Origin of the sequence: Nocardia canadensis (assembly GCF_032656385.1) — a bacterium.
Taxonomy (GTDB): Bacteria; Actinomycetota; Actinomycetes; order Mycobacteriales; family Mycobacteriaceae; genus Nocardia; species Nocardia canadensis.
The window spans coordinates 573,268-630,938 of the sequence record NZ_JAVCWB010000001.1 but is presented as its reverse complement, the minus strand read 5'-3'; the positions used below and the strand labels follow the sequence as shown (position 1 = coordinate 630,938).

Annotated in this window: 47 protein-coding genes, 2 tRNA genes and 1 other RNA gene (2 of these 50 only partly in view); 21 read left to right on the top strand and 29 right to left on the bottom strand. The window is 69.0% G+C overall.

The features are described from left to right. Positions 1–778, top strand: partial view of a MerR family transcriptional regulator gene (locus Q7X29_RS02825; RefSeq protein ID WP_316573191.1) — the 3' portion only. It extends 53 nt beyond the left edge of the window; only the last 778 of its 831 coding nucleotides appear in the window; the start codon falls outside the window, past its left edge; it ends in the stop codon at positions 776–778. Next, positions 775–1,125 (top strand): VOC family protein, encoded by a 351-nt coding sequence (locus tag Q7X29_RS02820; protein ID WP_218721322.1) that lies wholly within the window; start codon positions 775–777, stop codon positions 1,123–1,125. Before Q7X29_RS02825 ends, Q7X29_RS02820 begins: the two co-directional genes overlap by 4 nt. Before the next feature lie 63 nt (positions 1,126–1,188). Here Q7X29_RS02820 and Q7X29_RS02815 read toward each other — a convergent pair whose 3' ends face one another. Continuing rightward, the gene (locus Q7X29_RS02815) at positions 1,189–1,623 is read right to left on the bottom strand and encodes an SRPBCC family protein (RefSeq protein WP_218721321.1); all 435 of its coding nucleotides are present in this window, start codon (positions 1,621–1,623) and stop codon (positions 1,189–1,191) included. Positions 1,624–1,797: 174 nt separating this feature from the next. Here Q7X29_RS02815 and Q7X29_RS02810 point away from each other — a divergent pair, with 174 nt between their 5' ends. Both Q7X29_RS02810 and Q7X29_RS02805 read left to right on the top strand, forming a co-directional pair. Further along, positions 1,798–3,234 carry an FAD-binding oxidoreductase gene (locus Q7X29_RS02810; RefSeq protein ID WP_316573248.1) on the top strand — a complete coding sequence of 479 codons (1,437 nt, stop codon included), beginning with the start codon at positions 1,798–1,800 and terminating at the stop codon, positions 3,232–3,234. Continuing rightward, positions 3,231–4,547, top strand: coding sequence for a class I SAM-dependent methyltransferase (locus tag Q7X29_RS02805; protein WP_218721320.1), 1,317 nt, complete (start codon positions 3,231–3,233; stop codon positions 4,545–4,547). The genes Q7X29_RS02810 and Q7X29_RS02805 overlap by 4 nt, the downstream gene beginning before the upstream one ends. A gap of 45 nt (positions 4,548–4,592) precedes the next feature. On the opposite strand, the gene Q7X29_RS02800 is transcribed toward Q7X29_RS02805, so the two are convergent. Next, positions 4,593–8,120, bottom strand: coding sequence for a protein kinase domain-containing protein (locus Q7X29_RS02800; RefSeq protein WP_316573190.1), 3,528 nt, complete (start codon positions 8,118–8,120; stop codon positions 4,593–4,595). Positions 8,121–8,333: 213 nt separating this feature from the next. Here Q7X29_RS02800 and Q7X29_RS02795 point away from each other — a divergent pair, with 213 nt between their 5' ends. Beyond that, positions 8,334–9,209: an exodeoxyribonuclease III gene (locus tag Q7X29_RS02795; protein ID WP_316573189.1), complete on the top strand. Its 876-nt coding sequence runs from the start codon at positions 8,334–8,336 to the stop codon at positions 9,207–9,209. A gap of 85 nt (positions 9,210–9,294) precedes the next feature. Here the strand turns inward: Q7X29_RS02795 and Q7X29_RS02790 are convergent, their stop codons facing one another. The 3 genes from Q7X29_RS02790 to Q7X29_RS02780 all read right to left on the bottom strand — a co-directional run bounded on the left by Q7X29_RS02790 (position 9,295) and on the right by Q7X29_RS02780 (position 15,797). Beyond that, positions 9,295–11,445 (bottom strand): 3-hydroxyacyl-CoA dehydrogenase NAD-binding domain-containing protein, encoded by a 2,151-nt coding sequence (locus tag Q7X29_RS02790; RefSeq protein WP_316573188.1) that lies wholly within the window; start codon positions 11,443–11,445, stop codon positions 9,295–9,297. Between the two features lie 42 nt (positions 11,446–11,487). After that, the gene (locus Q7X29_RS02785) at positions 11,488–12,702 is read right to left on the bottom strand and encodes an acetyl-CoA C-acetyltransferase (RefSeq protein WP_218721316.1); all 1,215 of its coding nucleotides are present in this window, start codon (positions 12,700–12,702) and stop codon (positions 11,488–11,490) included. Between the two features lie 188 nt (positions 12,703–12,890). Continuing rightward, positions 12,891–15,797, bottom strand: a complete 2,907-nt coding sequence (locus tag Q7X29_RS02780; RefSeq protein WP_316573187.1) for a DNA polymerase III subunit gamma and tau — start codon at positions 15,795–15,797, stop codon at positions 12,891–12,893. 440 nt (positions 15,798–16,237) lie between these two features. Here Q7X29_RS02780 and Q7X29_RS02775 point away from each other — a divergent pair, with 440 nt between their 5' ends. After that, complete coding sequence (locus Q7X29_RS02775) at positions 16,238–17,062, top strand: hypothetical protein (protein WP_218721314.1); 825 nt, start codon at positions 16,238–16,240, stop codon at positions 17,060–17,062. 77 nt (positions 17,063–17,139) lie between these two features. Next, positions 17,140–18,420, top strand: coding sequence for an ammonium transporter (locus Q7X29_RS02770; RefSeq protein WP_218721313.1), 1,281 nt, complete (start codon positions 17,140–17,142; stop codon positions 18,418–18,420). A 4-nt stretch (positions 18,421–18,424) separates the two neighbouring features. Here the strand turns inward: Q7X29_RS02770 and Q7X29_RS02765 are convergent, their stop codons facing one another. Both Q7X29_RS02765 and Q7X29_RS02760 read right to left on the bottom strand, forming a co-directional pair. Beyond that, on the bottom strand, positions 18,425–19,522 hold the full coding sequence (locus Q7X29_RS02765; RefSeq protein WP_308248654.1) for a neutral zinc metallopeptidase: 1,098 nt from the start codon (positions 19,520–19,522) through the stop codon (positions 18,425–18,427). Between the two features lie 80 nt (positions 19,523–19,602). Then, the gene (locus Q7X29_RS02760; protein ID WP_218721312.1) at positions 19,603–20,514 is read right to left on the bottom strand and encodes a neutral zinc metallopeptidase; all 912 of its coding nucleotides are present in this window, start codon (positions 20,512–20,514) and stop codon (positions 19,603–19,605) included. Positions 20,515–20,792: 278 nt separating this feature from the next. Between Q7X29_RS02760 and Q7X29_RS02755 the strand changes: the two genes are divergently transcribed. After that, entirely contained in the window at positions 20,793–22,418 is a 1,626-nt protein-coding gene (locus Q7X29_RS02755) for a DUF2207 family protein (protein ID WP_218721311.1), read from the top strand. 61 nt (positions 22,419–22,479) lie between these two features. On the opposite strand, the gene Q7X29_RS02750 is transcribed toward Q7X29_RS02755, so the two are convergent. From Q7X29_RS02750 to Q7X29_RS02740, 3 genes are all read right to left on the bottom strand, one after another. Beyond that, positions 22,480–23,760, bottom strand: coding sequence for an ROK family transcriptional regulator (locus tag Q7X29_RS02750; protein ID WP_316573186.1), 1,281 nt, complete (start codon positions 23,758–23,760; stop codon positions 22,480–22,482). 373 nt (positions 23,761–24,133) lie between these two features. Then, positions 24,134–24,850 carry a hypothetical protein gene (locus Q7X29_RS02745; RefSeq protein WP_316573185.1) on the bottom strand — a complete coding sequence of 239 codons (717 nt, stop codon included), beginning with the start codon at positions 24,848–24,850 and terminating at the stop codon, positions 24,134–24,136. Between the two features lie 105 nt (positions 24,851–24,955). Then, positions 24,956–25,534 (bottom strand): HhH-GPD-type base excision DNA repair protein, encoded by a 579-nt coding sequence (locus tag Q7X29_RS02740; RefSeq protein WP_218721308.1) that lies wholly within the window; start codon positions 25,532–25,534, stop codon positions 24,956–24,958. 79 nt (positions 25,535–25,613) lie between these two features. On the opposite strand from Q7X29_RS02740, the gene Q7X29_RS02735 reads away from it, so the two are divergent. Further along, positions 25,614–26,420, top strand: coding sequence for a methyltransferase domain-containing protein (locus Q7X29_RS02735; RefSeq protein ID WP_218721307.1), 807 nt, complete (start codon positions 25,614–25,616; stop codon positions 26,418–26,420). Between the two features lie 40 nt (positions 26,421–26,460). Here Q7X29_RS02735 and Q7X29_RS02730 read toward each other — a convergent pair whose 3' ends face one another. Next, positions 26,461–27,753, bottom strand: coding sequence for an aminotransferase class I/II-fold pyridoxal phosphate-dependent enzyme (locus Q7X29_RS02730; protein WP_218721306.1), 1,293 nt, complete (start codon positions 27,751–27,753; stop codon positions 26,461–26,463). A gap of 167 nt (positions 27,754–27,920) precedes the next feature. After that, positions 27,921–28,015, bottom strand: an RNA gene (ffs, locus tag Q7X29_RS02725) — signal recognition particle sRNA small type. Positions 28,016–28,116: 101 nt separating this feature from the next. Here ffs and Q7X29_RS02720 point away from each other — a divergent pair. Further along, positions 28,117–29,076, top strand: coding sequence for a hypothetical protein (locus tag Q7X29_RS02720; protein WP_316573184.1), 960 nt, complete (start codon positions 28,117–28,119; stop codon positions 29,074–29,076). Between the two features lies 1 nt (position 29,077). Here Q7X29_RS02720 and Q7X29_RS02715 read toward each other — a convergent pair whose 3' ends face one another. Continuing rightward, positions 29,078–29,629: a TetR/AcrR family transcriptional regulator gene (locus Q7X29_RS02715; protein WP_316573183.1), complete on the bottom strand. Its 552-nt coding sequence runs from the start codon at positions 29,627–29,629 to the stop codon at positions 29,078–29,080. A gap of 147 nt (positions 29,630–29,776) precedes the next feature. Here Q7X29_RS02715 and Q7X29_RS02710 point away from each other — a divergent pair. Beyond that, positions 29,777–29,864: transfer RNA gene (locus Q7X29_RS02710), tRNA-Ser, on the top strand. 258 nt (positions 29,865–30,122) lie between these two features. Then, on the top strand, positions 30,123–30,545 hold the full coding sequence (locus Q7X29_RS02705; RefSeq protein WP_218721303.1) for a DUF5994 family protein: 423 nt from the start codon (positions 30,123–30,125) through the stop codon (positions 30,543–30,545). Between the two features lies 1 nt (position 30,546). Here Q7X29_RS02705 and Q7X29_RS02700 read toward each other — a convergent pair whose 3' ends face one another. Beyond that, entirely contained in the window at positions 30,547–31,995 is a 1,449-nt protein-coding gene (locus tag Q7X29_RS02700; RefSeq protein ID WP_316573182.1) for a threonine/serine exporter family protein, read from the bottom strand. Between the two features lie 346 nt (positions 31,996–32,341). On the opposite strand from Q7X29_RS02700, the gene Q7X29_RS02695 reads away from it, so the two are divergent. Next, positions 32,342–32,986 (top strand): helix-turn-helix domain-containing protein, encoded by a 645-nt coding sequence (locus Q7X29_RS02695; RefSeq protein ID WP_316573181.1) that lies wholly within the window; start codon positions 32,342–32,344, stop codon positions 32,984–32,986. 265 nt (positions 32,987–33,251) lie between these two features. Continuing rightward, the gene (locus tag Q7X29_RS02690; RefSeq protein ID WP_316573180.1) at positions 33,252–33,722 is read left to right on the top strand and encodes a helix-turn-helix domain-containing protein; all 471 of its coding nucleotides are present in this window, start codon (positions 33,252–33,254) and stop codon (positions 33,720–33,722) included. Here the strand turns inward: Q7X29_RS02690 and Q7X29_RS02685 are convergent. Together Q7X29_RS02685 and Q7X29_RS02680 are read right to left on the bottom strand one after the other, a co-directional pair. Next, positions 33,719–35,161: a wax ester/triacylglycerol synthase domain-containing protein gene (locus Q7X29_RS02685; RefSeq protein ID WP_316573179.1), complete on the bottom strand. Its 1,443-nt coding sequence runs from the start codon at positions 35,159–35,161 to the stop codon at positions 33,719–33,721. The genes Q7X29_RS02690 and Q7X29_RS02685 overlap by 4 nt on opposite strands. Positions 35,162–35,248: 87 nt before the next feature. Next, positions 35,249–35,446: a DUF397 domain-containing protein gene (locus tag Q7X29_RS02680; protein WP_308248653.1), complete on the bottom strand. Its 198-nt coding sequence runs from the start codon at positions 35,444–35,446 to the stop codon at positions 35,249–35,251. 431 nt (positions 35,447–35,877) lie between these two features. Here Q7X29_RS02680 and Q7X29_RS02675 point away from each other — a divergent pair, with 431 nt between their 5' ends. Genes Q7X29_RS02675 through Q7X29_RS02665 form a run of 3 tightly spaced genes read left to right on the top strand, consistent with a single transcriptional unit; the run spans position 35,878 to position 38,038 of the window. After that, positions 35,878–36,366 carry a DUF309 domain-containing protein gene (locus tag Q7X29_RS02675; RefSeq protein WP_316573178.1) on the top strand — a complete coding sequence of 163 codons (489 nt, stop codon included), beginning with the start codon at positions 35,878–35,880 and terminating at the stop codon, positions 36,364–36,366. 9 nt (positions 36,367–36,375) lie between these two features. Next, on the top strand, positions 36,376–37,302 hold the full coding sequence (gluQRS, locus tag Q7X29_RS02670) for a tRNA glutamyl-Q(34) synthetase GluQRS (RefSeq protein WP_316573177.1): 927 nt from the start codon (positions 36,376–36,378) through the stop codon (positions 37,300–37,302). A 43-nt stretch (positions 37,303–37,345) separates the two neighbouring features. Continuing rightward, positions 37,346–38,038: an RDD family protein gene (locus Q7X29_RS02665; RefSeq protein ID WP_316573176.1), complete on the top strand. Its 693-nt coding sequence runs from the start codon at positions 37,346–37,348 to the stop codon at positions 38,036–38,038. Between the two features lie 68 nt (positions 38,039–38,106). Here Q7X29_RS02665 and Q7X29_RS02660 read toward each other — a convergent pair whose 3' ends face one another. Next, entirely contained in the window at positions 38,107–38,664 is a 558-nt protein-coding gene (locus Q7X29_RS02660) for a DUF4190 domain-containing protein (RefSeq protein ID WP_316573175.1), read from the bottom strand. 62 nt (positions 38,665–38,726) lie between these two features. Here Q7X29_RS02660 and Q7X29_RS02655 point away from each other — a divergent pair, with 62 nt between their 5' ends. Next, a complete protein-coding gene (locus Q7X29_RS02655; RefSeq protein ID WP_374104915.1) occupies positions 38,727–39,500 on the top strand; it encodes a queuosine precursor transporter in 774 nt (257 codons plus the stop codon). Between the two features lie 33 nt (positions 39,501–39,533). On the opposite strand, the gene tgt is transcribed toward Q7X29_RS02655, so the two are convergent. The 5 genes from tgt to Q7X29_RS02630 form a co-directional block, all read right to left on the bottom strand. Further along, positions 39,534–40,787, bottom strand: a complete 1,254-nt coding sequence (gene tgt, locus Q7X29_RS02650; protein ID WP_218721294.1) for a tRNA guanosine(34) transglycosylase Tgt — start codon at positions 40,785–40,787, stop codon at positions 39,534–39,536. Between the two features lie 58 nt (positions 40,788–40,845). Continuing rightward, the gene (locus tag Q7X29_RS02645; protein WP_218721293.1) at positions 40,846–42,753 is read right to left on the bottom strand and encodes an ABC transporter ATP-binding protein; all 1,908 of its coding nucleotides are present in this window, start codon (positions 42,751–42,753) and stop codon (positions 40,846–40,848) included. Beyond that, a complete protein-coding gene (locus tag Q7X29_RS02640) occupies positions 42,750–44,483 on the bottom strand; it encodes an ABC transporter ATP-binding protein (RefSeq protein ID WP_316573174.1) in 1,734 nt (577 codons plus the stop codon). The genes Q7X29_RS02645 and Q7X29_RS02640 overlap by 4 nt, the downstream gene beginning before the upstream one ends. Before the next feature lie 81 nt (positions 44,484–44,564). Next, positions 44,565–45,041 carry an RrF2 family transcriptional regulator gene (locus Q7X29_RS02635; protein ID WP_218721291.1) on the bottom strand — a complete coding sequence of 159 codons (477 nt, stop codon included), beginning with the start codon at positions 45,039–45,041 and terminating at the stop codon, positions 44,565–44,567. A gap of 47 nt (positions 45,042–45,088) precedes the next feature. Continuing rightward, a complete protein-coding gene (locus Q7X29_RS02630) occupies positions 45,089–45,685 on the bottom strand; it encodes a TetR/AcrR family transcriptional regulator (RefSeq protein WP_218721290.1) in 597 nt (198 codons plus the stop codon). 200 nt (positions 45,686–45,885) lie between these two features. Here Q7X29_RS02630 and Q7X29_RS02625 point away from each other — a divergent pair, with 200 nt between their 5' ends. Further along, positions 45,886–48,180, top strand: coding sequence for an MMPL family transporter (locus Q7X29_RS02625; protein WP_218721289.1), 2,295 nt, complete (start codon positions 45,886–45,888; stop codon positions 48,178–48,180). A gap of 172 nt (positions 48,181–48,352) precedes the next feature. Beyond that, entirely contained in the window at positions 48,353–50,641 is a 2,289-nt protein-coding gene (locus tag Q7X29_RS02620) for an MMPL family transporter (protein WP_218721288.1), read from the top strand. 121 nt (positions 50,642–50,762) lie between these two features. On the opposite strand, the gene Q7X29_RS02615 is transcribed toward Q7X29_RS02620, so the two are convergent. The 4 genes from Q7X29_RS02615 to Q7X29_RS02600 form a co-directional block, all read right to left on the bottom strand. Beyond that, a complete protein-coding gene (locus Q7X29_RS02615) occupies positions 50,763–51,011 on the bottom strand; it encodes a hypothetical protein (protein ID WP_308248652.1) in 249 nt (82 codons plus the stop codon). A 129-nt stretch (positions 51,012–51,140) separates the two neighbouring features. Continuing rightward, positions 51,141–51,231: transfer RNA gene (locus Q7X29_RS02610), tRNA-Ser, on the bottom strand. 46 nt (positions 51,232–51,277) lie between these two features. Continuing rightward, positions 51,278–51,712, bottom strand: coding sequence for a nucleoside deaminase (locus Q7X29_RS02605; RefSeq protein WP_218721346.1), 435 nt, complete (start codon positions 51,710–51,712; stop codon positions 51,278–51,280). A gap of 11 nt (positions 51,713–51,723) precedes the next feature. Continuing rightward, the gene (locus Q7X29_RS02600) at positions 51,724–52,263 is read right to left on the bottom strand and encodes a tRNA adenosine deaminase-associated protein (RefSeq protein WP_218721287.1); all 540 of its coding nucleotides are present in this window, start codon (positions 52,261–52,263) and stop codon (positions 51,724–51,726) included. A gap of 58 nt (positions 52,264–52,321) precedes the next feature. Here Q7X29_RS02600 and Q7X29_RS02595 point away from each other — a divergent pair, with 58 nt between their 5' ends. Then, positions 52,322–53,269 (top strand): prephenate dehydrogenase, encoded by a 948-nt coding sequence (locus tag Q7X29_RS02595; RefSeq protein WP_316573173.1) that lies wholly within the window; start codon positions 52,322–52,324, stop codon positions 53,267–53,269. Between the two features lie 66 nt (positions 53,270–53,335). On the opposite strand, the gene Q7X29_RS02590 is transcribed toward Q7X29_RS02595, so the two are convergent. The 3 genes in view from Q7X29_RS02590 to Q7X29_RS02580 are tightly spaced (at most 49 nt apart) and all read right to left on the bottom strand, a layout consistent with a single transcriptional unit that may run on beyond the window. Then, positions 53,336–53,953 (bottom strand): putative glycolipid-binding domain-containing protein, encoded by a 618-nt coding sequence (locus Q7X29_RS02590; protein WP_218721285.1) that lies wholly within the window; start codon positions 53,951–53,953, stop codon positions 53,336–53,338. A 49-nt stretch (positions 53,954–54,002) separates the two neighbouring features. Next, positions 54,003–55,856, bottom strand: a complete 1,854-nt coding sequence (locus Q7X29_RS02585; RefSeq protein WP_316573172.1) for an ABC transporter ATP-binding protein — start codon at positions 55,854–55,856, stop codon at positions 54,003–54,005. After that, positions 55,853–57,671, bottom strand: partial view of an ABC transporter ATP-binding protein gene (locus Q7X29_RS02580; RefSeq protein WP_449411933.1) — the 3' portion only. Its footprint extends 14 nt past the window's final position; the window shows 1,819 of its 1,833 coding nt (coding positions 15–1,833); the start codon falls outside the window, past its right edge; its stop codon occupies positions 55,853–55,855. Before Q7X29_RS02580 ends, Q7X29_RS02585 begins: the two co-directional genes overlap by 4 nt.

Sequence of the window (57,671 nt, the reverse complement as noted above, 5' to 3'; positions counted from 1 at the left end):
CAAGACCCTGCGCTACTACCACGAGATCGAGTTGCTCGAGCCGGTCGCGGTGGACGCGGGCACGGGTTATCGACGGTATTCCACCGAGCAGGTGGACACGGCGCATCTGATCCGCAGGCTGCGCGATCTGGACATGCCGCTGCCCGACATCCGCACCGTGCTCGCCGCCGCCGAACCGGCCGACCGCGACGCCACCCTGCGCGCCCATCTGACCAGGATGGAAGCCGAATTGCAGCGGACCCGCGACGTGGTCGCCTCGCTGCGCGCGCTGCTCACCGTACCCGCGCCGCCCTTGCGGGTGGACTACCGGATCGAGCCCGCGTTCACCGCGCTCACCCTGACCGAATCGGTCGACCGCGACGCGATCGGGACATGGTGTGGCACCGCGTTCGAGCAGCTCTACACGAGCCTGCTCGCCGCGGGCGTGACGCCGGGTGGGGTCGCGGGCGCGACCTATTCGACCGAGTTCTTCACCGAGGCCACCGGCGCGGTCACGGCGTACGTGCCGCTGCCGCCCGGCGCGGACCCGACCCCGCCGAAGGGACTCGCGATCACCGAGTTCGCGGCCCGCCGCTTCGCCATCGCCGTGCACACGGGCGCGTTCGAGGACTTCGACCGCACCTACGGCGCGCTGGGCAGCCACGTCGCCGAGCACGACACCGTTCTTCCCGACGAACCGGTCCGCGAGCGCTATCTCGTCGGACCGGACATCACCGATAACCCGGCCGACTACCGCACCGAGGTGTGCTGGCCGATCACCGAAGGAGAGATCCGATGACCCTCGCCCTTGGCAATGTCACGTTCGACTGCAACAACGCGAACGCGCTGGCCGAGTTCTACGCCCAGCTGCTGGACCGTCCCGTCGACCCGGAGGCCTCCCCGTTCTTCGCCACCGTCGGCCAGACCTCGGGCACCTCGCCCGTGCTGATGTTCATCCAGGTGCCGGACAAGACGCCCGGCAAGAACGTGGTGCACCTGGACTTCCACGCCGTCCAATGGCGCGACTACGTCGAGCGCGCGATCAGCTTGGGCGCCAAGCATATCGGCGACTTCGACGAGTACGGCCAGCAGTGGGTCACCCTCGCCGACCCCGAAGGAAACCTCTTCGACATCGGCAAGGAGTGAACGCCGGGAGGGCCGCACCGCGATCGACGCGGTACGGCCCTCCTCGACGTTCGCCCGGCTGGATCAGGCCAGCTCACGCTGGAGATTGCCCAGCACCTCGGCCTGGATCTTCTTCAGGCCCAGGGGCGCGAAGATGCCCTCGAAGATGCCCGACACGCCGCCCGCGCCGGTCCAGGTGGTGCGCAGGGTGACCTGCGAACCGGCGCCGTCCGGGGTGACGGTCCAGGTGTTGACCATCGAGGAGTTGGCGTCGCGCTCGGTGAGGATCGAGTCCGACACGGTGACGTTCGCGCGCACGTTGCGCGAACGCTTCTCGGTCGCCTGCAGCGTCCACTCCACCACGGTGCCCGCGCCCTTGCCGCCCTCGACGACCTTGTAGTCGCGGTAGTGCGAGGAGAGGATGCGCGGACGGATCGTCTCGTAGTCGCCGATCGCTTCGAGCGTGCGCTGCGGATCCGCGGCGACGACGATCGAACTGCTGGCGCTGACCTGTCCCACTGTTGACTCCTTGTCGGGGTGCGATATCTCGACCGGGTTACATCCTGCCCTGCGCCTCACCGGATCGCCCGACCAGGTTGGGCGAAAGGGAAACATGTGCGTGACATTTCGACGTGGCGGGGTGGTATTCGGTAGCCCGACGGACACGGTCGTACTAGCGTCGAATGCGTGGCAGTGAGTCTTTTGGGTAGGGCCGGCCACGAACCGGCCGCACGCGAGTCTGGATATGCCGCGCACCGGGAGGGTGTGGAGCGACTGCTGGCAAGCTATCGCGCCATTCCACCCGGCGCCGTCGTCCGCTTGGCGAAGAAGACGTCCAACTTGTTCCGGGCCAGGGCGGCCAGCACCGCGCCCGGCCTCGATGTGTCGGGCCTCGGGCGGGTGATCGCGGTGGACCCGGAAGCGAGAACCGCCGATGTCGCGGGCATGACCACCTACGAAGACCTGGTGGCGGCCACGCTGCCGTACGGTCTCGCGCCGCTGGTCGTGCCGCAGCTCAAGACCATCACCCTGGGCGGTGCCGTCACCGGCCTCGGGATCGAGTCCACCTCGTTCCGCAACGGCCTTCCGCACGAATCCGTGCTGGAAATGGACGTGCTGACCGGTTCCGGTGAGATCGTCACGGTGAAACCCGAGGGCGAGACCGCCGATCTGTTCCGCGGGTTCCCCAACTCCTACGGCACGCTGGGCTACACGGTCCGGCTGAAGATCGAGCTCGAACCCGTCGAGCCGTATGTCGCGCTGCGCCACGTGCGCTTCCACGACCTGCGCGAACTCGAAGCCGAGCTCGAGCGCATCGTCACCGAGCGCAGTTACCAGGGCGAACGGGTCGACTACCTCGACGGCGTCGTGTTCACCGCGACCGAGAGCTATCTCACCCTGGGCAGGCAGACCGACGAGCCGGGCCCGGTCAGCGACTACACCGGGATGGACATCTACTACCGCTCGCTACAGCACGCCGACGGCGTCAAGCGGGACCGGCTGACCATCCACGACTACCTCTGGCGCTGGGACACCGACTGGTTCTGGTGCTCACGCGCCTTCGGCACCCAGAACCCGAAGATCCGCCGGTTCTGGCCGAAGGCCTACCGACGCAGCAGTTTCTACTGGAAGCTGGTCGCCCTCGACCGCAAGTACCACATCGGTGACCGCTTGGAGGCCCGCAAGGGCAATCCACCGCAGGAGCGGGTGGTCCAGGACATCGAGGTACCGGTGCACCGCACCGCCGATTTCGTCGAATGGTTCCTGAAGGAAATACCGATCGAGCCGATCTGGTTGTGCCCGTTGCGGTTGCGCGAGACCGCCGGCGACCCGGCGGGCGACCGTCCGTGGCCGCTGTACCCGCTCGAACCGCGGCGCACCTATGTCAATGTCGGCTTCTGGTCGGCTGTCCCGAGCAAGCCCGGTCAGTCGGAGGGGGCGGCCAACCGCGCGATCGAGAAGATCGTGTCCGAATTCGACGGGCACAAGTCGCTGTACTCGGATTCCTACTACGCCGAGGACGAGTTCGCCGAGCTGTACGGCGGCGAGACCTATACCGAACTGAAGAACCGTTACGACCCGGACCAACGACTGCTGAATCTGTATTCGAAGGCGGTGCAACGCAAGTGACGACATTCAAGGACCGATCCGAGGTATTCGCCGAGCTGGGAACCCGGCTCACGATCGCCGAGGTCTTCGAGACGCTCATCGACGGCGAGATCCCGATCCGGCTGACCGCCTACGACGGCAGCGCGACCGGGCCGGCGGACTCGCCCTACACCCTCGACATCAAGACACCGCGTGGCATCAACTACCTGGCCTCGGCACCCGGCGATCTCGGCATGGCCCGGGCCTATATCGCCGGTGACATGGTCGCCGAGGGCGTGCACCCCGGCGATCCGTACAACATCCTCCAGGCCATGCAGGCGATGAAGTTCCATCGCCCCTCGGCGTTGTCGCTGGTCACCATCGCCCGCTCGCTCGGCTGGGAGCGGCTCAAGCCGATCGCGCCGCCGCCGCAGGAGACCCTGCCCCGCTGGCGCCGGATCGCGCTGGAGGGCCTACGTCACTCCAAGACCCGCGACGCCGAGGCGATCCACCACCACTACGACGTCTCGAACAAGTTCTACGAGTACGTCCTCGGTCCCTCCATGACCTACACCTGCGCGGTCTACGGCGAACCGGACTGGACCCTCGAGCAGGCCCAGGAGAACAAGTACCGGCTGATCTTCGAGAAGCTGCGGCTGAAGGAAGGCGACCGGCTGCTCGACATCGGCTGCGGCTGGGGCGGCATGGTCCGTTACGCGGCCCGGCGCGGGGTCAAGGTCATCGGCGCCACCCTCTCGGCCGAGCAGGCCGCCTGGGCGCAGCAGAAGATCGAGGACGAGGGCCTGGGCGAGTTCGCCGAGGTCAGGCACAGCGACTACCGCGACATCCCCGAAGGCGAGTTCGACGCGGTCTCCTCGATCGGTCTCACCGAGCACATCGGGGTGCACAACTACCCGTTCTACTTCGGCTACATCAAGGACAAGCTGCGCGACGGCGGCCTGTTCCTCAACCACTGCATCACCCGGCCGGACAACACCCGCACCACCAAGGCGGGCGATTTCATCGACCGCTATGTGTTCCCGGACGGCGAGCTGATCGGCTCGGGCCGGATCATCTCCGAGGTCCAGAACATCGGCCTCGAGGTGCTGCACGAGGAGAACCTGCGCGAGCACTACGCGCTCACCCTGCACGAATGGTGCAAGAACCTGGTGGAGAACTGGGACGCCTGCGTCGCCGAGGTCGGCGAGGGCACCGCGAAGGTGTGGGGCCTGTACATGGCGGGCTGCCGGCTCGGCTTCCAGCGCAATGTGGTGCAGCTGCATCACGTGCTGGGCGTGAAGCTCGACAAGAACGGCACCTGGGACGTCCCGCTGCGTCCGTGGTGGCAGCCGTAATCCGGTCCTGAGCTCGGGTGCGCGGGCGCGCACCCGAGCTTCGGCTCAGACCAGCAGTTCGTCGAGGAAGTGACCGGGCACCTCGGCGAGCAGGGGATGCGGCTGTCCCTCGTGCGATTGCGTGCGCAGCACGTGCAGCAAGCCGACGACACCGGGCCCCGCGTCGAGCAGTGGCCTGGTCCAGCCGAGGTCGGCGCAGGTGCGCAGCACCGGCAGGACCAGCCCGGTCGCCTCGCCGACCCAGCCCGCCGACGCCAGACACTCGGCGAGCAGCAGCGTGGCGTCCAGTTCGGCCCGGGGCCGGGACTGATCGAGCAGCCGCGCGTAGAGCACCCGGGCGTGCCGGGCGGCCCGGTCGTCGGCGCGCAGGCGTTGTTCGGCCAGCAGCGCCCTGATCTCGGCGAATTCGCGGGCCTCGGCGATGAGCACCGCCGCACCCGACTTGCTCCGCTTGCCGTTGCCCGACGGGTCGGCGGCGAATCGGTCGACTGCGTCACCGGCGGGCAGGCCCAGCCGCGACCGCTCGGCGCGGACCTGCGCGTCGAGCCGGGCCAGCCCGTTCGTCGCGGCCACCCGCGCACCCTCGTCCAGCCGCGCCGACGCCGTGTACTGGTCGCCGAGCGCGGCCTTCACCCGCGCGCCGGTCACGAAGGTCGCGACCAGGAAGTCGACCGGCCCGACCCGGGTGACCAGCTCATGGCTCTCGTCGAGCAGCCGGTCGGCCAGGTCCAGGTCGCCGCGCCGGTAAGCGACCTCGCCCAGGAGCGCCGCGGCCACCCGCACGGCGTCCGAGCGCGGCCCGGCCCGGTCCCGCGCGGTGTCGTAGGCCAGCTCGAAACACGCGGTGGCGGTGGCGATGTCGAGTTGTTCGTAGGCGGCGTCACCGCGCGCGCACAGGCCGAAGACCGGGCCGAGTGGGTCCTTGGACCGCGCGTGATACTCGGCCGCCCAGTCCTGCATCTCGGTCGCGCCGGCGAAGTCGAACTCGCACAGCCGGACGAACGACACCAGGTTGGCCGCGGTCGAGACCGTCCACGCGGGCAGCTCGTCGGGGGTTGCCAGGCAGGCGGCGAGTTTGTCGGCCACGCCGTCGAGGTCGTCGTGGGCAACCTGGTCGGCGGCCTCGAGCACTGTTGCCGCGCAGCGCTGTTCGGCCAGTTCCGGTTCGCCGCCGGCACCGCGGGCCAGCAGATTCGACAGCCGGCCCAGTGCCGACCGCGCGGTGCTGGTCTCCTGCAGGTTCATGTTCGCCCGCGCCACCGCCATCAGCAGCTTGGAGCGGGAAGTCACCTGCTGCACCGGCAGTTTCGAGACGCTGCCGAGCAGCGTCGCCAGCCGGGACCGGTCGATCAGGTCCATGCCGCCGCTCTCCAGCAGATCGGCGGCCAGCTTGAGGTCGGTGGCGGCCAGCGCGTGGTCGACCGACTTGCGCAGCAGCTGGTGCTCGGCGTACCAGCGAGCCGCCTTGCGGTGCAGCACCTTCGCGCGTCCGGGGTGTTCGCGCTCGAGCCGGGCCCGCAGGTGCTCGGCGAACAGCGGCTGCATCCGGTACCACTCCGGGTCGTGCTCGATCCGGTGCAGGAACAGTTCGCGCTGTTCGGCCTGTTCGAGCATGGCCGCGCCGTCGGGCACGTCGGCGAGGACGGTGGCCAGCGAACCGCTGACCCGCTCGACCACCGAGATCGCCATCAGGAACTCCAGCAGTTCCGGCGCGATGCTGTCGAGGACGTTCTCGGCCAGGTACTCCCGCATGCCGTGGCCGCCCTCGGCCAGCGAGCTCAGCAGCTGGGTCGGGTCGGCCTTGCCGCGCAGGGTCAGGCTCACCAGCTGGATCGCGGCGGGCCAGCCCTCGGTGGCGGTGTGGATCTGCTCGACCTGCTCGTCGGTGAGCGCGAAGCCGTTGCGCTCCACCAGGATCTGCCGCGTCTCGGCCTCGGTGAGCCGCAGCTCCGCCGCACCCAGTTCCACCAGTTCGTCACGCACCCGCAGCCTGCTGATCGGCAGCCCGGACTGATCGCGGCTGGTCACCACGAAACGTACGTGGTGGCAGCCGTTGTCGAGCAACGCGGCCATCGCCCGGTGCACCCCGGGGTCGCGGACGCGGTGCCAGTCGTCGACGACGACGACCACGCTGCGATCGCTGGCGTGGATCTCATCGATCAGGGTCGCGATCACGAAGGCGGCCGCGTCGGCCGGACGCTCTTCGAGCACCTGCTCCAGACCGGCACCGACATCGGGACGCACCCGGCGAATGGCCTCGATCAGGTGGGCCAGGAACCAGATCTCGCTGTCGTCGTCCTGGTCGATGCCGAGCCAGGCCACCGGGATGTCCCTGGCGACCAGGTCGGCCCGCCACTGGGCGGCCACCGTGCTCTTGCCGAATCCGGCGGGCGCGTGCACCAACGCCAGCCGGCGATTGCCGCCCGCGCGCAGCACGTCGAGCAGCCGCTGGCGTGGAAACGGCTCGCGGGCCGGTGTCGGCGGCCGGAACTTGGTGGCCGCGGTGGGCGGCAGTGTGCCGGTGGGCCCGGTGCCACCGCTGCGCAGCGGGACCGAGGCACCCGCGGGTTGCAGGCTCAACGGCCAGCTGCGCCGGGCGGTCACCGCCTTGAGCGCTTCCGGGCTGCCCGCGTCGATCTCGACGGGCTGGGTATCGAGCAGGGCCATCTCGTCGGGCATCTGGCCGTGCGCGCGCTGCACCTCGCGCAGCATCTCGCCGAACTCGTAGGCCGAGGCGGGCCGATCCCCCGGCTCCGGCGACATCGCCGACTCGATCACCGCGGCCACGTCGTCAGGAATGTCCTGGGCACGCAGGTCGGGCACCGGCTGGGTGGTGATCCGCAGGAACTGCGCGACGACCTTCTCGCCGGCCTGCCGTTCGAAGGCGGCATGGCCGGTCAGCAGGGCGAACAGGGTCGCGCCGAGCCCGTAGATATCGGACTGCACGGTCGGTTCTTGTCCCCTGAGCACCTCGGGCGCGGTGAACGCGGGCGAGCCGGTGATCAGGCTGCTCGAGGTCTGGAAGCCGCCGGGGATGCGGGCGATGCCGAAGTCGGTGAGCTGCGGTTCGCCGTACCCACTGATCAGCACGTTCGCCGGCTTCACGTCCCGGTGCAGAATCCCCGCCCGGTGTGCGGATTCGATCGCCGCGGCCAGTTTTACCCCGGCACGCAAGGTATCGGCCCAGGTCAGCGGGCCGCGATCATGGATGAGACGTTCGAGCGACCCCCGCGAGCAGTACGGCATCACGATCAGCGGCAGCCCGGTCGCGGTCACGTCGACCTGCAGGATGTCGACGATGTTCGGATGGCCGGAGAGCCTGCCCATCGCCTGTTCCTCGCGCAGGAACCGCTCCCGGCTCTCCTCGTCGATCTCCGAGGACAGCACCTTCACCGCGACCACCCGGTCCAGCGCGGGTTGCAGACACCGGTAGACCACGCCGAATCCGCCGCGCCCGATCTCCTTGGCCCCGGTGAGGCCCATGGCGTCGAGCTCGGCGATAACGGTCTCGTCGACCTCGCCGGGAGCCTGCTGGCGCTGCGTGTTCGCTATGCGCGACTGCTGCGGATCCATGTGACCACCTCACACATCGAATCGGCGTCACCGGCGTATCGGTCGGCGTGGGACCTATCGGGCGCGCGCCCGAATATCCGCACATATCCAAGCTAGCGCGATATCGCATCCATCGGGTGGAGATTCGATGCTGTGGCGGCCACGGTTGGCCGACACCGGAGTTCGGCGCAGCCGCGAGCGCGGGAGGTGCGCGGTTCGGGCACAGTGTTGCGCATGAGTTCGTCGGTCGTCGATTCGTTCACTGTCGCCACGTTCAATGTCAATGGGATTCGCGCGGCGCGGCGTCGCGGGTTCGACACCTGGCTGCAGGCTCGGTCGGCCGATGTCGTCGCGCTGCAGGAACTGCGTTGTCCCGCCTCGGAAGTGGGATCCTTTCCGGGCTACTCGGCAGCTGTCGACGTCGGTTCCGTGGCCGGTCGGAACGGGGTGGCTGTGCTGACGAGAGTTCCCGCCGCCGCGGTGCGGACGTGGGTGACCCATCCCCCCAAGGCCCGCGGACTCGGCGAGTTCGCCACGCAAGGTCGCTACCTCGAGGTCGATCTGGCTGACCGCGCGGTGACGGTGGCCTGTCTCTATCTCCCCAAGGGCGGGCTGCCCGCGCAGCTGCAGCGTCCGGGATCGATGCGTGAACAGCCCGATGGCGGTCTCAAATACGAGCGCAAGCACCGGTTTCTCGCGGCGTTCGCCCGCGAACTGCATCGGAACCGGCTCGCGGCACGCGCGGCGGGACGCGAGTTCCTCCTCGTCGGAGACCTGAACATCGCCCATACCCAGCACGACGTGACCAACTGGCGTGCCGCGCGCACGATGGACGGCTTCCTGCCCGCCGACCGCGACTGGTTCAGCACGGTGCTGGGCACCCGCAGGCTCGTCGACGTGGTGCGGCAGGTGCACGGCGAGCGGCCGGGCCCGCTCACCTGGTGGAGTTGGGCGGGCCAGTCCTTCGTCAAGGACGTGGGCTGGCGGGTGGATCACCAGCTCGCGACACCGAAACTCGCCCGGCTGGCCACGGCCGTCGTCGCGGACAAGGAATCCGCACCCGACGAGCGGCTCTCCGACCACGCGCCGCTCGTGGTGACCTACGGGTGATTCGGCGCGAGTCGGCCTCATGCGGGAAGCCCGCCACCGCGAACGGTGACGGGCTTCCGGACCAGCCGAAGCCGGGGGGTACTGCTTACTTGCGCAGCGAGGCCGGGACCTCGAAACGCGGGCCGAACTTCTTCGCCAGCTCGTCGGCGCGGGCCACGAAGGCCTCCTGGCCACCGGGGTAGCCCACGATGAACTGGTGCGAGCCGCCCGACCAGGCCGGGAAGCCGATGCCGAAGATCGAGCCGATGTTCGCGTCGGCGGTGCTGGTGAGCACGCCTTCGTCGAAGCACTTCTGGGTCTCGATGGCCTCGGCGAACATCATCCGGTCCTTGAGGTCCTGGAAGGTGACGCCCTCCGGGAGCTCACGGCTGGAGTTGTAGAGCGAGCGCAGCTCGTCCCACAGGCCGGTGGCCTTGCCGTCGACGTAGTCGTAGAAGCCGGCGCCGCCCGCCTTGCCCTTGCGGTCGTACTTGCCGACCAGGGTGTCGAGCACCTCGGCGGTCTTCGCGGACGCGGCGTTGAGCTCGCCACCGGCCGCGAGGATGGCCTCGGCGGTCTCCTTGTAGATCTTCTGCATGGTGGTGAAGTTCAGCTCGTCGCTGAGCTTCAGCGGCGCGGCCGGGTAGCCCGCCTGCAGACCGGCCTGCTCGACGGTGGCCGGGTCGACACCCTCGGCGACCATGGAGATGGCCTCGTTGATGAAGGTACCGATCACGCGCGAGGTGAAGAAGCCACGGCTGTCGTTGACGACGATCGGGGTCTTCTTGATGGCGAGGGTGTAGTCGTACACCCGGGCCAGCGCCTCGTCGGAGGTCTTCTCGCCCTTGATGATCTCCACCAGCGGCATCTTGTCCACGGGGGAGAAGAAGTGGATACCGATGAAGTCCTCGGAGCGCTTCACACCGTCGGCCAGCAGGGTGATCGGCAGGGTGGAGGTGTTCGAGCCGAGCAGCGCGTCGGCGTCGACGATATCCTCGATCTCCTGGAAGACCTTGTTCTTGAGCTCGGGGTTCTCGAACACGGCCTCGATCACGAAGTCGACACCGGCGAAGTCGGCGGCGTCCGCGGTCGGGTGGATGCGAGCCAGCAGCGCGTCGGACTTCTCCTGGGTGGTCTTGCCACGCGAGAGAGCCTTGGCCTCGATGGCCTCCGAGTACGCCTTGCCCTTCTGAGCGGCCTCGAGCTGCACGTCCTTGAGGACGACCTCGTAACCGGCCTTGGCGGAAACGTAGGCGATGCCCGCGCCCATCATGCCGGCGCCGATGACACCGATCTTCTTGATCTCACGCTTGGGCACGTCCTTCGGACGCGAGCCGCCACCGTTGATGTGGTTCAGGTCGAAGAAGAACGCCTGGATCATGTTCTTCGCGACCGGACCGGTCAGCAGGCTCGTGAAGTAACGGCCCTCGATGGTCAGCGCGTTGTCGATGTCGACCTGCGCGCCCTCGACCGCCGCGGCCATGATGGCGCGCGGGGCGGGCATGTTGGTGCCCTTGATCTGCTTGCGCAGGTTGGCCGGGAACGCGGGCAGGTTCGCCGCGAAGGCCGGGGTGGACGGGGTGCCACCGGGGATCTTGAAGCCCTTCTTGTCCCACGGCTGGGCAGCGTCGGGGTTGGCCGCGATCCACGCCTTGGCGGCGGGCAGCAGCTCCTCGACCGAGGACACGACCTCGTCGATCAGGCCGATTTCCTTGGCCTTGGTCACCCGGTGCCGCTGACCCTGCAGCAGCACCTGCATCAGCGCGTTCTGCAGGCCGAGCATGCGCACGGTGCGGGTCACGCCGCCGCCACCGGGCAGCAGGCCCAGGGAGACCTCGGGCAGGCCGATGGCCGAACCCTTGACGTCGGCCGCGACGCGGTAGTGGGTCGCCAGCGCGATCTCCAGGCCACCGCCGAGGGCGGCGCCGTTGATCGCGGCCACGACCGGCTTGCCGAGCTGCTCCAGGCGGCGCAGCGGGGCCTTCACGCCCTCGAGCATCGCCACGACCTCGGCCGCGTTGTCCGGGCCGACCTGCATCATGTTCTTCAGGTCGCCGCCGGCGAAGAAGGTCTTCTTGCCGGAGGTGATGACGACACCGGTGATGTCGTCCTTCTCCGCCTCCAGGCGATCAACGGTCGCGGCCATCGAGGTGATGTACGCGTCGTTCATGGTGTTGGCGCCCTGGCTGGGGTCGTCGATGGTGAGGACGACCACGCCGTCGGCGTCCTTCTCCCAGCCGATGATGTTGTCAGTCATAGTTTTTCGTTCTCTCCTATGAGAAGTGAAGTCGGCTGGGGATCAGACGCGCTCGATGATGGTGGCGACACCCATGCCGCCACCGATGCACAGGGTGACGAGGCCGTAGCGCGCGTTGCGGCGCTCCAGCTCGTCGACCACGGTGCCGGTGATCATCGCGCCGGTGGCACCCAGCGGGTGGCCCATGGCGATCGCGCCGCCGTTGACGTTCAGCTTCTCGTCCGGGACGTTGAGGTCCTTCTGGAACTTCAGCACCACGGAGGCGAACGCCTCGTTGATCTCGACGAGGTCCATGTCCTCGATCGTCAGGCCGGCCTTGGCCAGTGCCTTCTTCGCGGCCGGGGTGGGGCCGGTCAGCATGATGGTGGAGTCGGCACCGGAGGTGGCGGTCGCGACGACGCGGGCACGCGGGGTCAGACCCGAGTTCTTGCCCGCCTCCTCGGAACCGATCAGCACCAGGGCGGCGCCGTCGACGATGCCCGAGCTGTTGCCACCGTGGTGGACGTGGTTGATCTTCTCGATGTAGGTGTACTTCTGCAGCGCGACGGCGTCGAAGCCACCCATCTCACCGATGCCGGCGAAGGAGGGGTTCAGCTTGCCCAGGTCGGCGGCGGTGGTGCCGGGACGCATGTGCTCGTCGTTGTCGAGCACGACGAGGCCGTTCTGGTCCTTGACCGGAACGATCGACTTGGCGAAGTAGCCGCCGGTGGTGGCCTTGGCGGCCAGCTCCTGCGAACGCACCGCGTAGGCGTCGACGTCATCGCGGGAGAAGCCCTCGATGGTGGCGATCAGGTCGGCCGAGATGCCCTGCGGCACGAAGTAGCCGTCGTAGTTGGTGGCCGGGTCCAGCGCCCAGGCGCCGCCGTCGGAGCCCATCGGCACGCGCGACATGGACTCGACACCACCGGCGAGGACGAGGTCGTCGAAGCCGGAGCGAACCTTCTGCGCAGCCAGGTTCACGGCCTCGAGGCCGGAAGCACAGAAGCGGTTGAGCTGGAAGCCACCGACGGTGTCGGGCAGACCCGCGATGGTGACCGCGGTGCGGGCGATGTCCATGCCCTGGTCACCGACGGGGGTGACGACACCGAGGATGAGGTCCGAGATCTGGTCCTCGTCGAGGTTGGGGAAGCGGCCACGCAGCTCCTGGATCAGACCAACAGTCAGATCGATCGGCTTGACCGAGTGCAGCGAGCCGTTCTTCTTGCCGCGGCCGCGCGGAGTGCGGATGGCCTCGTAGATGTAGGCCTCTGTGGTCATATCGGAGTGTTTCCTTCCTTGGGGTGCGGTGGCCGCACGAACGCCACGACCAACTGTCTCGACGCCGTACAAATCCGGCAGCACCAGCGGAGCATAGAGCCATGCTCCATCCGGCGATTCCGGCCACCCGTTCATACTACCGTGGTGTGCGAACTCCGGTTAACTTAACGTGGTCCAGCCGGTGGCTGTCAACCATCCAGACTCTTCGCTCCGAGCTCGTCTCGCAGCAACGCCAGAGCGACCTCGTCCGGGTCCTGCCGATCTCCGGGCGCCACCGGCTCCGCGGCGGCGGCCAGCATCTCCTGCTCCTCTTCCGGCGTCGGGGGCGCCAGCACCGCGTCACCCGGCCTGGCACCGCGCCCGGAATCGCCACCGGACCGGCTCGACTCGGCCCCATACCCCTCGTCGGGACCGGGGTCGTCGGGTAGGTCGGGGAAGTCGGGCGGCGGGATGTCGTCGTCGGCGGCCGACTTGGCCTGACCCGACGCGCCCGCCTGCTGACCGCCCCCGGCCTGGCTCGGCCGGGAGAACTTGGGACGGCCCGCCGGTTTCGCCTCGCCCTGACCGGTACCGCGCGCCGCGCTCGCCGACTTCGCCGCCGGACGCGGCGCGGGCGCACCCGTCTCCCAGCGCACATCCAGCTCGCGACCGAGCACCGCGCGCACCGCCGACCGCACCGCGTCGATATTGCGCGGATCCGACAGCCGCTGCGCCAACGGCGGGCTCTGATGCGCGAACACGATCACGTCGCCCTCGGCCCGCGACACCGCCGCCCCCGACAACAGGGCCTGCAAGGTCGGCCCGAATTCCCGCACCTTCCCCTTGATCTCCGCCCAGGCTCCGTCGACCAGCGCGACAAGATCCTCCGCCGATGCGGAGGGCTGCTGCGATGCGGCCGGCTGCTGCGAAGCAGAGGCGGCGGGTTGCTGCGAAGCGGAGGCGGGCTCCTGGCGCGGCGCCGCAGTCTGCGGTCCTGTGGATTCGTGCGGAGACACGACGCTCTGCGCGGGCGCCTGACGCGGCGGCACTTCCGGCATCACCGCGGGCGCTTGGCCAGCCGGTTCCGTACCAGCGACCGATGCGGGAGAAACCGCCGACTGCGGGGCCGTGACCTGGTGCGGAGCCACCTGTTGCGGAGCGGCCTGTTCGCGCGCAGCCGCCGGACGCTGCGTATCGTCAGCGACCTGCTCGATGTCGCGCGACGGTGACGCGCCTGCGGGAGCGGCCGCGCCCGAGCGCGAAACAGCCTGTGCCGCCTCACCTTCTACGCCAGGGATGGGCGCCTCGCCCTGCGTCAACACGACTGCCCCGCCGTCAGCAACCAAAGCCGCACCCGAATGCGACTGCGCGGCAGAACCTTCCACAGCGGCGCCACCGATCGCCGGACCCGGCTGACCTGCGGCAGAACCCTGCTCCTCGTCCGAGCTCGACGGTGCGGCCTGCGAATTCCGCTGCCCAGCAGACGAGTCTGCACGTTCACCCACCGATGCCCCGGCAGCCGCTGCCTGCGGCTCGACCGGTGCGGCCGCCACACTCTGCCGCCCAGCCGACGCGGATTCCGCACTCTGCCGGTCAGCCGACGCGGCTGCCGCACTCTGCCGGTCAGCCGACGCGGCTGCCACGTTCTGCCGGTCAGCCGACGCGGGTGCCGCACTCTGCTGCCCAGCCGGTGCGGGCGCCACATTCTGCTGCGCAGGAGCCTGGGCCGTGGACTCGAACGCGACTGGGCCGCCCGCGGCGGGGCGCTCACGGTGGGGCGTGGCCGAACCGCCTGCGGCCGCTTCCTTTTCGGCGCGGGCGGCGGCCAGGAGCTCGGCGCCTCGGCGACGGCTCTCGCCGCCCGCGGGGCGGGGAGCCGGGCGCTCGGACGGAGCGGCGTGCTCGGGGGATGGTTCGCCGGCCGCGGGGCCGGGGCGGGCGGGGGCGGAAGGCACTGCGCCGCCGGCGAATCCCCGCTCCAGGCGTTCCAGGCGCTGGAGGGTGGCGGATTCGGCGTCGGCGACCGACGGCAGGAGCATGCGGGCGCAGATGACCTCGAGCAGGAGGCGGGGGGCGGTCGCGCCGCGCATTTCGCCGAGGCCCTCGTGCAGGAGTTCGGCGTAGCGGGTGAGGGTGGCTGGGCCGAGGCGTTCGGCCTGGTCACGCATGCGTTCCAGGACGTCGCCGGGGCCGGAGACCAGACCGCGCTCGGCGGCGTCGGGCACCGCGCGCAGCAGGATCAGATCGCGCAGGCGCTCGAGCAGGTCGACGGCGAAGCGGCGCGGGTCGTGGCCCGCCTCCATCACGCTGTCGATGGTGCCGAACAGCGCGGCGCCGTCGACGGCGGCGAGCGCGTCGATCGCGTCGTCGATCAGCGCGACGTCGGTGACGCCGAGCAGCGAGACCGCGCGCGGGTAGGTGACGCCCTCGGGCCCGGCACCGGCCAGCAGCTGGTCGAGCACGCTCAGACTGTCACGCGGAGATCCCCCGCCCGCCCGGATGACCAGCGGATACACCGCTTCCTCGACCGGCACGTGCTCCTGCTCGCAGATCTTGCCGAGCAGGCCGCGCATGGTCGCGGGCGGCAGCAGCCGGAACGGGTAGTGGTGGGTGCGCGAGCGGATCGTCGGCAGCACCTTGTCCGGTTCGGTGGTGGCGAAGATGAAGATCAGGTGGGCGGGCGGCTCCTCGACGATCTTGAGCAGCGCGTTGAACCCGGCCGTGGTGACCATGTGCGCCTCGTCGACGATGAACACGCGATAGCGCGACTCGGCGGGCGCGTAGAACGCGCGATCGCGCAGCTCACGGGTGTCGTCGACACCACCGTGACTGGCCGCGTCGAGCTCGATGACGTCGAGATTGCCCGCACCGCCCGGCCCGAGCGCCACACAGGACGCGCAGACCCCACACGGCGTGGAGGTCGGCCCCTCCGCACAGTTGAGCGAGCGCGCGAGGATGCGCGCCGACGAGGTCTTGCCACAGCCACGGGGACCGGAGAACAGATACGCGTGACTGATCCGCCCGGTATCCAGCGCCGTACTCAGCGGGTCGGTGACATGCTCCTGACCCACTACCTCAGCGAACGTCGCCGGTCGATACTTCCGGTACAGAGCCACGGCCCACAGGCTACCGCCGCACTGTGACAGGTGGATGAGCGGCCGACGCGTTGCCGGGCCGTCCGAACCCCGCCGCACAAACGTGATGCAGATCACAGATCGGGTGCGGGTTCGGAGCGGGTGGGCAAACCCGGTCAGTGAAGCGTTACGACGGAGCTAACGACTGCATCGCGCGCGGCGAATCGCCAGAAGAACAGCAATCAATCCTGGTTGTCGTGGAAATGCGTACCGGTTCCCCGATTGACGGTCCCTTTCTGGATGTAACGAAACAATCAATCGTCGTGACAGCGGCGCAAGCCCCTGGCTACCGTGGATCTCGGCAACTTCGGTGGCCAAACCTTCATCAGGTTGGTGACCCCGGCCGGTCCCTCATCCCGACCGGGGCACAACCTTCGCGCACCGTATCGCTCCCCCACCGCCGACCGGAGGAACGTTTCACCGTGCTGTCGTGTGATGACATCGCAGCCGCCTGGCTCGCCCACACCGACTTCGCCGGCGACCACGCCGCGGTCGGACTGCTGAGCCGGGCGATCAGCCCCCAGGACTTCGACATCAAACGCGATTCGCTGCCCGTCGCCGCCGCGGCGGACCCGGCGACCGCAGCCGCCATCCTGCAACTGCTCGAACGCGGGCAGGTGCCGACGATGGCGGCCATCCGTACCCTCACAGCGCAGAACGAGATGCGCCGGGAGGCCGAGCGGATCGAGCGGCTCGGCAGGCGCGCCCAGCGCAGCATCGACGAGTTCGGCCGCATCCTGGCCCGGCTCGCCGCCGCGCACTGGTCCGAACACGGCATCGGCCCCACCCGCCGCGACATCCTCGCCGATGCCGAGATCACCGAACTCATCGCCGAGCGGGTCGGCGAGATCGCGCCGTCGGCGGTCAAGCATCTGTGGCTGATCGAGCGTGCGCAGCGCGCGGGCTGGATCGCCTCGAACGCGAATCCGGGTTCGCTGTGCCCGGCCCGCCGCTGGCACACCACCAAGTACGGCAACCGGGTGTCGCAGAAGCCGGTCAACATGATCGGCAAGCTCGTCGCCGGCTTCGTCGTCGAGCACACCGCCGAGCGCGGCAGGCCCCCGAGCTGGGCGGCGCTGGCCAGGGACGCACGCGACGATCGCGGCAGGCGGGTCTTCTTCGATGTGGCCGATGCGCACGCCCAGCGGCGCTGGCTGATCACCGCCGAATGGCTCGCCGACGGTGATGACCTGCCCGTTCCCGGTAAGCGCGGCACCAGGGCACTGGCGAAGGAAAACCGCGGCTAGAACCCGGCCGACACCAGCACGGATGGTGAGCATTCGGTAATTTCCTTGCAACGCAATCACGCGTGAAAGGAGTTACCGTGCCCGCAACGATCGATCCTGCGGCCACCGCCTGGCTTCTCGCGGCTACCGCCATGGTGCTGTTGATGACGCCGGCGCTGGCTGTTTTCTACGGCGGGATGGTGCGCTCCACCGGCGTACTGAACATGCTCATGATGAGCTTCATCGCGATTCCGCTGGTCACGGTGGTGTGGCTGGTGGCCGGGTACAGCCTGGCCTTCGGGGACGACGCGGGCGGCGGCCTGATCGGCGATCTCGAGCACGTCGGCCTGGCCGGAATCAACCCCGACTCGGTGCGCGGCACGATTCCGGAGCTGCTGTTCGTCACCTTCCAGCTGACCTTCGCGATCCTCACCGCCGCCCTGGTCTCCGGCGCGATCGCCGACCGCGCGAAGTTCTCCGGCTGGATGGTCTTCGTGCCGCTGTGGACGCTGGCCGTGTACGCCCCGATCGCGCACTGGGTGTGGGGTCCCGACGGCTGGCTGCTCGGTTTCGGCACGCTCGACTACGCGGGCGGCCTCGTGGTGGAGATCGCCTCGGGTGCCTCGGCGCTGGCCCTGGCTTTGGTACTCGGCCCGCGCATCGGCTTCAACATCGACGCGATGCGTCCGCACAACCTGCCGTTCGTGCTGCTCGGCGCCGGCCTGCTGTGGTTCGGCTGGTTCGGCTTCAACGCCGGTTCCGCGCTCGGCGCCACCGGCACCGCGGCGGCGGTCTTCCTGAACACGCTGGTCGCGGGCAGCCTCGGCATGCTCGGCTGGCTGATCGTCGAGCAGATCCGCGACGGCAGGCCGACCACCTTCGGCGCGGCCTCGGGCGCGGTGGCCGGCCTGGTCGCGATCACCCCGTCCTGCGGCGTGATCAACACCCTCGGTGCGGTGATCGTCGGCCTGGCCGCCGGTGTGGTGTGTTCGTTCGCCGTCGGCTGGAAGCACAAGGCGGGCTACGACGATTCGCTCGACGTGGTCGGCGTGCACTTCGTCGGCGGCATCGTCGGCACGGTCCTGATCGGCCTGCTCGCCACCGAGGTGATGACCGGCGGCGTGAACGGCCTGTTCTACGGCGGCGGCTTCGCCCAGCTCGGCAAGCAGCTGGTCGGCGTGCTGGTGGTCGCGGCGTACGCGTTCGGGGTGTCGTTCGTGATCGGCAAGCTGATCGACAAGGTCATCGGGTTCCGTGTGAGCAAGGAAGACGAGACCGCGGGCATCGACTTCGCCCTGCACGCCGAGACCGCGTATGCCGAAGGCGTGCACGGCAGTTCGCCGCGCCGCTTCGGCGAGGGGCACTACGGGGGTCACTGACCCCCTAGCTGACCTCGTCGGCCGGGGACAACCAGGTGTTGCATTCGAAGTTGCGGTTCTTCGAGTAACCCTGGTTGTACCAGTTGCCGTTGTGCTCAGGCGTTCCGTGATCGCGGTGGCGGCCGTTGCCGTCACCGCGGTTGTAGTTGTGCTTGACCGCGGCGTAGCCCTCCTGCGAGGTCCACGAACCGCCCGCCTCGGCCGAACCGATGTACATGCCGCCGAAGCAGCTGGCCTGCAATTCCATTCGGCGTGAGGTCTCCAGCCCGCCGACCGAGGTGGCGCCCTGCTCGCGGCGCTGGTTCGACGAGGCCTGCAGCAGTCCGGTCAGTCCCTGCACGTGGTGGCCGTACTCGTGCGCGTACACCGACAGCGCCTCCATCGGCGGATACGGCGTGTTGTGCAGGACCAGCCCGGCCGTGGACATGTAGATCGTGCTCGACGCGCTGCAGTAGAACGCGTCGCTGGTGGCGCCGCCGCACGGCGAGGACAGCTCGGACGGATTCACCGCGACCTCGAGTCCGGGGCTGCGGAACGGCAGGTTCGCCGCGGCGAGGTTGGTCCGCCACATCTGATCCAGGCAGCCCTGCGCGGCGGCGAAGAAGGCCTTGGCCGTCGCCGCGTCGGTCGACCAGCGCGGCAGATCGCAGTCCATGTTCGGCAGGAAGGCGCTGTTGTCGCGGAACAGCGGATGCTGGCCCAGCGCGATCACCGGTTGCGGCCCAGCGGGTTTCGTCGTCGTCGGCGCGGTGGTGCGGGCCGAGGTGCGCACGGTGGTCTGGCTCGTCGTGGTCGGCGCGGGCGTGGCCGAACTGCTGTAGGTGAAACTCGGCGGCGTCGTCGTGGCGACGTCGCGCTTCGAGGAGTCCTCCGACAGCGAGACCGCCGCGACCAGCAGCGCACCGACGATCCCACACACCGTCAGCACGGTCAGCAGCGAACCGAACCACCCGCCGCCACCCCGGCGCGGCGGCGGATACCCCGGCGGCGCATAGCCGTACGGCGGCGGCAGCGGGCGGGGGTACCCCGGCGGCATCGGCCTGCCGTACGCGGGCGGAACCGGTCGGCCGTAGGGCGGCTGCGGCGGATACACGTCACTCACTCCAGCAGTTCATCGAGGTTCGGCAACTGGCAACTGATCTCGCCCGAGTCCGGCCGGAAATCGCGGAAAGATGGAAACCGCTAGCTCACTTCGCTCGCCGCGGCGGTGAAGGTGTTGCACTGGGCGGTCAGGTTGCGCTGCAGCCCGGCCTCGAACCACTGCCCACCGTGCTCGGAGGTGCCGTGATCGCGCATGTCGCCCGGTCCGTCGCCGCGGCCGTAGGAGTCCTTGGTGGCGACGGTGACCTGCGCGGCGCTCAGCGAGCCGCCGCCCTTCGACGACGCGATGAACATGCCGTCGAAGCAGTTGGCCTGCAATTCGACCCGGCGCGAGAGCTCGAGGCCCTTGGGCGAGCGGGCGCCCGCGTCGACGCGTTCGGAGTTGGCCTTGCGCAGGATGCCCGACTGGGCCTGCACGTGGTGGCCGTACTCGTGCGCGAACACCGACAGGTAGACGACCCAGTTGTCGCGGAACTGATCGGTCTGCAGCTGGCTGATCGGCATGTAGATGGTCTTGTTCGCCGCGCAGTAGAAGGCGGCGAAGTTGCTCGTCGAGCCGGTGCACGGCGTGGTGATGCCCGCGGTGGTCGCGGTGACGCTCAGCGTCGGCGACTCGAACGGCAGGTTGTTGGCCGCCAGCAACGGCTTCCAGGCCGCCTCCAGGCAGGTCGCGGCCGATTCGAAGAAGGCACGCGCCTTCTCGACCTGGGTGCTCCAGGGCGCGTAGTCGCAGGACGCGGGCACCAGGGTGCCGTCGGAGTCGGTGAGCAGCGGGTTGTCGCCGGTGGCCGCCGGTGCGGTGCCGGGCTGCGGGGTGTAGGTGGTGCTCGGCTTCGGGCCGATCGCGCCGATGCCTGCGTCGATGCCGGTGCTGACGGCGAACTTCACCAGGCCGCCGACCACGAGGAAGACGATCACCAGGAACAGCGAGGTCAGACCGCCGCGGCGTTTGCGCGGCGGCGGGGTGGGCCTGCCGGGCGGACCATAGGGCATCGGCGGTGGCCGGTATCCCGAGGGCGGGCCGTAGCCTTGCCTGGGCCCGTAACCCTGTGGATAACCTTGCGGCTGTTGATAACCAGGTGGACCATAGCCTGGTTGCGGTCGATATCCCGGGGGCGGTCCATAGCCAGGGGGCGGCGGAACCGGTCGTCCACCTGGACCGACCGGGCCATAACCGTACGGTGGTTGGGTCACGTCCCCCGTACCCCCTCGTCTCGTGAGTCGCCGACAGCCGCTGACGCAGAATAGCAAGCTGTCTAGAGTAAGCAGCCATGCTGACTTTTCGGGGGGGCGCCGCAGGCGCGCTGCTGCTCGCTTCGGCGGGATTGCTCGCGGCCGCGCCGGTAGCCCACACGGAGCCCGCGCCGGCCGGCGTCACGATCACCGCCGATCTCACACTGACCGAGGACGGCGTGCTCCAGGTCACCGAGACCGTCGGGGTGCCCGCCGATGGAAACTTCACGATGTCACTGCCGCTGCGCCTGAAGGTCGGCGACGATGTCGAGCGGATCTTCAAAGTCACCGACGTCACCGCGAGCGGCGCAGGCACCGCGACCACGGTCGACGACCAGTTCGTCGTCGAGTCGAAGCCTGGTGAATCCAAGTTCACCTACTCGCTGCACAACACCGTTTCCGACGCACCGGGCACCCAGGTGTTCCACTGGCTCGGCGTGATGAACGCCGATATCGCCGCGCTCGACGTCTCGGTGATCAGCCCCAGCTATCAAATGGGCATCGTCGACTGCAAACTCGGCCCGGCGGGCAATCCCAAGCCGTGCGCCGATGTGCACACCGAACCCGACGGCGTGCTGTACCTGAGCCAGCGCGATCTGCGTAAGGGCGATGCGATCGACCTCACCCTGCAGCTGCCGCCCGGCACCGTGCCCGCCAACGCCGATGTGCGCGGCGGCGACTCGGAGAACTTCTTCGCCTTCACCACCCCGGTCCTCGCCGCGTTCGGCGCGCTGCTGCTGGCGCTGGCGGCGATGGTCGCCTACGTCCTGACCGCCAGGAAGCGCGCCGCGGCCGCGCTGGCGGGCAGCGACACCTTCCAGCCGATCGTCCAGCAGGGCGGCCGGGTGGACTTCGTCTCCCCCGACGGCGTGCTGCCCGGCGAGGCCGGTCTGCTGCTCGACGAGCACGTCGATCCGGTCGACATCGCCGCCACCGTGGTCGATCTCGCGGTCCGGCGCTACATCTGGATCACTCCGGTGAACGCGCGCGGCGAGGACGACTGGCGCATCAGCCGGGTCAACGCCCCCGACGACCAGCTGCGCGACTACGAGCGCACCGTCTACGACATGCTGCTGCCCGAGGGCACCGACACCGTCGCCGTGCGTGAGCTCCGCGCGCCGGGCCGGATGCAGCTCGACCCGGTCCGTGCCGCCATGCGCGCCGACGCGGTCGCCACCGGCGCCTTCGCCGACCCGAAGCAGCGCGCGCTGCCCCGCTGGCTCGGCGGCGCGCTGATCGTCCTCGGCGTGATCGCCACCGTAGTGCTCGCGCTGACCGCCGGTCACGCGCTGGTCGGCGTCGCGATCGCGCTGGCCGGTGTGGCCGCGGTCCTGCTGCCGAACTACCTGCCGACCAGGACCACCCTCGGCGACACCGTCGCGGGCCGGGTGCGCGCCATGCAGCGCGGTCTGGATACCGTTGCTCGCGAACAGATCCCGCCGATCGATCAGGAGACGGTGTTCTCGCGCGCGCTGCCGTACACGGTGATCAGCGGCCGGGCCGACAACTGGATCCGCGCCTTCCGCGACATGGATCCGTCGGCCGATTCCCAGCCCGGCCTCTACTGGTTCGCCGGCTACGACCGGGACCGGAACCTGCACCGCTTCGCCGCGCAGTTCCCATACTTCATCACCGCGCTGGAAGGCGCGTTCAACCCCCGCTGACAAATGCCGAACGGCCGCTTCGGTAGTGCCGAAGCGGCCGTCGGCGTGTCCGGGGCGCCGCTCAGATCCGGCGGATGGCCGCCAGCGGGTCGGCGTAGAGCGCGCTGAGCGAGGTGACCACGGCGGCGAATTCCTGCACCTTGCCGCCGAATCCGCTGATCCGGATGTCGGTGGGCGGGAGCTGGGTGCTCTGGGTGAACGCCCTGGCCACGTGCGGCAGCGCGGGGCGATAGCCGGTGAACGCCTGGCCGCCGAGGACGACGCGGTCGGGGTTGAGCATGTCGCGCACCAGCGCGACGGTCTGCCCGAGCATCGTGGCCCGCTCGGCGAGCAGTTCCCGCGCGCCCTCGGAGCCGGACTCCGCGGCCCGGTAGAGGTCGGCGATGGTGGTGCCCGCGGTGCCGTTGTGCGCCGGGATGATGCCGCGGCCGACGGCCCTGGCCTGCAGCGCGCGATCGCCGACAGTCACTTCCAAGCAGCCGCGACGGCCGCAGGTGCACTGCACGTCCGAGCCGGTGGGCAGGTGCGCGATGGAACCGGGACCGTTGTTCGGGGTGTGCACGCGACCGTCGAGGGTGACGGCGATGCCCGCGGTCTCACGGACGTAGAAGTAGAGGCTGCTGCCGTTCTGGGCGGTGGGCAGTTCGGTGTCGGGCTCGGGCCTGCGCGCGTCGAAGGTCGGCAGCAGCAGTTCCGACGCGGCCATGGCCTCCACGTGCGGCGCGACCGAGACCGGCAGCTCCAGCACGTCGCCGAGGACCTGCCCGATCGGGGCGCCCTTCCATTCCAGCTTGGGGTGGTCGACCACGCCGGTATGCGGGTCCACCCGGCCGCCGATGGCGACGCCCGCCCACAGCGGGGTGCGCCGGTGCCACCGCTGCAGGAACGCCTTGGCGCTGCGCGCGACCGTGGTGACCGCGAATTCCTGACCGGTCTGCGGGGTCGCGATGGCGAGGCCGCCCAGGATCCGGCCGCGCAGATCGGCGGCGACGATCTTGGTCGCGGCGGCGCCGATGTGGATGCCCAGGGTCAGGTAGGCGTCGTGGTCGATCTCGAACGGCACGCGGGGCCTGCCGACCGCGCCGGCAGCGGTCAGATCGGGCCGCTCGCGCAACAGACCGGCCGAAAGCAGCGAGGCAACTTGCCGGTTCACCGTGGCGATGCTCAGACCCGTTGCCCGCGCGGCGTTGTCGCGTGACACCGGCCCGGAGGCGGCGGTCCGCAGGACAGCGGCGGCGGGGTTGTCGCTACGGCGCAGTTCGGGGGCGACGACGTGACGGGATACCCGAGAGCGACCGGCGCCCGTCCGAGCGGCGGGACGATCGATGATGGGAGTAGACATATGAAGTTCCTTGCTGAAATCCCGTTGTCCCAACGGAATTGCCGACACGTAGGGCGTGGCAGCTCGCGAGCCGCAGAAGGCTCAGCTGCAGCATCAGGAACGACAAAGTTCACGCGTCAACGGCAACCGCAAGCCGATAGCGGCGGTCACGTAGGTGACCCGCTTGGCGAGGAGATGGTTGCCGGACATAACAATCAAGCTAACACCGAATCCTGGCCCGTCCAACCCGAACCGGCGGATTGTGTCGCGCCGCACAACGTTTCCGCAGCTCAGAGCGTCGGGTGGGGCGCGCAATGGCGATCGGGGTCTCCCCGGGGAGACGACGAACCCCTCCGGAAAACGAGCTTCCGGAGGGGTTCGCCGAGCCGGGTGACTACTTGGCCGGCGAGGGAGCCGGGGTGGGGACCGGCTGGGTGATGGTGATGAAGTACTGGATCGCGGCACCGATCGCGACCGGGGCGGTCACGAAGATCTGGCCGGCGATCACACCGAGCGCGCCGATGGTGGTGGCGCCGACGACGCAACCCGCGATGGGACCGGCGCCGAAGAGGGCCAGCAGGACACCGGTCGCGACGAGGCCGGCACCGGCACCGGCGATGCAGCCCACCGCCGCGCCGCCGAGGCCGCCGACCAGGGTGCCGATGGTGGCGCCCATGGAGATGGTGGAGGTCAGACGCGACCAGGCGGCCTGCTCACGCTCGTACTCGTTCTTCCAGGGGGCCTGGTTCTCGAACGGCAGGGCGACGGGCTTGTAGACGGCCTTGGCGGCGTCGTAGACCGGGGTCAGGGTGGCCTTGTTGCCCGAGATCTCGGCCGCGATGGGCAGCTCGAACTCGTCGAGGCGGAAGGTCAGCGGGGTGCCGGCGACGGTCGTGCCGTTGGCGGCCTTGACCTTGAAGGCACCGTCCTCGACGACGAGCGAGCCCGCATCGGTGGTGATGACAGCCTTCGAGTCCTCGACGACCTCGGCGGAGTAGTTGATCGGTGCGGCCTCTTCGACCGGCGCCGGAGCCGCGTAGGAGGTGCCCGCAGCAACACCGGTTGCCATGGTCACGAGCGCCGCAACCACGGCGAGCTTCCTCATCTTCATAAAACTGCCAATCCCTCATCAGTCGTTGAGCTGTTCGAGAAGCCAGCTTCGAGCAGATCACCACCGATGACGAGGGAAAAAAGCAGGCAGATCGTAACCGAGAATTCACCCGGCGGATTTCGCGGCGGCCTTCGCCTGCTTCTTGAATTCCCTTACTTCGGCGAGAGTTTCGGCGTCGACCACATCGGCGACCGAGCGGCGCGAACCCTCGTCGCCGTAGGACCCCGCGGCCTTTCGCCAGCCGGTGGGATGTACGTCACGTTGCTTGCCGAGCAGTGCCAGGAAGATCTTGGCCTTCTGCGCGCCGAACCCGGGCAGGTCCTGCAGCCTGCGCAGCACTTCCTTGCCATCGGGGTCGCCGCTGGTCCAGAGGTTGGCGGGCACGCCGTCGTAGTGCTCGATGACGTACTGGGCCAGTGCCTGGGCCCGGCGGGCCATGGAGCGGCCGTAGCGATGGATGGCCGGTGGCGTGGCGGCGAGTTCCTCGAATTCGGCCGGATCGGCCTCGGCGATCCGGCGCAGATCGAATCCACCCATCCGGTCGGCGATTTTGCGTGGCCCGCGAAACGCGTGTTCCATCGGATACTGCTGATCCAGCAGCATGCCGAGCAGCAACGCGAAATCATCGGTGCTGAGGAGTTCGTCGGCTTCGGCCTCCTGCGCGAGACACAGCGTTCGAGTCATACATTCATCGTGACACATTTCACTAGTAGCCTCTGGGTCCATGCTCCCGAGGACTGCAGCTTCCACGATGGCGGTAAGTATGACCGACTACACCCCTCGCCCTGACCGCTTCGATCAAGCGGGCCAGGACCAACTGATCGACGCCCACGACCTGGAGGTCACCCAGCCCGGGATGCGCAGGCTACGCGCCTGGAGTCACGCCGCGCTGGCCCTGCGACCGGGCGAGCGCGCCCTCGACATCGGCTCCGGCACCGGCTCGGAGGTGTTCGTCTTCGCCGACGCCGTCGGCCCGACCGGCACCGCCGTCGGCGTGGAACCCGATCCGAACCTGCTCGCCTCGGCCCAGCGCCGCGCCGCCGAGCGCGACTCGACGGCGACCTTCGCCACCGGCGACGCCTACGGCCTGCCGTTCGGCAACGAGAGCTTCGACGCGGTGCTCTGCGAACGCGTGTTCCAGCACCTGACCGCGCCCGCGCGGGCCGCGGCCGAGATCGCGCGGGTCCTGCGGCCCGGTGGCCGCGCGGTGGTCGTCGACAGCGACTGGGCCACCTCGATCGTGCATCCGGGCGATCCGAGGGTGGTCGGCGCGGTGATCGACACCCTGATCTCCTCGACCACCAACCCGCTGTCCGGGCGCAGGCTGGCCGGGCTGCTCAGCGGTGCGGGGCTGGTCGTCGACGAGATCGGCTCGCACGCGCTGGTGCAGGACCGCAGCGTCGGCGCCGGCGCGCTGGTCAGCCGGATCGCCGGGCTGGCGGTGCTGCGCGGGGTGATCACCGAGGACGAGCACGCGCGACTGATCGCCGACCTACAGGCCGGCGCCGATCGCGGTGACGTGCACGTCTCGGTGACGATGTTCGGCGTGCTGGTGCACAAGCCGAGCTGAGCCGAGGCCGGGCGCGCCAACGCGCGCCCGGCCCGCTCGCTCAGTGCTCCTCGAGCAGCTTCTCCGTGGCGGCGAGCAGCACGCAGGTCGCCAGCCCGTCCATCGCCTTCTCCAGTTCCGGCAACTGCGGGAAGGAGGGGGCGATGCGGATGTTCTTGTCGTCGGGGTCCTTGCCGTACGGGAACGCCGAACCGGCGGCGGTGAGGGCGATGCCCGCGTCCTTGGCCAGCGCGATCACCCGGGCGGCCGTGCCGTCGAGCACGTCGAGGCTGATGAAGTAGCCGCCCTTGGGCTCGGTCCAGGACGCGACCTTCGACGCGCCGAGCCGGTCTTCGAGGATGCGGCGCACCAGCGCGAACTTCGGCTCGAGCAGCCTGCGGTGCTTCTGCATGTGCTCGCGCACGCCCTCGGCGTCGGTGAAGAACCGCAGATGCCGCAGCTGGTTGAGCTTGTCCGGGCCGATGCTCTTCTTCGCCGCGTGCGCCAGGTACCAGTCGAGGTTGGCCTTGGACGCGCCGAAGAAGCTCACGCCGGCGCCGGCGAAGGTGATCTTGGAGGTCGAGGCGAAGACCAGCGGCCGGTTCGGGTTGCCCGCCGCCGCGGCCATGCCGAGCACGTCGAGCACCGGCGCGGCGGTGTCGGTGAGCGGGTGCACCGCGTAGGCGTTGTCCCAGAACAGCCGGAAGTCCGGCGCGGCGGCCTTCATCGAAACCAGCTCGCGGACAACCTCTTCGGAGAAGACGGCGCCGGTCGGGTTGGCGTAGTTGGGCACCGCCCACAGGCCCTTGATCTGCGGGTCGTCGGCCAGCAGCGCCGCGATGGCCCTGGTGTCGGGGCCGTCGTTGTTCATCGGGACGGCGATCATCTCGATGCCGAGCGCCTCGGTGATCGCGAAGTGCCGGTCGTAGCCGGGGGCCGGGCACAGCCACTTGATCGTCTCCTCCGACGCCCAGCGGCGCGGGGAGTCCGGGGTGCCGTAGAGCATCGCGAAGACGATGTTGTCGTGCATGAGCTCGAGGCTGGCGTTGTTGCCCGCGATCAGTTGCTCGACCGGGATGCCGAGCAGTTCACCGAAGATCGCACGCAGTTCGGGCAGACCGTTGAGGCCGCCGTAGTTGCGGCAGTCGACACCCGACCCGTCGCGGAAGTCGCCGTCGCCCGGGAGGGAGAGCAGCGACGCGGATAGGTCGAGTTGTTCCGGCGATGGCTTACCTCGGGTCAGATCCAGGGTGAGCTTCTCGGTCTGGAGCGTCGCGTAATTCGCGGTCTGGGACTCGTGCTCGGACACGAGTTCCGCGTGGCTCATCAAACCGATCTGCGTTTGCCGGGGCATCCTGGGCAGCCTTTCGAAGCAGCAAGGTGGGTGGTGCACGCTGCGCGTGCCGACACTCGCAACGTTACCCGGCGGTTGCTCGGAATCGGTGGGGTATCCGGAGCCGGATCAGGCTCGCACGCTGCGAAGGTGCGTAGGCGGATCGATCAGGCGGAGGTCCCCGAGAATAAAGGGGACCCCGCGCACCCGGCAGAGCCCGTTGACCCTTGCTGCCTTCCGGCCCTGGGGGAGTTCACAGGATGCGCGCCGCGCGGGATCCGTCGGCCAGTGTAGCGGTTCGATGTGCCCTCCGCAGCGGGGGGTCGATACGATCGCGACGAATCGACGGGGCGAACCCGTATCGAAAACCGGAGGGGGCCGAAGATGACGAATTCCCAGCAGGGATCCGGCGATCAGCCTGGACAGTCCGATCCGACCGTGCACTGGTGGTCGACGCCGACGAACGCGGGCGCCGATCCCACGGTGTTCAATCCGGCGGCGGGGCCCGAGCAGCCGCAACCGGGATTCGGGTTTCCGGCGCAGGGTCAGCCCGGCTACGGGCCCTATCCGTCCGCTCCGTCGATGCCGCAGGCCGGTTATCCGCCGCAGCCCACTCCCCCGTACAACGCGCCCGGCTATCAGCAGCCCGCCTACGCGATGCCGCCCCGACCGCCCGGCAACAAGAACGGGCTGATCATCGCCGGTGTCGTCGGCCTGCTCGCGGTGGTCAGCATCGGGGTGGTCGGGGTCGCGGTCGCCACCCGCGACGACCCGTCCGACCCGCTGACGTCGATGGAGAACGACCGCAAGAAGAAGATGGAGGGCGACTACACGATGGCCTCGGTCTCCAACGCGTGCTCGCTCATCGACCCGACGGTGCTGAAGAAGTGGTCCTCGGACCCCAAGGGCAGCCCGGAGCACAAGGAAACCCAGCCGACCAGCTCCACCGGCGGCAGGCTGTCGTGCACCGCCGATTACTCGAGCAAGTCGGCCCGCAGCAAGTACCAGACCAACGACGCCGGGATCGAGCTGGACGTCGAATTCAACGACGCCTACGGCGACCCCTCCTACACCCGATGGAAGGAATACGACACCGGCACTTCGGGTTCGGGTCTGGCGTCGGGTGAGGTCAGCGGGATCGGCTCGCAGGGCTACTGGAAATCCGAGACCCGCGATGTCGTCGGGCCGCGGCTGACCTACACCGTCGGCGTCGCCGACAGCAATGTCTCGGTCAAGGTCCAGATCACCCTGTCACGGGCCGAAGGCGAGACCATCAACACCGACGAGGTCGCCACGGTCGCGAAAGCCCAGGCGCAGAAGGCGCTCACGGGACTGAAGAAGTAGCTCAGCGCCGCTCGAACAGCAGGTCCGCGGCGCGGGCCAGCACCTGGTTGCGGGTGCGGCCCTCGTGGTCGGCGGCGAGGAAGTGCTTGCCGATCACCGCGCAGAAGGCGAGCAGGCTGCGGGCTTCGACCTCATCGGGGTCGGCGCAGAAGGCGCCGATCGTCTCGCGCAACAGCGCCATTCGGCGATTGTCGACCCGCCGTAGCCGCTCGGCCACGTCTGCGTCGCGGCGGGCCCAGTCGCGGATCGCGAGGTCGATGGGCAGCAGCCGGTCGCTGGAGAACGTGAGCACGCCCGCCAGCCGGGCCCGCGCTTTCGGGTCATCCGCGTGCGCGACCTGTTCGAGCACCTGGTCGACCGCCTCCCGCTCCCACTGCTCGAGCATCGCGACGAGCAGCGCCTCCCGGTCGGCGAAATAGCCGTAGAATCCGCCCTTGGTGACGCCGATGCGCTTGGCCAGCGCCTCGACCCGCACCGCGTCCACACCGGCGGCGGCCAGCACCAGCAGGCCTTCCTCCACCCAGCGCTCCCGGGGTGTGCGCGCGGTACCCACGACGTGTTCCACCTCATATCGGCTCGACCGGACCAGCGGATGAGCGGCCCGAGCACTCAGTGTACGGAGCCGTATAGTCTCCCCAACCGCCCTGACCGACCCGACCCGTTTTTACACCGGGGCACCGGGACCGCTATGCTGCTCCACGGAGGATTCGCCTAGTGGCCTATGGCGCTCGCCTGGAACGCGGGTTGGGTTAACGCCCTCAGGGGTTCAAATCCCCTATCCTCCGCCACAGCAGGGCCCTGATCGGTTCGCCGGTCGGGGCCCTGTTCGTTTAATCGGTGGATCTGTCGGTGGGCTTCCGTAGAGTGAAGCCCCGATGGTGCGGGAAACCCCCACCACCCACCCGCCGGTGTCGCCGCCGTCCCAGATGTGTGCGTGCCGACACAGCGGAGTGGGTACCCAACCCCAGTGCCGGTCCGTAAACGGACGGCGTGCGCCGGTCGATTGTTCTTCGACCGCGCCCCCAGACTCAGGAAGACAACTCGTAGTGAATACCTCACCTCAGACCACGAGCATCGGCCGCGACGCGGCCGGGCCGATCCGGCTGATGCTGCGTGAGCGCCATGCCATCACCGGCCCGATCGACGGCGCCTGGTGGCCCCGTACCGACCAGCCGATGACCGAACTGCACCAGCTGGTGCAGGCCGTCTCGCCGCGGATCGGCAAGCTGGCCCGGCTCGGATTCGATTGGCATGCCACCGAATCCGCGACGTCGGCCGAGCCTGCCTCGCGCATCATGCACCTGGTCGGCAGCAACGGCGCCGACCTGGCGCTGCTCGTGATCCCCGCCTCGACCGAGGCCCCCGCGGCGCGCAGCCAGATGCGCTGGGCCGCGGGCAAACCGCGGGTGCAGGACCCCGCGCCCGCCGAGACGGCGGCCGACGGGCCGCGCACCCTCGTCCAGACGTAGTTCAGCGATCGCTGGTGTAGGTCGGGTCGAAGTCGCGCGGCGCGCCACGGCGGCTGAGCAAGCGGTCGAACCATTCACCCAGGATGACGCCGGCCGCCAGGGCGCACCCGACACCGAACGCGCCGAGGATCTGCCCGAAACCGAGCAGGGTCTCGTCCTCGAGCAGGGCGTACAGGCCGCGGTACACCTTCAGACCCGGCAGCAGCGGCGTGATGCCCGCGACCGCGACGACCAGCGGCGGGGTGAGTGCCCGGCGCGCCATCAGACCACCAGCCAGGCCGATCAGCGTGGCCGCCATCCCGGACGCGACCACCGGCCCGAACCCGATGTCCTGGGCGACCAGGTAGGCCACCGTGCCCGCCGCGCCGCTCAACCCGGCCGCGAACAACGCCCGGCGTTCGGCGTAACAGGCCATCGCGAAGGCGATCGCGGCCACCGCACCGGCGCTCAGTTTGATCGCCAGATACTCGGTGTCACGGCCCGCGCTCGCGGCGATCTCGGGCACCGCGATCCCGAGCATCGTCGAGATTCGCAGCGCCAGGCCGATACCGGCGACGATGCCGCCGGTCATCATCACCACCTCGAGCATGCGCGCCGCCGCCGTGATCGGCGCGCCGGTGATGGCGTCCTGCACCGAACCGACCAACTGCTGCCCCGACAACAGCACCGTGATGCCCGCGGCGACGATCAGCGCGGCGTCGGCCCGCCAGTGATCGCTGACCGCCGCCAGCGCGATGGCGGGCGTGGCGGCGATGACACCACCGACCAGATGCTGGAAGAAGATCGGCAGACCGAGCTGGTGCAGCGCCCGGTTGACGACGTCGATCAGCGCCGTGGTCGCGAAACTGATGACGGCCAGCAGCGCGCCGCCACCGAGCAGCACCGCGATCGCCGCCGCCAGCAGCGACCAGCCCATGGTCGACACCCAGCGCGGATACGGGTGCGCCCCGGAGACGATCTCGTCCAGCGCGGCGTGCGCCTGGTCGACGGGGACGACCTGGCTGCGGATCCGCCGGGTCAGCCGGTCGACCGCGGCCAGCCGGGTGAAGTCGAGCGAGCGGTACTTCACCACCCGCATATCGCTGGCCGGGGGCAGCCGCGGGCCGCGATCGGCCCAGATACGGATCGCGTCGAAGGTGACGTCGATATCGCACTTGTCCAGGCCGTAGGTGGAGGCGATGAAGCGGACCTGGGCCGAGGTATCGATGACACCGGTACCGGCGGCCAGCACCACCTCCCCCACCCGCACGGCCAGATCGAGCACCTGCGACACCTCGGCGTCGTCGGTGAGGTCGATCGGCTGCAGCGGGGTGGGGGCCATGGTGATGTTGTCGGCCGTCGCACGCTGTGAGGGCAGGACGAACGGGCGGCGCAGCCGCCAGCGCGAGCGCAGAGCTGGGCGTTCGGTGATCGTGTCGCCGTCGCCTTCCGATGCCGGTTCCGCACTCATACCTTCGACGGTAACGGCGTTCGAGGCGGGTTCGCCGTCTCGCAACGTGTTCGTCAACGTGTCGCTCGTCATGTCGCGGTCGGTCTCAGATGTCCTCGATCAGTCCGGTGCTGTAGGCCGTGGCCGCCAGGTGCTGCAGGCAGCGCGGACCGCAGCCGTCGTGCTGAGTCAGCACGAAACGAGCCTGCTGAAGCGAGAAGATGGGAGAATCGGCCACGCAGTCGGCATGCGCGGCGCGCCAGCGGTCTTCGCGACCACGGGTGGCGGCCCGCGATGTGGGCGGGTCTGGTGCGGATGTGTCCAGCAGGGTGTGACGGTAGGGGCCGGCGATGGAGGCGATGACTGTATGAACACCGGGACGGGGAAGGTGATCCAGGAGCGGCGGCGGTTGCTCGGGCTCTCGCAGCCCGCGCTCGCGACCGCGATCGGGGTGAGCTCGCGGCAGATCACCCGGTACGAATCGGAGGAACAGTCGCCGACGCTGCCGGTGGCGATCCGGCTGGCCGACGCGCTGCAGATCTCGCTCGCGGAGCTGGCGGGCATCGTCGACAACCGGATCGATCTGGCGGGCCGCTGGTGGGCAGCCTGGCAGAAAGCGGCGAACCACGGCGACGAGGTCGAGGTAACGCCGGTGACGATCCGGCACGAGGGCGACCACCTGCTCATCGACTCGGCCGCCGAATCCGCTGCGGCGCAGGATGACCCGGCCGCGCAGATGCGCGGCGAGATGCGGGTGTGGGACGGCGACGCGCTCACCGGCTGGGTGCGCGGCATGGATGTCGCGCGGCCGATCGGCACCATCTACTACTCGCTGCACCCCCAGGGCGCTCATGCGGTCGGCTCGTGGACGACGAAGTCCGGCCCCGACGGTGTGGTCCGCGGCTGGAGCGCGCTGGCCAGGGAGAAGTCCGACGCCGAGAAGCTCCTGTCGGAACTGGTCCGCACCGACGGCACCGTCGAGTCGTGGCCGGGGAGTTCGCGCTCGGCCTGAAGCCGGCGGCGGATGTCGCCGACGGTCGGCCGCCCCGGCTCCACGGGCGGTAGCAGGAACAGGTAGCGGGTCAGCGCTCCGAATACGAACAGTCCCACAGCAATCCACAGGTAGATGTCCATCTGTCCCCTCCGAACCAGTCGGTGCTGCACGGGTGGCGCGGTATGGTGGTGTCGAAGCCACCGCAGCAAAGTATGGTCGTCGTCAAGACCTTTTGGACAGCAAAAAGCGTCTACAAACGTCTACAGTTCGCTACGGTGTGTCCATGTCCAGTCGGGGCGAGCAGGGGAACGGCGAGACCACCGTCGTCGGGGCACGGTTACGACAGCTCCGCGAGGAAGCCGGACTATCCCTGACCGCGCTGGCCACCCGCGTCCCGTACAGTCGCGCGGCCCTCGGCCACTACGAAACCGGCACGCGCGCAGCGCCATCCGAAGTGATCGACTGGTATGAGCGGGTGCACGCCCAGTCGGCCTCCGCGCTCCCCGGCACCCGGCGCCGTGATCCACGCGCGGCCGACGCCGCCCTCGCCGACGCGATAGCGACGAGAAACGGCGCGACCCGGCCGCTCATCGAGATCGACCGACCACACCAGGGCGACAACGGAACCGGCTACTTCTGCCCGTTCCGCATCGACGGCCTGATGGAAGGCGAGGCCGCGGGCACCGACGCCGCCACCGCGCTGCGCTCGGCCTTGCGCGCTGTCGGCGTCGAACTGACCAGGAAGCGCGACTAGACCCCGCTCGCCTCGCGGTGCGACGCCACCACCGCGTCCAGCGAATCGGCGAGCAGGGCGAGATAGCGATCCGGATCGGGCAGGACCCGGGCGTCCGCATGCACCGACAGCGCGATGGTTTCACCGATGCCGTGCACGCCGTGGGTCAGATGCATGACGGTGCCGAGCGCGGGGAAACCGCCGGTGAACAGGACAGGAGCACCGGCGAACGCGAGATCGGCGGCGCCGCGGTACACGCTGGAGACCACGGTGTTGCCGTCCAGCGCGGCGGGCACGCCGTCCAGGTCGGCCCTGGCCACGTCGCGGGCGGCGAAGACCGCCGGGACCGTCGCGCCGACCCGGTCCTGCACGGCGAGCAGTGGATTCAGCGCGCGCTCGCGGCGGGTCGCGAGGTCGGCGGCGATCAGCCCGGCGCGGAGGGCGAGGTCGGGTTCGTCGATGTGCAGATCGATCGACAGGCCGCGGTAGTGGTTGTGCGCCGCGGCCGTGCCGGGCAATGCCATCGGCAGGGCGGTGCCGAGCCGGTAGGGGCGGTCGCCGGTCTCGGCCAGGTAGGTGGTGATCGCGCGGGAAATCGCTGTCAGGGCAACGACTGTCACGGTGCGGCCGGGCACGCGGATGCGTTCGGCGTCGACGACGAGCATGCGGACCCGATGGTCGAAGACCCCTACTGGAGCGCTCGGATTGAGCGCGTTCGGCGCGAAACCCTTGGTCGGCGCGGGCACCTTCCCCGCCGCGGTGCGGTCCGCGAGCTCGCGCTGGGCCCGGTGCGCCGCACGTCCCCGGCGCGCGGTGGTCACCAGCTGCCGGGGAAACCTCAGCACCCCAGCGACTCTCGCGTCGGTACCCCATGCACAGATTTGTCCCCAGTAATCCACAGGCCGTGCAGGAGTTTTCACAGGCTCGACCGGGGGATCTTCCGAGTTGTCCACAGGTGCACCGGGAGAGCTGGGGATAACTTCGCCCACCGGCGCCGGAGCGAACAGCGAACGCGCGACAGCGGCGGCTCTGGTGCCGTCGGCCAGGGCGTGCGATATCTGTAGCACGACGACCAGCACGGGCCCCGCCGACGCGGGCGCGTCGCGCACATCGCGGAAAACATGGACACGCCAAGGACTTTCGGTGCCGTCCACACCGGTACCCAGCAGTTCGCCGACACGGTCGAGCAGCGCGGGCCAGCCGAGCCCGCTGGGACGATGCGTGACGAATTGCTGGGCGGTGAATTCGGCGGGTTCCCACCGCGGATAGTCGAGGTTGCCCGGAATCTCCCGAATCCGGATCCGCAGATCCGGAATACGCGCCGAACGTGCGGCGAGGAAAGCGCGGAGTTCGTCTGTGGTGCTGCCGGTTTCGGCGAAGCAGTAGAGCAGGAACACGTCATTGGCGCCGCGGCGCGACAGCCAGAACATCGTCGCGTCGCGCGCGGCCATCGTGGTCATCCGGCCACGATAGGCCACGCCACAGAGAAGGCCCCGAGTCCTACCGACCCGGGGCCCGTGCTGCCTTCTCGAGGCGCATGGTGCGGCTCAGCCGCGCGCGAACTCTCCCGCGGTGACGTCGGCTAGGAACGCGCGCCACTCTCCCGGTCCGAAGGCCAGCACGGGACCGCGACCGCGATCCTTGGTGTCGCGGACCGCGACATCGCCGCCGGCGAGAAAGGCCACTTCCACGCAGTTCCCATCGGGTCCGCTGTAGGTGCTCTTCCGCCACACAGCGTCCGTCACATCAACCTCCACGGCACTTACTCCTTTGCATGATCGAGAACGGGATTACTCCAGGAATCGTTGCAACATTCCGATATCCGGCGCGATCGACGAGTTACTTCGTGGCACACAGAGCACTGCCACACGGTGCGCGCAACCGACCGGCACGAACCAGCGCATCGAGGCGTTTCCGCCTCCGGGGGCTGCCCCCGCGGAAGAAACACTAGCAGGTCTTCCGCAAGTTTGCGGATGAGAATTTGCTTTCTCATATGGGTTTGCCAAGCTTGCGAAGCTTCACGTTTGCGGGAGCATTGCCGGACCCCTGTACCCATTCCCGAACCGGCTGACACATCAACTTTTACTTCCATGTGATTAGTCCGTGATACGTCAATTTCTCGACTGTCCCAGCCGCCCCTCGGGCACCACGAACGGCGGCCGTGGATCATGGGGGAATGATCTCCCGTGATCGCGACGCCGCAGGTCGTGCCCGCAACGACCGCCCCAGGGACCGACTCGGCAGGCCGCTACCTCCCGGCAGTGCCGGAGTCGCCCGAATTCCGGACGACCTGGAGCTGGCACCCCAGCAAACTCTCACCTTCGCTCAGCAACTGCTGGACGACGGTTTGGCTTTCAATGCCCATGAGGTATTGGAGGCGGCATGGAAGAACGGGCCGGTAGCCGAGCGGATGCTCTGGCAGGGGCTGGCGCAATACGCCGTCGGCATCACCCACATCCAGCGTGGGAACGCCAAGGGCGCGGGTACTCTGCTGCGCCGCGCGAGCGAGCGGCTCGGGACCTACCCGGCGAATGCGCAGCAGCACGACGTCGACCGGGCCGGGTTGATCGCCCACGCCGCCGTCCTGCTCGCCGCGCTGGACACAGGCAGCCCCATCGCCGAGGAGCAGTTGCGGCCGCGGCTGTGCCACCCGTCCGCCGCATAGAATGGTCCGGTGCCAACCACCCGCTCCACCGGCGCGGGCCGGTACGCCCCGAGCCCCTCGGGTGAACTGCACCTGGGCAATCTGCGCACCGCGATCCTGGCGTGGCTGTTCGCCCGCACGACCGGACGCGACTTCCTGCTCCGGATCGACGATCTCGATCGGGTCCGCCCCGGCGCCGCCGAACGCCAGCTCGACGACCTCGCCGCCATCGGTATCGATTGGGACGGCCCCGTGGTGCGCCAGTCCGCGCGGCTCGCGCGCTACGACGCCGCCATCGCCGAGCTCACCGCCGCGGGACGCACCTACGAGTGTTTCTGCACCCGCCGCGAGATCCAGCAGGCCGCGACCGCGCCGCACGGACCGATGGGCGCCTACCCGGGCACCTGCCGCCACCTCACCGCCGCCGAGCGCGCGGCCAAGCGCGCCGAAGGACGGCGGGGCGCACTCCGATTACGCGCCGACGTCGACGACTACACGATCACCGATCTCCTGCACGGCGAATACCGTGGCGCCGTCGACGATCTGGTGCTGCGGCGGGGCGACGGAATCCCCGCCTACAACCTGACGGTCGTCGTCGACGACGCGGCGCAGGGCGTCGACCAGGTGGTCCGCGGCGACGACCTGTTGCCGTCGACCCCGCGCCAGGCCTACCTCGCCGAACTGCTCGGCCTGGCCACGCCGAGCTACGCGCACGTCCCGCTGGTGCTCAACCAGGAGGGCAAGCGACTGGCCAAACGCGACGGTGCCGTGAGTCTTTCGGATCAGCGCGCCCTGGGCAACACGCCCGAGGATGTAGTGGCGGCCCTCGCCGGCTCCCTCGGCTACACCGCGCGGACAACAGCCGAGCTCCGTGAAGTTTTCGACCCGGCGCGGATACCGGGAAAACCATGGATACTCGAGCCTATCGGGTTGTTCCGACCAGAGGGATGTCCGTAACGTACGCATCGACCGATCTCCTGATCACGACGAGGACGAATTTATGACCAGCGGTGGTTACGACCCCAACCAGTACCCGCAGGGCGGTCAGCCCGGCGGCTACGGCCAGGACCCCTACGGCCAGCAGCAGCCGGGTTACGGCCAGCAGCAGCCGGGATACGGGCAGCAGCAGCCGTACGGGCAGCCCCAGCCCGGTTACAACCAGGACCCCTACGGCCAGCAGCAGCAGCAGCCGGCCTACGGCCAGGACCAGTACGGCCAGCAGGCCTACCCGGGCGGCCAGGGCGGCTACGGCCAGCAGGGTTACGGCGGCGTGCAGCCTGCCGATCTGGGCATCCGGATCGGCGCGCGCGTCATCGACAACCTGATCGTCAGCCTCCCGCTCGCGATCGTGCTGGCGCTGGTGTTCAGCGGTAACACCTACCAGTTCGTCAGCGGCGCTGTCGTTTCGCTGGCGGTCTACGGCTACTTCATCGCCATGGAAGTCACCCAGGGCACCTCGCTCGGCAAGAAGATGCTGGGCCTGCGGGTCGTCGCCCCCGGTGGCGCGCCGAACCTGACCCCGGAGCAGTCGGCCAAGCGCAACCTGTTCCAGATCGTCGGCCTGATCCCGTGCGTCGGTGGCCTGATCAGCCTGGGTCTGGCGATCTACATCATGATCACCATCTCCCAGGACCCGAACAAGCAGGGCTGGCACGACAAGTTCGCCGGCGGCACGCAGGTCGTCAAGGGCTGATTCCCGGCTGACGAAAACGTCAGGGGCGCTTCCGGATACGGAAGCGCCCCTGTTCGTTTTCCGGAAAGTCAGTACGAGGTGGAGGAATCCAGCCCGCCCGCTACCCCGAGCACGATGACGAAGACCACGTACAGCAGACCCAGCACCAGGGTGATCGCGCCGATCCAGATGCCGGCCAGCGCCATACCGCGGCCTTCACCGCCGCGCTCCTTGATCTGGTTGAGCGCCATCACACCGAGCACGATGCCCACGATCGACCCGATGCAGGTGCACAGGCCGACCAGCGAGGAGACCAGCGCGCCGATCGCCAGGCCGTTGGTGCCCTGCGGCTGCGGGAACCCGCCGTAGGGCTGGTAACCGCCCCCGGCGGGGTAGGCGCCGTAGGCGGGCTGCGGTGGCTGCTGCGGGTACTGCGGCGCCGAGGGCTGCTGGTAGCTGGGGTACTGCGGCTGCGACGGCGGAGGGGCAGGCTGCTGCGGGTACTGCGGCGTCGACGGGTAGCTGGGAGGCTGCGACGGCTGCGCGGACGGGTACTGCGGCACCGAGCCCGGCGCGCCGGACTCCGGCGACACGCCGGAGCCGCCGTACTGCTTCCACCACTCGTCGGAATCGCCGGGATTCGTCATTGGTACAGCGTATTCCACAACCGGCGCCCGTGAGGCACCGCGACCTTGGTTGGATAGGAGCCGTGACTGATGCAAACACGCTCGACCAACCTGCCGAATCTGGGCGCCCCGCGCCGGACCATGCGGCATTCGCCCAGGTTGCGCGGGGGTTCTACCCGGTAATCGTCGCCGTGTTCACGGCGACGCTGATCATCTCCAACATCTGCGCCACCAAGGGCGTCGAGTTCTTCGCCGACCAATCGGTGATGCTGGGCCCGCTGCAGATCCTGCCGATCGCGACCGACGGCGCCTTCTTCCTGTTCCCGCTCGCCTACATCCTCGGTGACGTGCTCAGCGAGGTGTACGGCTTCCGTGCCACCCGCCACGCCATCTACACCGGTTTCGGCGCGCTGCTGCTGACCGTCGCGTGCTTCGCGATCGCGATCCGGCTGCCCGCCGCCGGCTTCTACGAGAACCAGGAAGCGTTCCGGACGGTCCTCGGCACCACCCCGCAGCTGGTGCTCGCCGGCCTGGCCGGCTACTTCGTCGGCCAGCTGCTGAACTCGGCCACCCTGGTGCTGATCAAGGAACGCACCAAGGAGAAGCATCTGTGGGCCAGGCTGCTCGGCTCCACGGTGATCGGCGAGTTCGCCGACACGCTGATCTTCTGCTCGATCGCCGCCACCGCCATCGGCATCAACACCTGGCAGTCGTTCGTCAACTACGTCATCGTCGGCTTCGTGTGGAAGACGCTGTGCGAGATCATCGTCATGCCGATCACCTACCGCGTGATCGCGCTCCTCAAGAAGACCGAACCGACCTACGGCCCGGCCGAGGTCGACGCCCTGCACGATTAGGCGGCCCGCGGCGGACCGGCCTCCGGTCCGCCGCTACGCCCCCGGGGCCTTGATCCGGCCTTGCCACTGGCCGAGGAATTCGGTCTTGAACTCGTCGAAGTAGCCGCCCTCGATGCTGGCGCGGATCCGGTCGACCAGCCGCACGGTGAACCGCTCGTTGTGGATCGTGCAGAGCGTGGCCGAGAGCATCTCCTTGGCCTTGAACAGGTGATGCAGGTAGGCGCGGGTGTAGTGCGCGCAGGTGTAGCAGTCGCAGTTCTCGTCGATCGGGGTGAAATCACGGCGGAAGCGGCTGGTGTTGATGTTGAACCGGCCCTGGTCCACGTAGATCGCCGCGTTGCGCGCCACCCGGGACGGATTCACGCAGTCGAAGGTGTCGGCACCGTTCTCGATGGCGACGAACATGTCCTCGGGCTCGCTGATGCCGAGCATATGGCGCGGCTTGTGTTCGGGCAGCTCGTCACAGCACCAGCCGACGATGGTGCCGAGATTGTGCTTCTCCAGCGCGCCGCCGATGCCGTAGCCGTCGAACTCCGTTCCGCCGGCACCCCGGATCTCCTCGAGCTCGCGACAGGCCTTGCGCCGCAAGTCTTCGTACTGGGCGCCCTGGATCACCGCGAACAGCGCCTGGTAGGGACGGTGCCCGCGCTCGCCGGTGAGCTTCTCGTGCTCGTCGATGCAGCGCTGCGCCCACTCGTGCGTGCGCTGCAGCGATTTCTCCTGGTAGCCGCGAGTGTTCAGCAGGGTGGTCAGCTCGTCGAAGGCGAACATGATGTCGGCGCCGAGCTGATGCTGGATGCCCATCGACACCTCGGGGGTGAAGCGGTGCTTGGAACCGTCCAGGTGCGAGCGGAAGGTGACGCCGTCGTCGTCGACGGTGGCCAGGCGCTCCTTGCCCTCGGCGATCACCTCGTCGGAGCGGATGTCGACCGCTTCCATCGCGAGCACCTTCTTGAACCCGACGCCCAGCGACATCACCTGGAAGCCGCCGCTGTCGGTGAAGGTCGGGCCGGACCAGTTCATGAAGGTACCGAGACCGCCCGCCTCGTCGACGATGTCGGCGCCCGGCTGCAGGTACAGGTGATAGGCGTTGGCCAGCAGTGCCTGCGCGCCGAGGTCCTTCATCGTCTCCGGCAGCACCGCCTTCACCGACGCCTTGGTGCCCACCGGGATGAACGCGGGCGTGGCGATCTCGCCGTGCGGGGTACCGATGACGCCGGTACGGCCGTGGCGCCCGCGGTCGAGACGGGTGCCTACGGAGAAGGAGAACTCGCTGGGATCGGCCACCTGCCCATCGTGCCAGGACTGCCCGGCGCGTCACCCGCCCGGGTGACGCGCCGGTCTCCTACAGTTCCGCCGCCGCGAACTGCGCGTTGTAGAGGCGGTAGTACGCGCCGCGCTCCTCGAGCAGCCGCTCGTGCGAGCCGTGCTCGACGATGCGGCCCTTCTCCATCACCACGATCAGGTCGGCGTCGCGGATGGTGGAGAGGCGATGCGCGATGACGAAGCTGGTGCGGTCGCGGCGCAGGGCCGCGGTCGCGTGCTGGACCAGCAGTTCGGTGCGGGTGTCGACCGAGCTGGTCGCCTCGTCGAGGATCAGGATCGACGGCTTGGCCAGGAACGCGCGGGCGATGGTGATCAGCTGCTTCTCGCCCGCGCTGACACCGCCGCCCTCCTCGTCGATCACCGTGTCGTAGCCGTGCGGCAGCGCGTGCACGAACCGGTCGACGTAGGCGGCGCGGGCCGCCGCCAGGATGTCGTGCTCGGAGGCGTTCGGATTGCCGTAGGCGATGTTCTCCCGGATGGTGCCCTTGAACAGCCAGGTGTCCTGCAGCACCATGCCGATCCGCGAGCGCAGGTGGTCGCGGGTGATGGTGGTGATGTCGACGTCGTCGATCGAGATGGTGCCCGCGTCGAGCTCGTAGAAGCGCATGAGCAGGTTGACCAGCGTGGTCTTGCCCGCGCCGGTCGGGCCGACGATGGCGACGACGTGCCCCGGGTCGGCGACCAGCGACAGCCGCTCGATGATCGGCACCTCGGGGTCGTAGCCGAAGGAGACCGCCTCGAACTCGACCCGCCCGCGATCGACCGGGCGCTGGTTCTCCACCACCGGGTCGGGGCTCTGCTCCTCGGCGTCGAGGATCTCGAAGATCCGCTCGGCCGAGGCGACGCCGGACTGCAGCAGGTTGGCCATCGCGCCGATCTGGGTGAGCGGCTGGCTGAACTGGCGCGAGTACTGGATGAAGGCCTGGACGTCACCCAGCGACAGGTTGCCCGTGGCCACCCGCAGGCCGCCGACCAGCGCGATGAACACGAAGTTCACGTTCCCCAGGAACATGATGGCCGGCATGATCAGGCCGGAGATGAACTGCGCCTTGAAGCTCGCGTCGTAGAGCTGCTGGTTGCGCTCGTCGAATTCCTTGCCGACCTCGCGGCTGCGGCCGAAGGCGGTGATGATCTCGTGGCCGGTGTAGGCCTCCTCGACCGAGGCGTTCACCGCGCCGGTGAACTTCCACTGGTCGACGAAGTGCGGCTTGGACCGCTTGGCGATCTGCGCCGTCACGACGATGGCCGCGGGCACGGTGAGCAGCGCGATCAGCGCCAGCAGCGGCGAGATCCAGAACATCATGATCAGGATGCCGACCACGGTGAACAGCGAGACCAGCAGCTGGCTCATCGTCTGCTGCAGGCTCTGCGAGACGTTGTCGACGTCGTTGGTGACGCGGCTGAGCACGTCACCGCGCGGGGCGGAGTCGAAGTAGCGCAGCGGCAGCCGGTGCAGCTTGTCCTCGACGTCGTCGCGCAGCCGCTTCACGGTCCGGTTGATGACGATGTTGAGCAGGTAACCCTGCAGCCAGCCGAACACCGAGGCCGCCACGTACAGGGTGAGCACGATCAGCAGGACCCGGGCGACGGCGTCGAAGTCGATGCCAGTGCCGGGGATGACGTTCATCGCCGAGAGCATGTCGGCGCGGGTGTTCTCGCCGCGGTCGCGCAGCATCTGGATGGTCTGCTCTTTGCTGAACCGCGGGTCGAGCTGCTTGCCGACGAAACCGTCGAAGACCAGGTTGGTGGCCTTGCCGAGGAGGTAGGGGCCGAGCGTGTTGAGCACCACCGAGGTGATCACCAGCGCGACGATCACGCCGACGGCGAGGCGTTCCGGCGCGAGCCTGCGCAGCAGGCGCTTGAGCGACGGTCCGAACGACTTGGCCTTCGTACCCGGCGCGCCGGGTACCGGAGCACCGGGCCTCATCGAGCCTCCTCCACACTGAGCTGGGACTCGACGATCTCGCGGTATTCGGGACATCGCTGCATCAACTGGTCGTGCGTGCCGATGCCCGCCATCGCGCCGTCCTCCAGGACGACGATCTGGTCGGCGTCGCGAACGGTCGCGATCCGCTGGGCGACGATGAGCACCGACGCGTCGGCGGTCTCGGGCTTGAGCGCGGCACGCAGCCTGGCGTCGGTGGCGACGTCGAGCGCCGAGAACGAGTCGTCGAACAGGTAGACGCGCGGCCTGCGCACCAGCGCGCGGGCGATGCACAGGCGCTGCCGCTGCCCGCCCGAGACGGTGGTGCCGCCCTGGGCGACCGGGGTGTCGAGCCCCTGCGGCATCTCGCGCACGAAGTCGGCCGCCTGGGCCACCTCGAGCGCGTGCCACAGTTCCGCGTCGGTGGCCTCGGGCTTGCCGTAGCGCAGGTTGCTCGCGATGGTGCCGGAGAACAGGTACGCCTTCTGCGGGACCAGTCCGATGCCGCCGCGCAGGAGTTCGAGATCGAGGTGGCGCACGTCGGTGCCGCCGAGGTAGACCGCGCCGGCGGTGACGTCGATCAGCCGCGGGATCAGGTTGATCAGGGTGGTCTTGCCGGAGCCGGTGGCGCCGACGATCGCGGTCGTCGTGCCGGGGGCGACCTGGAACCGGATGCCGCGCAGCACCGGCTTCTCCGCACCGGGGAAGGCGAACTCGGCGAACTGGACATCGACCGCGGCCGGGTCGGCGGCGAAGGGCTGTGGCAGCCGCGGCGGCCGGACCGAGGACTCGGTCTCGAGTACCCCGCCGATCCGGTCTGCCGAGACGGCGGCGCGCGGCGCCATCATCGCCAGGAACGAGGCCATCATGACGGCCATCAGGATCTGCATGATGTAGGACAGCATCGCGGTGAGCGAGCCGATCTGCATGGTGCCGTTGTCGACGTGGTGACCGCCGAACCAGATCACCGCGACGGCGGTGACGTTGCTGATCAGCATGACCGTCGGGAACATCAGCGCCATCAGCTTGCCGACGCGCAGCGAGGCGTCGGTGAGCGCGGTGTTGGCCATCCCGAAGCGCCAGATCTCCTGGCGTTCGCGCACGAACGCCCGCACCACCCTGATGCCGGTGATCTGCTCGCGCAGCACTCGGTTCACCTCATCGATGCGCGCCTGCATCTGCCGGAAGCCGGGCACCATGCGGGCCACGATCGTGCCCATGGCCAACGCCAGCGCGGGGACCGCGATCAGCAGCAGCCAGGACAGGCCCAGATCCTCGCGCAGCGCCATGATGATGCCGCCGACGCACATGATCGGCGCCATCACCAGAATCGTCACCGACATGACGATGAGCAGTTGCACCTGCTGGATGTCGTTGGTCGAGCGGGTGATCAGCGAGGGCGCGCCGAACATGCCGACCTCCCTGGCCGAGAAGGTCTCGACCCGGTGCAGCACACCACCGCGCATATCGCGGCCCGCTCCCATGGCCGCCTGGGCGCCGAGGTACACCGACGCCGACGAGGCCACGATCTGCACGCAGCTGACCGCGAGCATGAACAGGCCGGTGGACCAGATGTAGCCGATATCGCCCTTGGTCACGCCGTTGTCGATGAGGTCGGCGTTGAGGCTGGGCAGGTAGAGCATCGCGATGACCGAGATCAGCTGGAGCACGAGGACACCGGCCAGCTGAGCGCGGTACGGGGCCAGGTAGGTCCGCAGCAGGGTGATCAACATGGTGGTCGCAGGCTACCGCGTGCGGGTGAGCGTCGCCGCCGACTTTTACCGCCCTGTGGACAAGTCCGGCCTGTGGACGAATTACGCGCCGGCGGGCGTGCGCGGCTCGCGCCGCACCCAGGCGCCGGGGTCGGCGATCAGCTCGCCGATGAAACCCGGCAGCCGGTCGGTGGCGATATCGGCGATGGAGACGTTCTCCAGCACGGCCCTGATGTTGACCCGCAGCGCGATCCATACCTGCTGCAACGGTTCGGCGGCGCCGGGATAGCGCACGTCCTCGGGGCGCTGCCCGCGCACCGAGGCCAGCGGCGATTCGACGGCGCGGATCACGTCGGCCACCGAGATCTCCGGGGCGGGCCTGCCGAGGCGGTAGCCGCCGTCGGGACCGCGCCTGCTCAGCACGAGGTCGGCGCGGCGCAGCTCGGCCAGCACGGTCTCGAGTACCTTCGGCGGGATCTGCGCGGCGGCGGCGATCGCCTCGGCCTTGACGACGCCGTCGGCCGCGGCGAGCTCCAGCAGCGTTCGCACCGCGTAATCGACCCTGGCGGTGATATGCACGAGTCGAACTTACGCGGTCGGCCGGGCGGGAGCGGCGAGCCGCCCGATCATGCCGACCGTCCGCAGGCGGTCAGCACGCAGGTCGCCGCGTCGAGCAGGGTCTTCTCCACCATCTCATCGGTCGCGCCGGGCGCCAGCTCCGATGACAGCAGCGCGACCCCGAGCACCTCGATGGCCGCGGCCGCGCGCAGCATGGCTTCCTGATCCGGGTCGGGACCGGCCAGCCAGGTGCGCAGTTCCCTGGTCGGCTCCATCAGATCGGGGTAGCGATCGGCGATGGCGTTGACGATCGCCGCGGTGTCGCGCACGCACAGCGCGCCCGCCGCGCGGTGCCGGATCATCCCGCGCAGGTACGTCCGCAGCACCGCGCGGATGCCCTCGTCGTCGTAGGGGACCGCGTCGATGTCGGTGACGATGTCGCGCATGTGATCGATGATCGGATCGATGATCGCGAGGAGCAGATCCAGCTTCGACGCGTAGTGGTAGTAGAGCGAAGCCTTTGTGATCCCCACCATATCGGCGACCTCGCGCAGGCTCGTCTGCTCGAAACCCTTGGCGCCGAAAAGCTGTACCGCGGCGTCGCGGATAGCCTGCTTAGTGCCTCCACCTGCGGAAACGGCGTCGACGGTGTCTCGGGGAGCCATGTATTCAATCCTCCCATCACTGCGTGTGACTTACGCGGCGCCCCCGAAATTGAGGTTGCCTCTCCACTTACTGAATCGGTAGTCTACCTACCGCACGGTAGGCAGAAAACGACGATGTGGAGGCGGGTCGTCAGGGGAGACCCGCAAGTGCTGTCTACGAGCCTGATCCCACCCGAGTTCTTCGCGCTAGGAGCACCCTCGTGTCCGTATACCTGTACAGATGGGGAAAGTTCGCTTTCCGCCGCAAATGGATCGTGCTACCGGTCTGGTTGTTGCTGTTCCTGCTGCTCGGCGGCGTCGGCGCCACCCTGAGCAAGCCGATGACCAACGACTTCAGCATGCCGTCGCTGCCGTCGGCCCGTGCGAACGAGATCCTCGACAAGCACTTCCCGGGCATGTCCGAGCAGTTCAAGTTCGACGCCGTGTCCGGCACCTACGTGATCGGCGCCCCGGAGGGCCAGAAGCTCACCGATCCGGCCAACCGCGCCGCCGTCGACGCGCTCATCACCAAGCTCGGTGAGCTGCCGATCGTCGATCACTCGAAGCCGCTGATGAGCCCCATCGAGATGACCGACAAGATGGGCTGTCTCGCCAACCCCGACCCGTCGAAGTGCTCGGGCGCACCGCTCAACGTGCTGAGCTCGACCGCGCCGGACAGCGTCGCGGTGCTGAACGTGCCGTTCAGTATCGAGGGCGTCACCGATGTCACCGACGTCGAGCGCGACGCCGCCTACGAGGTCGCCGCCGAAGCGCGCAACGCCGGCCTGACCGTCGAGCTCAGCGGCTCGATCGCGATGGAGCAGGAGCAGCCGAGCGGCAAGTCCGAGCTGATCGGCATGGGCGTGGCCCTGATCGTGATGGTGGTCGCCTTCGGCGCCATCGTCGCCGCCGTCGTCCCGATCGTCACCGCGATCGTCGGCCTCGGCGCCGCGACCTCGCTGATCATGCTCGGCACCTCGGTGATCGAGGTCCCCAGCTTCACCACCTTCCTCGCCTCGATGATCGGTATCGCGCTGTCGATCGACTACGCGCTGTTCATCGTGTCCAGGTACAAACACGAACTGGCCGTGCGTGACTCGGCCGAGGAAGCCGCGGGTACCGCGCTCGGCACCGCCGGTTCGGCCGTCGTGTTCGCCGGTCTGACCGTCATCATCGCGCTCGGCGCGCTCAGCATCGTCGGCGTGCAGTTCCTGACCTTCATGGGTCTGGGCGGCGCCATCGCGGCCGGCTTCGCGGTGCTCACCGCGATCACCCTGATGCCCGCGCTGATGGGCGCCTTCGGCAAGTACCTGTTCAAGCCGAAGCTGCCGCTGGTCGCCCAGCACGATCCCGAGGACGAGAGCTCGGTCACCAACGGCCAGCGTTTCGCCCGCCTGATCGGCAAGGCCCCGTGGGTCGCGCTGATCCTGTCGGTCGTCGTGCTCGGCGCGCTCGCCGCACCCGCCGCGGGCCTGAACCTTGGTCTGCCCGGCGAGGACTCGGCCCCGAAGACCTCCACCGTCCGCAAGGCCTACGAGCTGCGCACCGAGGGCTTCGGCGAGGGCAGCAACGGCGTGCTGATGGTCGTCACCGACCTGAGCGCGGTGCCGGAAAGCCAGCGTGAGGCCGCGGTCGGCGCGCTGCGCGACAAGCTCGCCTCCTACGACGGCATGGACTACGTGACCGAGCCGCAGTGGAGCGAGAACAAGCAGGGCGCCATGCTCAACGGCGTGCCGAAGTCGGGCCCGAACAACCAGGCCACCAAGGATCTGGTCGCCGAGGCGCGCGGCGCCGAAGCCGACCTCGAGGCGCAGTTCGGCATGGAGTACGGCATCACCGGCACCACCGCCATCTACGCCGATGTCGACCACGTCCTGCTCAGCAAGATCGTGCCGTACCTGGCGATCGTGGCCGGTGCCGCGTTCATCCTGCTGATCCTGGTGTTCCGCTCGATCCTGGTCCCGCTCACCGCGGCCCTGGGCTTCCTGCTCTCGATGGCGGCCACCTTCGGCGCCACCGTGCTGATCTTCCAGCAGGGCAAGCTCGGCCTGATCGAGGACCCGCAGCCGCTGGTCAGCTTCCTGCCGATCATGTTGATCGGCTTGGTATTCGGCCTGGCCATGGACTACCAGGTGTTCCTGGTGACCCGCATGCGCGAGGAATTCGTGCACGGCAAGTCGCCCAAGGACGCGATGGTCTCCGGCTACCACCACGGCGCCCGCGTCGTGACCTCGGCGGCGATCATCATGATCTCGGTGTTCGGCTCGTTCATCCTGGAGACCGACGTCACCGCGAAGTCCTTCGGCTTCGCGCTGGCCGCCGGTGTGGCGATCGACGCCTTCATCGTCCGCATGGTCGTGGTGCCCGCGCTGCTGGTCATCATGGGCAAGTGGTCGTGGTGGATCCCGAAGTGGCTCGACCGCATCCTGCCCGATATCGACGTCGAGGGTTCCAAGCTCGAACAGCTGCGTAACCAGGGCGCCGAGACGGTGAAGCAGCCGCTTCCGGTCTCCTGACCCACTCGAACCGGACGACCCCGCGATCCCTCAGGATCGCGGGGTCGTCCTGCTTTTTCGCCCGTCGCACCTGGCAGGTTGCTTGATATCGCGGTGGCCTGGCACCAGACTCGGACTGGTTAGACCCGGCTCTACCTCCCGCTCCGCACCGATCACCGCGAGGAGAAAAACCGTGTCCGTCTATCTGTACCGGTGGGGCAAGCTGGCCTTTCGCCGCAAATGGATCGTGCTACCCGTCTGGTTGATCTGTTTCCTGGTGCTCGGCGCCCTCGGCGCGCAGCTCCAGAAACCGATGACCGACGACTTCAGCATGCCCAACCTGCCGTCGGAACGGGCGACCGAGATCCTCGACAAACACTTCCCCGGCATGTCGGAGGCCTTCGCCTTCGACGCCGTGACCGGCACCTACGTCGTCGGCGCGCCGGCCGGGCAGAAGCTCACCGACCCGGCGAACAAGCAGGCGCTCGACGCGATGATCGCCCGGCTCGATCAGCTCGACATCGTCGATCACAGCAAGCCGATCCCGAATCCGATCGCGATGACCGAGGAGATGGGCTGTCTCGGGGCCGAGCGCGACCCGTCGACCTGCAGCGGCGCACCGCTGAACGTGCTGAACAAGACCGACCCCGACACCGTCGCGTACTTCAGCGTGCCGTTCACGATCAAGGAATTCGCCGATATCACGGCCGAGGACCGCGACGCCGCCTACGCCGTCGGTGACGCCGCCCGCGCGGCCGGGCTGACGGTCGAGATCAGCGGCACCATCGCGATGGAACAGGAGATGCCCAGCGGCAAGTCCGAGATGATCGGCATGCTGGTGGCGCTGGTGGTCATGGTCGTCGCGTTCGGCGCGATCGTCGCCGCGTTCGTGCCGATCATCACCGCGATCGTCGGCCTCGGCGCGGCCACCTCGCTGATCTTCCTGTCCACCTCGGTGCTCTCGATCCCCAGCTTCACCACGTTCCTGGCCTCGATGATCGGCATCGCGCTCTCGATCGACTACGCGCTGTTCATCGTGTCGAGGTACAAGCACGAACTGGCGGTGCAGGATTCGGCCGAGGAGGCGGCGGGCACGGCGCTGGGCACGGCCGGATCGGCGGTGGTGTTCGCCGGGCTGACGGTCATCATCGCGCTGGTCGGGCTGAGCATCGTCGGCGTGCGGTTCCTGACCTTCATGGGTCTGGGCGGCGCGATCGCGGCCGCGTTCGCGGTGCTCACCGCGATCACGCTGATGCCGGCGCTGCTCGGCGCGTTCGGCAAGTTCCTGTTCACACCGAAGCTGCCGCTGATCGCCCAGCACGATCCTGAGGACGACAGCGTCGTCACCAACGGCACCCGGGTGGCCAAGGTCATCGCCAGATGGCCCGCCGTGACGATGGGGCTGGCCATCGTGGTGCTCGGCTTGCTGGCCGCGCCGGCGATCAACCTGAACCTCGGCCTGCCCGGCGAGGACAGCCTGCCCAAGTCGACCACCGTCCGCAAGGCCTACGACCTGCGCACCGAGGGCTTCGGCGAGGGCAGCAACGGCATCCTGCAGATCGCTGTCGACCTCAGCGACACCCCCGTCGACCAGCGCGAAGCCGCGCTGCTCGCGTTGCGCGAGAAGCTACAGTCCTATCCGGACATGGAGCTGGTCACCGAGCCGCAGCTCAGCCAGGACGGCGCGGGCGCGCTGATCAACGGCATCCCCAACGCCGGGCCCAACGCGCAGTCGACCAAGGACCTGGTGCAGTCGGCGCGCGATGCCGAACCCGCGCTGAACGAGCAGTACAAGATGTCCTACGGCATCACCGGCAGCACCGCCATCTACGCCGATATCGACCACGTCCTGCTCAGCAAGATCGTCCCGTACATGGCGATCGTGGCGGGCGCGGCGTTCGTCCTGCTGATCCTGGTGTTCCGCTCGATCCTGGTCCCGCTGACGGCCGCGCTCGGTTTCCTGCTGTCCATGGCGGCCACCTTCGGCGCGACCGTGCTGATCTTCCAGGAGGGCGAGCTCGGTCTCATCGAGGACCCGCATCCGCTGGTCAGCTTCCTGCCGATCATGTTGATCGGCTTGGTATTCGGCCTGGCCATGGACTACCAGGTGTTCCTGGTGACCCGCATGCGCGAGGAGTACGTGCACGGCGCCGATCCCACCGAGGCCGTGGTCAAGGGCTATCACCACGGCGCGCGCGTGGTGACCTCGGCGGCGATCATCATGATCTCGGTCTTCGGCTCGTTCCTGCTGGAGTCCGACGTCACCGCCAAGTCCATGGGCTTCGCGCTCGCCGCCGGTGTCGCCCTCGACGCCTTCGTCGTCCGCATGGTGCTCATCCCCGCGCTGCTGGTGCTGCTCGGCAAATGGGCATGGTGGATGCCGAAGTGGCTGGACAAGATCGTCCCCGACATCGACGTCGAGGGCGCTCGCCTGCGGGAACTACAAGAGCAGGAAAAGACCCCCGTCCCCGCCCGCACCTGACCACCCGGGGTTTCCGGCCGCCTCGAATCCGAGGGGCGAGACGTACCGCCGAAGGCGCAGTATCGCCCCTCGGATTCGAGGCACCAAGGGCCGGAAACCCCCGCGGCGCCAGCCGCCTATATCACTGGCTCGGTTGGGGTACCTCGCACTGGCTGACCCGCGGGTTCAGGCCGACATAGTTGGCCGGACCCGCGGCGGCGGTCACCGCGATCGTCGCCCAGTCGGAGCACTCCTTGGGCAGGTGGGCGAAGTAGTGTCGCTGGCCCGCGGCGAGCAGCCCGACGGCTACCCAGCCCAGCACGACCAGAACCATGAGCTTCCCCCCGAGCCCGATCCCGGACTTCGCGGGTGGCGGCTGTCGCCCGCGCATAAGACATCGTTCCTTCCCGGATTTCGGTACTACCAGTCTATTACGTACAGCCCCGGCGGGCGGGGCCGTACCGCGTGAACAGCCGACGAAAAAGAGCCCCTCACCTGGCATATCAGGTGAGGGGCTCTGTGGCGGTGGCGGAGGGATTTGAACCCTCGGACGGGGGTTACCCGTCACACGCTTTCGAGGCGTGCTCCTTAGGCCGCTCGGACACGCCACCGCCGACTACGATACCGGAGGGGGTGCCGGATCGTTAAATCGGCTGGTCAGCGCTGAGTTCGGAAGAAATCGTCCAGGAGGGCGACGCACTCCGCTTCGAGGATCCCGCCCCGCACCTCGGGACGATGGTTGAGCCTGCGGTCGCGCACGACGTCCCAGAGCGAGCCGACGGCGCCGGTCTTGGGCTCCCAGGCGCCGAACACGACCTTGCCCACCCGAGCCAACACCAGCGCGCCCGCGCACATCGTGCACGGCTCCAGGGTGACCGCCAGCGTCGCGCCCGCCAACCGCCAGCCGTCGCCGTGCACGGCGGCCGCGGCCCGCAACGCGAGCACCTCGGCGTGCGCGGTCGGATCGCCGAGGGCCTCCCTGGCGTTGCTCGCGCGCGCGAGCTCGCGCCCCTCGGCGTCGAAGACGACGGCGCCGACCGGCACATCACGCGGGTCGGCGTCGGCGGCGGCCGCGATCGCGGCGCGCACCATGTCCTCGTCGGTCACCGAGGCAGTTTGTCCAGGACCGCCGCGAATTCGGTGGCGAAACCGAGCCGCTGGGCGATCATGCCGAGCTGCTCGTCGGGGTAGAGGTCGGTCTCGGCCAGGATCACGCTGAGCACCGGCTCGGGCAGGCCGAGGTCGGCCAGCACGCCCAGGTCGCCCTCTTCCCACGGCTCGACGTCGTCGAGGTCGTCGGGGTCGATGTCGGGGATTTCCACATTGAGTGCGTCGAGGACGTCGGCGGCGATGTCGTAGTCGATCGCCGCGGTCGCGTCCGAGACGAGCAGGCGGGTGCCGCTCGGTGCCGGACGCAACACGATGAAGAACTCGTCATCGACGTCGAGCAGCCCGAATACCGCCCCCGAGCTGCGCAATGCCTTCAGCTCCGTCTCCGCGACCGACAGGTCGAGGAGCGCATCGTGGCTGAGCGGACTGCACCGCCACGTGCCTTCTTCGCGGACCACCGCCACTGCGAACCCTTCGACGTCGAAGTCGTCGTCCGACGTCGCCCTGTTCGTGCCCGAGCGCTGTGCTGCCATGGACCAAACGGTAGTCTGTCCCGCCCGTAATGATGAACTCGTGTGCCAATCTGTTCCGATGACCCTCGACCAGCGTGCCGCTGTCTGCGTCCTCGGAACCGGTTTGATCGGCGGCTCACTGCTGCGCGCCGCGGTCGCGGCGGGGTACCCGGCGTACGGCTACAACCGCTCGGACTCGGGTGCCGACGCGGCGCGTCGCGATGGTTTCGACGTGTCGACCGACCTGTCCGCGGTGCTGCGCCGAGCCGCCGGCGAGGGCGCGCTGCTGGTGGTCGCGGTGCCGATGCCCGCGGTCGAACAGCTGCTGGCCGAGATCGCCGAGATCGCCCCCAACTGCCCGGTGACCGACGTGGTGAGCATCAAGCGCCCGGTCGTCGACGCGGTCCGCAAGCACGGGCTGGCGGCGAATTTCGTCGGCGGGCACCCCATGACCGGCACCTCCGAATCCGGCTGGGCGGCAACCGATCCCGAACTGTTCCGCGACGCGGTGTGGGCGGTCGGCGTGGACGAGGGCACGCGGGTCGAGCCGTGGGAACGGGTCGTGCGGCTGGCGCTGGACTGCGGGTCGGTGGTGGTTCCGGTGGTCGCCGACGAACACGATCAGGCCGTCGCGCGCATCTCGCACCTGCCGCACGTGCTGGCCGAGGCGCTGGCCGCGGCGGGCGCCGAGGGCGGGGCGCTCGCGCTCGGCCTGGCCGCCGGTTCGTTCCGCGACGGCACCCGCGTCGCCGGTACCGCGCCCGATCTCGTGCGCGCCATCTGCGAACCGAACGCCACCGCGCTCGGCCAGGTGCTCGACGAGACCATCGCCGCGCTGGTCACCGCCAGGGACGCGCTGCGCGCGGACGGCAGCCTCGGCGAGGTTGTCGAGGCGGGTTACCGCGGCCGTACCGCGTACGAGCAGCGCACGCGCTGGGAGATCACCGGGATCGTCCCGGGTGCGGCCGACTGGCTCACCGAGCTACACCGAGCCGGACAGCGTGGCGGGGTGCTGCGCGCACTGTGAACCCGGCGAGCGCGCGATCGCCCGCGCCGGGCGGTGGAAGCCGGTCCCACACCGGCCGATTCGGCGTCACGCCCGTTCGGCGAGTCCGGGGTAGTCCAGGACGAATCCTTCCGGATCGACCGTCAGCGTCGCGCTGGAGACCGGGGACAGCACGTTGATGCCGTCGGCGGCGCTCGAGTAGGTGAGCTCGGCCTCCTGCACCAGCAGATCGGGCAGCCGCACGTAGACCACCGGGACCTGCACGTCGCCGACCGCGTTCTGCAGCCCGAACCGGCGGATCGGCAGCGTGTTGAAGAACGGGCTCAGCACCACGTCGACATCCAGCGCGCCGGCGAAGGTGGAGCGCACATGGCTGCCGCCCGCGTCGACGAGCCAGTAGTCCTCCTCGTCCCGGGAGATGGAGGCGTGCCGTTCGCCCGCGGCGGTGGTGGTACGCAGCGACAGCCGTCGCGTAGCGCCCGCCTCGTCGGTGACCAGGTCATAGGACGCGCTGAAGGCCGGGTGCTCGCCGCAGGCGCTGCCGATCATCCGGCCCGCCGCCCGGATCCGGTTGCCGTTGAGCGTCACGCGCACCGATTCCATCCGCGTGTTGTCGTGGGCCCGCCAGGTGAGCACCGCGGGCCACCGGGAGGCCGGTCTGTTCTCGGTGGGGCCTGCGGCCGGGCCCGGGGCTGGGGTCGTCACCTCTCTACGGTAAGCGACACCAGCCCCGCTGCTGTACAACACGGTGGCATCAGACCAGCGAATCCCGCCAGGCGGCGTGCAGTCCGGCGAAGCGGCCCCGCCCGGCGATGAGCTCGGCGGGAGAGCCGTCCTCCACGATCCGGCCCGCGTCGAGCACCAGCACCCGGTCGGCAATGGCGACCGTGGACAGCCGGTGCGCGATGATCACCGCCGTACGCTCGCGCAACAGCGTCTCCAGCGCGTGCTGGACCAGCCGCTCGCCGGGGATGTCGAGGCTCGAGGTCGCCTCGTCCAGCACGATCACCGCGGGGTCGGCCAGGAACACCCGCGCGAACGCGACCAGCTGACGCTGCCCGGCCGAGAGCCTGCCGCCCCTGGTGCGCACATCGGTCGCGTACCCCTCGGGCAGGGATCGCACGAACGCGTCCAGGCCGACCGCCCGCGCGGCCGCCGTGACCTCGGCATCGGTCGCGTCCGGCCTGCCGAGGCGGATGTTGTCGGCGATGGTTCCGGAGAACAGGTACGCCTCCTGGGTGACCATGACGAAGTGCCTGCGCAGTTCGGCGTCGGCCAGCTTGCGCAGATCGACGCCGTCCAGGGTGATCGCGCCGCCGCTCGGGTCGTAGAACCGGGTGAGCAGCTTGGCCAGCGTCGACTTGCCCGCGCCGGTGGCACCGACCAGCGCCACCACCTGCCCGGCCGGGATGGCCAGGTCGAATTCCGGCAGCACCGGCGACTCGGCCGTGTACCCGAACCAGACCCGGTCCATCCGTACCGCACCGGTCGCCCGGTCCAGCGCGATCGGATCCGCGGGTTCGGCGACCGCGGGCTCCTCCTCGAGCACGCCCGAGATCTTCTCCAGCGCCGCCGCGGCGGACTGGTAGGAGTTGAACACCTGGGCGAGTTCGTCGAGCGGACCGTAGAACTGGTCGAGGTAGAGCAGGTACGCGGCGAGCACGCCGATCGCGAGATTGCCCTCCATCACCTGCCAGGCGCCGACCAGCAGCACGATCACCGTGGTCACCTTGCCGATGAAATTCGACAGGCCGACGTAGTCGCCCATCCCGCGGATCGCGGTGGTGGTCGCCCGCTGGTACTCGTCGTCCTCGCTGCCCAGAACCTCCTGGTTGCGGTCTTCCCGGCGGAACGCCTGCACCGCGCGCATGCCGCTCATCGACTCGACGAACTGCACGACGACGCGGGCGATCGCGCCGCGCGTGCGCCGGTAACCGGCCCGCTGACGCCGCTGCGCCCACCGGGTCACCAGCACCAGCGGCACGAATCCGAGCAGCACGATCGAGGCCAGCATCGGATCCAGCCAGACCAGCAGCACCGCGATGGTGACCACCGAAAGGACCGCGCTGAACGCCTGATTCAGCGCGCCTTCCAGCAGTTCCTGCAGGGTCTCGATATCGCTGGTGAGCCGGGTGACGACCTTGCCCGAGGTGTACTTCTCGTGGAACGACACGCTCAGCCGCTGGGTGTGCCGGAACGCGCGCACCCGCAGATCGAACAGCACCCGCTGACTCAGCGAACCGGAGGCCCGCAGGAAGAAGTACGTGGTCAACCCCGCCAGCACGGTGACCGACACGAACCCGGCCACCGTGGCGAGCATCGGCGTCCAATTGCCCTGTCTGCCCTGGCTGATGCCGTGATCGAGGCCGTAGGCGATGAACAGCGGCATCGACACCTTGGCCGCGTTGTCGAGCAGGATCAGCACGAAGGTGAGCACCGCCTGCTTGCGGTAGGGGCGCACCAGATCGAGCAGCAGGCGCCGGGATCGCCCGGCCAGCACCAGGTTTCCGGTGCCGGTGACGGCGTCGTCCTCCTTGGCGATGCCGCGCCAGTCCGCCGCCAGGTCGGTCTGCTCGGTCGGCGTCTGGATATCGGTGTCGGTGGTCATGATTCACCTCCCATCAGTTCGCGGTAGCGGCTGTTGGTGCGCAGCAGCTTCTCGTGGCTGCCCTCGGCGACGATCCGGCCGTCGGCCAGCAGGGCGACCCGATCGGCCAGCGCCGCCGTCGACGGGCGGTGCGCGACCAGCAGCGTGGTAGCGCCGGCGAGCACCGTGCGCAGCCGATCCTGCACGCGCTCTTCGGTTTCCACGTCCAGCGCCGAGAGCGGATCGTCGAGCACCATGATCCGGCCGTGCTCGGCCGACGCCTCGCCGATGAGCACGGCCCTGGCCAGAGCGAGCCGCTGGCGCTGGCCGCCGGACAGGCTCATGCCCTGCTCACCGATCCTGGTGTCCAGGCCCCACGGCAGCGCGTCGACGAACTCGCTCGCCTGGGCGATGTCGAGCGCCTGACGTACATCGGCGTCGGTGGCGCGCGGGTCGCCCAGTGCTACGTTCTCGCGCACGCTGGCCGAAAACAGCACCGGCTCCTCGAAGGCCACCGTCACCACTCGGCGCAGGTCGGCCAGGCGCAGGGTCGCGATGTCGACGCCGTCGATGGTGATGCTGCCGCCGTCGACGTCGTAGAGCCGGGGAATCAGTTCCAGCAGCGCGGTCTTGCCGCTGCCCGTCGCGCCGACGAGCGCGACCGTCTCCCCCGGCCGGACCCGCAGCGAGATGTCTTCCAGCACGGCCTTGTCCGAGCGGTCCTCCCCGGTCGGATAGGCGAAGCGCACATGGTCGATGACCAGCTCACCGCGCAGACCGGTGGGCAGGCTCGCCGGCTGCGCCGGGTCGGTGATGTCGAGCGGGGTGTCGATGATCTCCCAGAACCGGTCGGCGGCGGTGCGCGCCTCGAACAGTTCCGAGAGCAGAAAGCCCAGCCAGATGATCGGCCACTGCAGGAAGGTCGCCAGCGTGACGCTCGCGACCAGCGTGCCGATCGTCATCGTTCCGTGCACCACCGAGTACCCGCCGACGCCGAGCGACACCGCGATCGCGATCGTCGGGAACGTCACCAGCGCGGCCCACAGGGTCGCGTCCAGGCGCACCTTCTCCAGCTCGGTCTTCTGCAGTTCGCGTGAGAGCGCGGTGAAGCGCGCGCCGAAGAACCGGCCGCGGCCGAGGGCCTTGAGCACGCGCACGCCCTGCGCGGATTCCTGGGCGATGGTCGCCAGGTCACCGGACTGGTCCTGCGAGCGCCGCGAGGCCACCTCGAACCGGCGCACGAAGCGCACGCAGAACAGGGTCAGCGGCAGCGAGATCACCGTGAAGATCAGTCCCACTTGCCAGTTCATCGCGAACAGCGCGATCAGGCCGATCGGCAGCACGATGCTGTTGACGATCAGGAACGGTCCGGCGAACGCGACGAACCGCCGCAGCACCGAGAGATCGTCGATGGCGCGCGACAGCAGCTGACCCGATTGCCAGCCGTCGTGGCGTCCGATCGACAGCGCCTGAAGCTGGGCGAAAAGCTTTGCCCGCATCCGGATCTCGAACAGGGTGGACGGCTTGGACACCAGCCAGCGCCGCCCCCACATGCCGAAGGATTCGAGCCCGCCGAGAACGAAGATCAGCGCGACCGGCAGCAGCAGCCCGACGAAGTCCCGCCGCGCGATCGGCCCGTCGATGACCCTGGCGATCACCAGCGGGATGACGATGGCGGTACTGGCGGTGACGATCGCGAGCACATTGGCCCCGATCAGCGGCATCCGGTAGGGCCGCAGGTACGGCAGAAATCGGCGCAGCGACCGCGATCTACCGCTCGGCCGCGGCGACGGCCGCCCCGATCTGTCGGCCTCCGCATCGGTGGCCGCCAGCTCC

Excerpts from the sequence above, each read along its gene's own strand:
- Q7X29_RS02820 (WP_218721322.1), top strand. The coding sequence starts at position 775 with ATGACCCTCGCCCTTGGCAATGTCACGTTCGACTGCAACAACGCGAAC.
- Q7X29_RS02800 (WP_316573190.1), bottom strand. The coding sequence starts at position 8,120 with ATGGATCCGCAGCAGTCGCGCATAGCGAACACGCAGCGCCAGCAGGCT.
- Q7X29_RS02795 (WP_316573189.1), top strand. The coding sequence starts at position 8,334 with ATGAGTTCGTCGGTCGTCGATTCGTTCACTGTCGCCACGTTCAATGTC.
- Q7X29_RS02790 (WP_316573188.1), bottom strand. The coding sequence starts at position 11,445 with ATGACTGACAACATCATCGGCTGGGAGAAGGACGCCGACGGCGTGGTC.
- Q7X29_RS02785 (WP_218721316.1), bottom strand. The coding sequence starts at position 12,702 with ATGACCACAGAGGCCTACATCTACGAGGCCATCCGCACTCCGCGCGGC.
- Q7X29_RS02760 (WP_218721312.1), bottom strand. The coding sequence starts at position 20,514 with ATGCCCTATGGTCCGCCCGGCAGGCCCACCCCGCCGCCGCGCAAACGC.
- Q7X29_RS02755 (WP_218721311.1), top strand. The coding sequence starts at position 20,793 with ATGCTGACTTTTCGGGGGGGCGCCGCAGGCGCGCTGCTGCTCGCTTCG.
- Q7X29_RS02750 (WP_316573186.1), bottom strand. The coding sequence starts at position 23,760 with ATGTCTACTCCCATCATCGATCGTCCCGCCGCTCGGACGGGCGCCGGT.
- Q7X29_RS02745 (WP_316573185.1), bottom strand. The coding sequence starts at position 24,850 with ATGAAGATGAGGAAGCTCGCCGTGGTTGCGGCGCTCGTGACCATGGCA.
- Q7X29_RS02740 (WP_218721308.1), bottom strand. The coding sequence starts at position 25,534 with ATGACTCGAACGCTGTGTCTCGCGCAGGAGGCCGAAGCCGACGAACTC.
- Q7X29_RS02735 (WP_218721307.1), top strand. The coding sequence starts at position 25,614 with ATGACCGACTACACCCCTCGCCCTGACCGCTTCGATCAAGCGGGCCAG.
- Q7X29_RS02730 (WP_218721306.1), bottom strand. The coding sequence starts at position 27,753 with ATGCCCCGGCAAACGCAGATCGGTTTGATGAGCCACGCGGAACTCGTG.
- Q7X29_RS02720 (WP_316573184.1), top strand. The coding sequence starts at position 28,117 with ATGACGAATTCCCAGCAGGGATCCGGCGATCAGCCTGGACAGTCCGAT.
- Q7X29_RS02700 (WP_316573182.1), bottom strand. The coding sequence starts at position 31,995 with ATGAGTGCGGAACCGGCATCGGAAGGCGACGGCGACACGATCACCGAA.
- Q7X29_RS02695 (WP_316573181.1), top strand. The coding sequence starts at position 32,342 with ATGAACACCGGGACGGGGAAGGTGATCCAGGAGCGGCGGCGGTTGCTC.
- Q7X29_RS02690 (WP_316573180.1), top strand. The coding sequence starts at position 33,252 with ATGTCCAGTCGGGGCGAGCAGGGGAACGGCGAGACCACCGTCGTCGGG.
- Q7X29_RS02685 (WP_316573179.1), bottom strand. The coding sequence starts at position 35,161 with ATGACCACGATGGCCGCGCGCGACGCGACGATGTTCTGGCTGTCGCGC.
- Q7X29_RS02675 (WP_316573178.1), top strand. The coding sequence starts at position 35,878 with ATGATCTCCCGTGATCGCGACGCCGCAGGTCGTGCCCGCAACGACCGC.
- Q7X29_RS02665 (WP_316573176.1), top strand. The coding sequence starts at position 37,346 with ATGACCAGCGGTGGTTACGACCCCAACCAGTACCCGCAGGGCGGTCAG.
- Q7X29_RS02660 (WP_316573175.1), bottom strand. The coding sequence starts at position 38,664 with ATGACGAATCCCGGCGATTCCGACGAGTGGTGGAAGCAGTACGGCGGC.
- Q7X29_RS02645 (WP_218721293.1), bottom strand. The coding sequence starts at position 42,753 with ATGAGGCCCGGTGCTCCGGTACCCGGCGCGCCGGGTACGAAGGCCAAG.
- Q7X29_RS02640 (WP_316573174.1), bottom strand. The coding sequence starts at position 44,483 with ATGTTGATCACCCTGCTGCGGACCTACCTGGCCCCGTACCGCGCTCAG.
- Q7X29_RS02630 (WP_218721290.1), bottom strand. The coding sequence starts at position 45,685 with ATGGCTCCCCGAGACACCGTCGACGCCGTTTCCGCAGGTGGAGGCACT.
- Q7X29_RS02615 (WP_308248652.1), bottom strand. The coding sequence starts at position 51,011 with ATGCGCGGGCGACAGCCGCCACCCGCGAAGTCCGGGATCGGGCTCGGG.
- Q7X29_RS02605 (WP_218721346.1), bottom strand. The coding sequence starts at position 51,712 with ATGGTGCGCGCCGCGATCGCGGCCGCCGCCGACGCCGACCCGCGTGAT.
- Q7X29_RS02600 (WP_218721287.1), bottom strand. The coding sequence starts at position 52,263 with ATGGCAGCACAGCGCTCGGGCACGAACAGGGCGACGTCGGACGACGAC.
- Q7X29_RS02595 (WP_316573173.1), top strand. The coding sequence starts at position 52,322 with ATGACCCTCGACCAGCGTGCCGCTGTCTGCGTCCTCGGAACCGGTTTG.
- Q7X29_RS02585 (WP_316573172.1), bottom strand. The coding sequence starts at position 55,856 with ATGACCACCGACACCGATATCCAGACGCCGACCGAGCAGACCGACCTG.